40 protein-coding genes, 2 tRNA genes and 1 pseudogene (1 of these 43 running past the window's edge) are annotated in these 57,671 nt (G+C 46.8%); 31 read left to right on the top strand and 12 right to left on the bottom strand.

Annotated features, from left to right (window positions below):
- On the top strand, positions 1-1,659 hold the 3' end of the coding sequence (locus A596_RS15220; RefSeq protein ID WP_039916348.1) for a DUF1592 domain-containing protein. It extends 1,683 nt beyond the left edge of the window; 1,659 of the gene's 3,342 nt are visible here — the last part of the coding sequence; its start codon lies off the left edge, out of view; the stop codon is at positions 1,657-1,659.
- Between the two features lie 42 nt (positions 1,660-1,701).
- The gene (locus A596_RS15215) at positions 1,702-2,946 is read left to right on the top strand and encodes a DUF1552 domain-containing protein (protein ID WP_039916346.1); all 1,245 of its coding nucleotides are present in this window, start codon (positions 1,702-1,704) and stop codon (positions 2,944-2,946) included.
- Between the two features lie 542 nt (positions 2,947-3,488).
- Here A596_RS15215 and ppnN read toward each other — a convergent pair.
- The gene (gene ppnN, locus A596_RS15210; RefSeq protein ID WP_052417565.1) at positions 3,489-4,901 is read right to left on the bottom strand and encodes a nucleotide 5'-monophosphate nucleosidase PpnN; all 1,413 of its coding nucleotides are present in this window, start codon (positions 4,899-4,901) and stop codon (positions 3,489-3,491) included.
- A gap of 170 nt (positions 4,902-5,071) precedes the next feature.
- On the opposite strand from ppnN, the gene A596_RS15205 reads away from it, so the two are divergent.
- Entirely contained in the window at positions 5,072-5,740 is a 669-nt protein-coding gene (locus A596_RS15205) for an alpha/beta hydrolase (RefSeq protein WP_039916344.1), read from the top strand.
- Here A596_RS15205 and A596_RS15200 read toward each other — a convergent pair whose 3' ends face one another.
- Complete coding sequence (locus A596_RS15200) at positions 5,741-6,841, bottom strand: beta-N-acetylglucosaminidase domain-containing protein (RefSeq protein WP_052417564.1); 1,101 nt, start codon at positions 6,839-6,841, stop codon at positions 5,741-5,743.
- 566 nt (positions 6,842-7,407) lie between these two features.
- Here A596_RS15200 and pgi point away from each other — a divergent pair.
- The 14 genes from pgi to A596_RS15130 all read left to right on the top strand — a co-directional run bounded on the left by pgi (position 7,408) and on the right by A596_RS15130 (position 24,793).
- Positions 7,408-9,072: a glucose-6-phosphate isomerase gene (gene pgi, locus A596_RS15195; protein ID WP_039916341.1), complete on the top strand. Its 1,665-nt coding sequence runs from the start codon at positions 7,408-7,410 to the stop codon at positions 9,070-9,072.
- A 229-nt stretch (positions 9,073-9,301) separates the two neighbouring features.
- Entirely contained in the window at positions 9,302-11,134 is a 1,833-nt protein-coding gene (gene edd / locus A596_RS15190) for a phosphogluconate dehydratase (RefSeq protein ID WP_039916628.1), read from the top strand.
- Between the two features lie 174 nt (positions 11,135-11,308).
- A complete protein-coding gene (gene zwf / locus A596_RS15185; protein WP_039916339.1) occupies positions 11,309-12,796 on the top strand; it encodes a glucose-6-phosphate dehydrogenase in 1,488 nt (495 codons plus the stop codon).
- A complete protein-coding gene (pgl, locus tag A596_RS15180; RefSeq protein ID WP_039916338.1) occupies positions 12,790-13,500 on the top strand; it encodes a 6-phosphogluconolactonase in 711 nt (236 codons plus the stop codon). Before zwf ends, pgl begins: the two co-directional genes overlap by 7 nt.
- A 73-nt stretch (positions 13,501-13,573) precedes the next feature.
- Positions 13,574-14,206 carry a bifunctional 4-hydroxy-2-oxoglutarate aldolase/2-dehydro-3-deoxy-phosphogluconate aldolase gene (gene eda, locus A596_RS15175; RefSeq protein ID WP_039916337.1) on the top strand — a complete coding sequence of 211 codons (633 nt, stop codon included), beginning with the start codon at positions 13,574-13,576 and terminating at the stop codon, positions 14,204-14,206.
- Between the two features lie 116 nt (positions 14,207-14,322).
- A complete protein-coding gene (gap, locus tag A596_RS15170) occupies positions 14,323-15,330 on the top strand; it encodes a type I glyceraldehyde-3-phosphate dehydrogenase (protein WP_039916336.1) in 1,008 nt (335 codons plus the stop codon).
- Between the two features lie 14 nt (positions 15,331-15,344).
- The gene (gene pyk, locus A596_RS15165; protein WP_039916334.1) at positions 15,345-16,790 is read left to right on the top strand and encodes a pyruvate kinase; all 1,446 of its coding nucleotides are present in this window, start codon (positions 15,345-15,347) and stop codon (positions 16,788-16,790) included.
- Between the two features lie 70 nt (positions 16,791-16,860).
- Positions 16,861-17,667 carry a M23 family metallopeptidase gene (locus tag A596_RS15160; RefSeq protein ID WP_039916333.1) on the top strand — a complete coding sequence of 269 codons (807 nt, stop codon included), beginning with the start codon at positions 16,861-16,863 and terminating at the stop codon, positions 17,665-17,667.
- Between the two features lie 45 nt (positions 17,668-17,712).
- Positions 17,713-19,629, top strand: a complete 1,917-nt coding sequence (locus A596_RS15155; RefSeq protein ID WP_039916332.1) for a C13 family peptidase — start codon at positions 17,713-17,715, stop codon at positions 19,627-19,629.
- Positions 19,630-19,706: 77 nt separating this feature from the next.
- Positions 19,707-19,901 (top strand): Trm112 family protein, encoded by a 195-nt coding sequence (locus tag A596_RS15150; RefSeq protein WP_039916331.1) that lies wholly within the window; start codon positions 19,707-19,709, stop codon positions 19,899-19,901.
- 40 nt (positions 19,902-19,941) lie between these two features.
- On the top strand, positions 19,942-22,572 hold the full coding sequence (gene alaS, locus A596_RS15145) for an alanine--tRNA ligase (protein ID WP_039916626.1): 2,631 nt from the start codon (positions 19,942-19,944) through the stop codon (positions 22,570-22,572).
- Between the two features lie 169 nt (positions 22,573-22,741).
- On the top strand, positions 22,742-23,989 hold the full coding sequence (locus tag A596_RS15140; protein WP_039916329.1) for an aspartate kinase: 1,248 nt from the start codon (positions 22,742-22,744) through the stop codon (positions 23,987-23,989).
- Positions 23,990-24,211: 222 nt separating this feature from the next.
- Complete coding sequence (csrA, locus tag A596_RS15135) at positions 24,212-24,403, top strand: carbon storage regulator CsrA (protein WP_012486997.1); 192 nt, start codon at positions 24,212-24,214, stop codon at positions 24,401-24,403.
- Positions 24,404-24,702: 299 nt separating this feature from the next.
- Positions 24,703-24,793, top strand: a tRNA-Ser gene (locus A596_RS15130).
- A 368-nt stretch (positions 24,794-25,161) separates the two neighbouring features.
- On the opposite strand, the gene A596_RS15125 is transcribed toward A596_RS15130, so the two are convergent.
- On the bottom strand, positions 25,162-28,020 hold the full coding sequence (locus A596_RS15125; RefSeq protein ID WP_039916327.1) for a valine--tRNA ligase: 2,859 nt from the start codon (positions 28,018-28,020) through the stop codon (positions 25,162-25,164).
- A gap of 162 nt (positions 28,021-28,182) precedes the next feature.
- Between A596_RS15125 and A596_RS15120 the strand changes: the two genes are divergently transcribed.
- Positions 28,183-29,190 (top strand): Stealth CR1 domain-containing protein, encoded by a 1,008-nt coding sequence (locus A596_RS15120; RefSeq protein ID WP_039916326.1) that lies wholly within the window; start codon positions 28,183-28,185, stop codon positions 29,188-29,190.
- A 62-nt stretch (positions 29,191-29,252) separates the two neighbouring features.
- Here A596_RS15120 and A596_RS15115 read toward each other — a convergent pair whose 3' ends face one another.
- The 8 genes from A596_RS15115 to A596_RS15080 all read right to left on the bottom strand — a co-directional run bounded on the left by A596_RS15115 (position 29,253) and on the right by A596_RS15080 (position 41,098).
- Positions 29,253-31,286, bottom strand: coding sequence for an LTA synthase family protein (locus tag A596_RS15115; RefSeq protein ID WP_039916325.1), 2,034 nt, complete (start codon positions 31,284-31,286; stop codon positions 29,253-29,255).
- A gap of 45 nt (positions 31,287-31,331) precedes the next feature.
- On the bottom strand, positions 31,332-33,305 hold the full coding sequence (locus tag A596_RS15110) for an LTA synthase family protein (protein WP_052417563.1): 1,974 nt from the start codon (positions 33,303-33,305) through the stop codon (positions 31,332-31,334).
- Positions 33,306-33,337: 32 nt separating this feature from the next.
- Entirely contained in the window at positions 33,338-35,482 is a 2,145-nt protein-coding gene (locus tag A596_RS15105) for a lipopolysaccharide kinase InaA family protein (RefSeq protein ID WP_039916624.1), read from the bottom strand.
- A gap of 14 nt (positions 35,483-35,496) precedes the next feature.
- Positions 35,497-36,570, bottom strand: a complete 1,074-nt coding sequence (locus tag A596_RS15100) for a glycosyltransferase family 4 protein (protein WP_152600202.1) — start codon at positions 36,568-36,570, stop codon at positions 35,497-35,499.
- Between the two features lie 8 nt (positions 36,571-36,578).
- A complete protein-coding gene (locus tag A596_RS15095; RefSeq protein WP_039916324.1) occupies positions 36,579-37,601 on the bottom strand; it encodes a CDP-glycerol glycerophosphotransferase family protein in 1,023 nt (340 codons plus the stop codon).
- A 39-nt stretch (positions 37,602-37,640) separates the two neighbouring features.
- Complete coding sequence (locus A596_RS15090) at positions 37,641-39,506, bottom strand: sulfatase-like hydrolase/transferase (RefSeq protein WP_039916323.1); 1,866 nt, start codon at positions 39,504-39,506, stop codon at positions 37,641-37,643.
- Positions 39,507-39,532: 26 nt separating this feature from the next.
- Positions 39,533-40,564 (bottom strand): lipopolysaccharide heptosyltransferase I, encoded by a 1,032-nt coding sequence (gene waaC / locus A596_RS15085; RefSeq protein ID WP_039916321.1) that lies wholly within the window; start codon positions 40,562-40,564, stop codon positions 39,533-39,535.
- A gap of 138 nt (positions 40,565-40,702) precedes the next feature.
- Entirely contained in the window at positions 40,703-41,098 is a 396-nt protein-coding gene (locus A596_RS15080; protein WP_039916320.1) for a DUF6165 family protein, read from the bottom strand.
- A 190-nt stretch (positions 41,099-41,288) separates the two neighbouring features.
- Between A596_RS15080 and A596_RS15075 the strand changes: the two genes are divergently transcribed.
- Positions 41,289-42,113, top strand: coding sequence for a glycosyltransferase family protein (locus A596_RS15075; protein WP_039916318.1), 825 nt, complete (start codon positions 41,289-41,291; stop codon positions 42,111-42,113).
- A gap of 52 nt (positions 42,114-42,165) precedes the next feature.
- Here A596_RS15075 and A596_RS15070 read toward each other — a convergent pair whose 3' ends face one another.
- Positions 42,166-43,089: a glycosyltransferase family 2 protein gene (locus A596_RS15070; RefSeq protein WP_052417562.1), complete on the bottom strand. Its 924-nt coding sequence runs from the start codon at positions 43,087-43,089 to the stop codon at positions 42,166-42,168.
- Positions 43,090-43,545: 456 nt separating this feature from the next.
- Between A596_RS15070 and A596_RS15065 the strand changes: the two genes are divergently transcribed.
- From A596_RS15065 to A596_RS15010, 12 genes and pseudogenes are all read left to right on the top strand, one after another.
- Complete coding sequence (locus A596_RS15065; RefSeq protein ID WP_052417561.1) at positions 43,546-46,359, top strand: di-heme oxidoredictase family protein; 2,814 nt, start codon at positions 43,546-43,548, stop codon at positions 46,357-46,359.
- Between the two features lie 235 nt (positions 46,360-46,594).
- Positions 46,595-46,927: an antibiotic biosynthesis monooxygenase family protein gene (locus tag A596_RS15060; RefSeq protein WP_039916317.1), complete on the top strand. Its 333-nt coding sequence runs from the start codon at positions 46,595-46,597 to the stop codon at positions 46,925-46,927.
- A gap of 41 nt (positions 46,928-46,968) precedes the next feature.
- Complete coding sequence (locus tag A596_RS15055) at positions 46,969-47,391, top strand: VOC family protein (protein ID WP_039916315.1); 423 nt, start codon at positions 46,969-46,971, stop codon at positions 47,389-47,391.
- Positions 47,392-47,494: 103 nt separating this feature from the next.
- Positions 47,495-47,926: a DUF1801 domain-containing protein gene (locus A596_RS15050; RefSeq protein ID WP_039916313.1), complete on the top strand. Its 432-nt coding sequence runs from the start codon at positions 47,495-47,497 to the stop codon at positions 47,924-47,926.
- Positions 47,927-48,050: 124 nt separating this feature from the next.
- Positions 48,051-50,156, top strand: coding sequence for a TPR end-of-group domain-containing protein (locus A596_RS22210; RefSeq protein ID WP_152600201.1), 2,106 nt, complete (start codon positions 48,051-48,053; stop codon positions 50,154-50,156).
- A gap of 76 nt (positions 50,157-50,232) precedes the next feature.
- Complete coding sequence (gltX, locus tag A596_RS15040; RefSeq protein WP_039916615.1) at positions 50,233-51,747, top strand: glutamate--tRNA ligase; 1,515 nt, start codon at positions 50,233-50,235, stop codon at positions 51,745-51,747.
- Between the two features lie 113 nt (positions 51,748-51,860).
- Positions 51,861-51,936 (top strand) — tRNA-Ala (locus A596_RS15035).
- 266 nt (positions 51,937-52,202) lie between these two features.
- The gene (locus tag A596_RS15030; protein ID WP_152600200.1) at positions 52,203-53,327 is read left to right on the top strand and encodes a phospholipase D-like domain-containing protein; all 1,125 of its coding nucleotides are present in this window, start codon (positions 52,203-52,205) and stop codon (positions 53,325-53,327) included.
- A gap of 8 nt (positions 53,328-53,335) precedes the next feature.
- Positions 53,336-54,697, top strand: coding sequence for a DNA adenine methylase (locus A596_RS15025; protein ID WP_052417559.1), 1,362 nt, complete (start codon positions 53,336-53,338; stop codon positions 54,695-54,697).
- Position 54,698: 1 nt separating this feature from the next.
- The gene (locus tag A596_RS15020; RefSeq protein WP_052417558.1) at positions 54,699-55,823 is read left to right on the top strand and encodes a site-specific DNA-methyltransferase; all 1,125 of its coding nucleotides are present in this window, start codon (positions 54,699-54,701) and stop codon (positions 55,821-55,823) included.
- Positions 55,824-55,932: 109 nt separating this feature from the next.
- Positions 55,933-56,971 (top strand): annotated as a pseudogene (locus A596_RS15015) (IS481 family transposase).
- 106 nt (positions 56,972-57,077) lie between these two features.
- Complete coding sequence (locus A596_RS15010) at positions 57,078-57,596, top strand: PDDEXK nuclease domain-containing protein (RefSeq protein ID WP_235425748.1); 519 nt, start codon at positions 57,078-57,080, stop codon at positions 57,594-57,596.
- Positions 57,597-57,671: the final 75 nt, after the last annotated feature.

Raw genomic sequence — 57,671 nt, 5'->3', positions numbered from 1 at the left:
TCATTCTCTTGCCCGAGCACTGCAACGGCACCTGGCCAACGTACCCTGCGTTTGCTGACCCGTTCCGAGTATCAACGTTCTGTGCGTGACCTGGTGAATTACCAGCAAGATGTGATTTCCCGTTTGCCTGACGATGCGATCTCCGGTGCATTCCAGAACAACAACCAATTGTTGGTTGATAGCGCACGTTACTCATCTTACGTATCAACTGCCGAGCGTATTGCGGATGATGTTGCGACCCGTTGGAATGCGGTATTGGCGTGTACTCCTGGTGCTGCCGGTTGTGCGGACAAACTGGTAAATGATTTGGGGCAACGTATTTTCCGTCGTCCACTGTCAGCTACCGAGAAAACGGATTACCTGGCACTGGCAAAAGGTACTGCTGCTGGCCGCACTGAAGCTGAAGGTATGAAGGTGGCGTTGGCGGCGATGTTGTCATCACCACAATTCCTGTATCGCTCCGAGTTAGGTGAGTTGTCCAGCGGCAGTGTGTATAAGTTGACCGGTTATGAGATCGCTACATACCTCAGCTACACCTACACCGGTACTACTCCAAGTGTTGACTTGATTGCGGCTGCTGCTCGTGGTGACCTGAATACTGTTGCAGGTATTCGTACGCAAGCGTCTGCATTACTGAGTTCTGCCAACACCAAAGTGCTGATGGGTGACTTTATTAACCGTTGGTTGGGTACTGAGAAATTGGCTACCCAAAACAAAGTAGGCGTTGCTAACTTCGCGACTCTTGCCGGCGACATGCAACAAGAGTTGAGCAAAAACTTCTCGGCTGCCGTGCTGGATTCAACCGCAACTTTCGCGACTGTTTACAACCCCAACTTCACTTACGTGAACCAACGTCTGGCTACTCACTACGGCTTGCCTTACTCGGGTACTGCCGATGCTGATGGCTTCGTAAAAGCCACTACGGCGGATCGCGGCGGTATTCTGGTTTCCGGTGCATTTATGTCCCGTTATGCGCGTGATAATGATGCCAACCTGATCACCCGTGCCGTTGCTGTGCGCCGTAAGTTGATGTGTCAGGATATTCCTGAGCCACCCTCAGGTGTATCTCTGGATCGTGAAGCACTGGCCAAAAAACATAAAGATTTCTTCGCTGATCCAAAAACCACCGAGCGCATGATTGCCGACAAGATCACCGAGCCAACCACGTGTTCTAACTGTCACCTGGAAATCATCAACCCGTTGGGTGGTGGTATGGAGAATATCGACGCAGCTGGTCGTATTCGTACAGTTGACCTGAGAGGCAATCCAATTGATGCATCTGCAGCGTTCTTCTCTCCTTATCAGAAGTTGCAGTTCACCAACGATCCTGATCGCGTGATTTACAAGCCGGAAATTACCTTCAATGGTGCTAAAGATCTGGCGCGCCTCCTGGTTGAACAACCTGATTTGTCCAAGCAAGCCAAAACTTGTCTGGCCACCCAGTTTGTCAGCTTCAGCAGTGGTGTGAACTCGCTGTTCCTGATCGACAAGGACAAGACGCGCGAAGTGCCATTCAACATGTCTGATGCCGAGAAAACCGCTTATCGCTGCAATATTGAGAAGTTGACCAACGTACTCAATACCAGCGGTCCGCGCGCCATGTTGCAGGAAATCCCTGCGCTGGATTCTGTGATTTACCGGCAGGAGTGGGCGCGCTAATGCGCGCTCCATTCTCCTTGTTAACGAATTGGAGTCAAAAAAATGAGATATAAAGATTGCTTCGATAAAGAACGCCGGGATTTCCTGAACGTAATCAAGCGTTCCGGTATCGCCCTGGGTGCAATCCAGGCATCCAGCATGCTGGCTGGCGTTATGATGGCGCGTGTTGCAGAAGCGCAAACCGGCCCGGGTAAATCAGTGGCGGTATTTATGCCCGGTGGTTGTACTCCGGCCAAGTTCTTCCCGACTGGCGGCACTTTGCCAATCCAGACTGCGCCGTTACAAAGTCACTACGCTGCAGGCCGTGTCGCTTTATTGAAAAACGCCACCATGATGAACGGCGGCCACGGTGTAATGTTCAACCGCTTCAATGATCCAAACCCATGGGGCAAACAAAGCTTCGATGTGAATCTGGGTAAAACCCTGAGTGCAAACTCCAACGCACCGGTTAAGTGGTTGAACCTGGGTACTACCCCGGTTTCCGAGTTGTCACGTGACAGCGCCGGTATTCCAACGATCACCAGCCCGCAAGCTGCACTCGATGTTTTGTTTGCTGGTGGTAATAGCGGTGGCGGTGGTGGTGCTGTGGCTCCACGTAAGTCATTGGTAGATGTTCACTACAAAGCAGTGAATGAGCTGAAAACCAAATTGGGTCAACACGAAAAAGAGAAGCTGGATAGCCACTTCAATTCGATCCGTGAACTTGAAAGCACCATCACCTCGACCAATCCCGGTGGCAGCTGTCCTGCAATTACCAACACTTCTGCGGTTGGTTTTGATGCGACCTCCAAGTTGATGACTGATATTGCGGTATTGGCGTTGAGCTGTAACTTGTCTTACTCGGTATCCCTTGCTTTCGGTACCGATGAGCACTTGCATGTACTTGATGGCGCCATGATCAAAGACACCACCGGTGCCTACAGACCGCGTCCATCGCACGACTCGCACCACAACCAGGGCAACCCAAGCTACGCCGGATACTACGATCAGGACGTAACTTACTACATGTCTCTTACCACGCAATTGCTGGATAAGTTGCAAGCAAAAGGGTTGATGGACTCCACCGTGGTAACCCAGGTTTCTGACATGGGTAATGTGGATGCACACAGTGGTCAAAACTGTCCAATGTTAGTTGCTGGCGGCGGCGTGCGCGGTGGTGTGATTGATGTGGGTGGTTCAAGCCAGGTCAACCTGTTCCAGGCCGTAGGTTTAAGGCTGAAAGCTAACCAGGGTACAAATGGTAGTTTGTTCAGGAACTGGGGTACCCCCATTTCAGGACTGTTTTAATCCTGCTTAATAGTTAATAACGGGAGCGGCGGTTTGTTTACAAATCGCCTGCTCGACGCAGGGATGTTCTTTCAAGCCGGTTGCAGAGTGTGTAGTAGAGCCACTTTGTTAATCGGCTTTTTTATTATCCGGAATTTGTTGGAAATAATGCGGGATGTGGTAGGAAGGTTGCGATGAGCTAACTATTAATACGGCGTAAAACAGGATTTTAAAAAATGCGGACCGTAGAATGAGTAGGGGCCGCATAAGCGGCCCCATACAGAATCTGTCCCTGGTTCGAAGTAGTCAATCTGCGTCGAGTTTCCTTTCGTATCCCTGACCGCCATTCCTCCTGCGCTAGTGCAATCCTTTGATGCCTCCCGAGGCATCGCATCCTTGATAGGTGGGCGCATCCATTGACCTTTCCTGGCCAGCGCACATCATTGTCTACTTCCTTGATGGTTGCCATTATCCGGATCTGGCAGATGACGAACTAGTCGCAAAATTCGCTAAGTTTTGTAGGAAATTGACTACAGCCTATAATTAAAAAATCAAAATTATGTTCACTTTATAACTTTATAGCAGGGTATGTACTCGCGTCCGGGCAGTTTCATCCTGCTTTGACGAGCGAAGGATTCCAATAATTCGTCCACGGGATGCATGATTTCGTAATCACCGTGCAATTCGAAATGGCCGAATTGTTCGATTGCCAGAATGCCTTCTTCCTTCACATTACCTGCCACAATTCCAGAAAATGCACGGCGCAAATTTGCCGCCAACTGGTTCACCGGTTGGTTTTTGTGCAATTCAAGGTTGCGCATATTTTCATGGGTTGGAATAAATGGTTGCTGCAAATCAGGGCTGATTTTCAATTGCCAATTGAAATAGTAGGCATCATCACTGTACTTGCGGAATTCCCGTACTTTCTTGATACCTTCCTTCATCTCGCGCGCTACTGCATCGGGGTCGTTCACAATAATTTTGTAATGTGATTGCGCTTCTTCACCCAGGGTATCGCCGATAAATTTATCGATACGTTGGAAATATTCAGCGGAGGTTTCCGGACCGGTAAAAATTAATGGGAAGGGAATATTTTTATTTTCCGGATGCAGAAGGATGCCAAGGATGTAAAGGATTTCTTCAGTTGTACCGGCGCCGCCTGGAAAGACAATAATGCCGTGCCCCACGCGCACAAATGCTTCAAGGCGCTTTTCAATGTCAGGCATAATCGCCAATTGATTCACAATCGGATTGGGTGCTTCCGCCGCGATAATACCGGGCTCTGTGATGCCAATATAACGGCCATTATTAATGCGTTGCTTGGCATGGCCGATAGTTGCACCTTTCATTGGGCCTTTCATAGCACCGGGGCCGCAACCAGTGCAAATATCCAGGCTGCGCAAACCTAATTGATAACCCACTTCCTTGGTGTAGTCGTATTCAATGCGATTGATAGAGTGGCCGCCCCAACACACTACAAGGTTAGGGTCCAGCCCGGGTTTTAATAAATTAGCGTTGCGCAGCATATGGAATACTGCATCCGTAATTCCCTCTGAAGACAATAAATTAAATTTGGTATTACCATTGATTTCATCGTTGTTGTAAATCACATCGCGCAATACGGTGAACAAATGCTCGCTGATACCACGAATCATTTTGTCATCAACAAATGCGTTAGCCGGTGCATTTTTTACCGCGAGTTTTATGCCGCGTTCTTCTTGCACAATGCTGATGTCAAAGTCTTTATAACGCTCTAGCAATTCCTTGCCATCGTCCAGGTCATTGCCGGTATTAAGCACGGCCAGGGAACAGCTGCGAAATAATTTGTAGAGCCCGCTTTGACTGGAATCCAGCAGCTTGGCCACTTCCATTTTGGACAGAATATTTAATTGATCGATGGGAGCGATTAATGCATCAATCGTTTTGTGTTCGCCGTTAGCGTGTAGCTCAGGTTGATTAGGGTTGAGATTGCTCATGGTGTTCCTTAGCATTCAATGATGCACTGGCGGGTGATATGTGAAACTGTTGTTAGTGTAGTGTGGTTTTATCTTCCGTGTGTGTTGCAATAATCACGCAATGATATAAAGCAGCAAAAAAATGCATGAATTTTATTGGTTAGTTCAAAAATTAGGCGAAAAGGGCAGCTATGACACATTTACCTTCTGTTGAAATTGAGAGTTCCGCTAGCGTACCTGTCTCTGCGAGTGTTATTTGGCTGCATGGTCTGGGCGCCGATGGGCATGACTTTGCGCCGTTAGTGCCTGAGCTGCGGTTGCCGGATTCTTTATCCGTCCGTTTTATTTTCCCCCATGCCCCGCAAATTCCAGTTACCGTGAATGCCGGTTATTTTATGCCAGCCTGGTATGACATTCTGGAAATGAATCTGGAGCGTAAAATTGATGAAGCACAATTAAATGCGAGTGCGATCGCGGTACAGGATCTAATTCGCCGTGAATTGGACCGCGGGATTGCCAGCGAGCGAATTATCCTCGCTGGTTTTTCGCAGGGCGGGGCAGTAGTTTATCAAGCCGGTTATACATTTGATAAACCCTTGGGTGGTTTTTTAGTGTTATCCAGCTATTTTGCAACTGGCAGCAGTATCAATATTAATGAGGCAAATAAAAATACTCCGATATTAATTCAGCACGGGACACGCGATCCAATTGTTGCGCCTATCCTGGGGGAGCGCGCATTCAAGTTTGTGCAAACATTTAATGAAAGTGTGAGTTATGAAACTTATCCAATGGAGCACACTTTGTGTGGTGAACAGGTAGTGGCTATATCGCAATGGTTGCAAAAACAGTTGGAAAATTAATTACTCTGTTAAACACGCGGGATCAAATTGATATTCGCCATTGAGCCAATCAACAATTTCCTGCGCATAGTGATTGTTTGTGAAAATTTTATATTTTTTAAGCAAGGAAAGTTTTTCGACATCAGTAAGATGTTTTAATCCTTTATCCTGAAACTGCTCAATGTCACTGAACAACTCTGCAGCAAGCTTGTCACCGCAAAGTGACAGGCAAAGTTGCTCAAACACCGTATTGGTATCGTAATTGTTTTTTTGCTGGTAGGCGATAGGCAGGCTTGCTAACGGAATTTGTGAAAGCCATGCCTGGTTCATGGGGTTCAATGCATGGCCTGCAATTTTTCCATCCAGCAAGGCATGTTCTTTATTAACAGCGCGCAGTTGCAGTAAATTTGATTTTACTGCGCCATCGTTGACCGGATAGTTATCCCATAGAAAAGGTTTTCGCCCGAGTAAATCAGTCACTTCATTTAAATGTATTTGTGGGTAATGGGTTGAACATACTTTTTCCCCTGTCCAAAACATATCAATGTCTGGATCCAGTTTTTTTGCAAAGGTTTGCCAATAGTTTTCCGGCATAGTTCCAAAGACTTTTTCCAGTACCGGATCGAAACTGTAATAGGTGGGGCAAAAAATTATTTTCTTCGCGGTCGTTACCTGTGCTGCCTGATGGGCAATATCAATCTGGATTTGCGCCAGGTCGGGAATGTCACCGCGCATATCGTCAAATAAAATGCAGAGGATATCCGGTTCCAGGGTATTGATTTGTTGAATTCGTTTCGTAAGTAATTGGCGTTGATCCCGCGAGGCATCCAGATAAATTTCATGGGGACTAAGTCCTATCCCGAAATCAACATTTGCGTTGCGATAGGCTCCACGCAATGATTGCAGGTGTTTTTTTTCTGTATTTGGCCAATCCTGTTGCCAGTGTTTACGCAAATACTTGTCGCTTTTTGGTGCGTAAATATAAAAATCGAACTTATGTTGTGCTAAAAAAAATGCATAAGCAATGCGGCTTTCCCAGCTCCAGTGTTTGCCGAAAAAACCTTCAATCACGCCGATCGGCGTTGTATGGTTTTTGTTCGCTGCCAATAAGGTATTGCGCATAATCGATCTTTCCTGAGGTCTTCGACAAAAATTGTGAATTGAAAAATTAAAAATGTCAGCGAGGTTGTTTGCCTGGTGTATAAAACGCCTTCACTAAAAAAGTAATGTGTTGAACCCCGGAGAGTTTTTGTCGAATTGTTTGCGTAAATTTCATGGCAATCGTGCGTTTCGGTGCCGGGGTGGAGCTTGTGGTTTAATTGACACCTAAAACCCATCTGCCTATCATAGCGGCCTTTTTGTGCCGGACAATTTTTGTTTGTTCCTGCAGAAATTTTTCAAGGATTTTTCCAGGTTTTTGCGAAAGTTTCATGAGTCGGCTGCTTTTTTATTAGAGTCTCTCTTTATAAGGCGAAAATCTAGGATGGCATGTTTGCAAGTGTGTTTTGATGTAGGAAGTTTATCCTTCCTGCAATAGGCAAAATGTCGGTAATTTAGCGTGTTTGCAAAAGGCGTAGACCTGCCCATTCGGTCCTGGTACCACTAACAGCATTAACTAACAACGACAATAGGAATCAACCACCTGTTTTTAGGAATGCCATCTATGCAATTTGTTTGCGGAGTAGTAAATGACTAATCCAAACCTTCGTCCCACTGATTTACCCTCCTGGAAAGCCTTGAGTGCCCATGCCGCCCAGTTGAAAACGCAACACATGAAGGCATTGTTTGCCGCCGATGACAAGCGTTTTGACAAGTTCTCCTTACAACTTTCCAGCCTCCTGCTTGATTACTCCAAAAACCTGATTACTGACGAAACCAAAGCCGCTTTATTGGCTCTGGCCAAAGAATCCGATATTGAAGCCTGGCGCAGCCGTATGTTCGCCGGTGAGCATATTAATGCGACTGAAGATCGCGCGGTTATGCATGTGGCCTTGCGCGATAAATCGTCCCAGCCAATTTTGATTGACGGCGTTGATGTCCGCCCGGCAATTAATGCCGAGCTTGAGCGTATGCGCAAACTTAGCGAAAAGCTACGCTCGGGCGCGTGGACTGGTTATACCGGCAAAACCATTACCGATATCGTGAGTATCGGGATCGGTGGCTCAAACCTTGGGCCGCTGATGGCCTGTGAAGCGCTTAAGGCTTACAGCGACAAGCGTTTCAATATCCATTTCGTCTCTAACATTGACGGCGTGCAGATCGCAGAAGTGCTGGACGGTTTGAACCCTGAAACGACGTTGTTTGTAATCTCTTCCAAAACCTTCACTACCCAGGAAACCATGACTAACGCCAGCACGGCAGAGAAGTGGTTTATGGCAGCGGCGGGCGACAAAGCGGCAATCGCCAAACATTTCGTTGCGGTTTCAACCAATCGCAAGCTGGTAACTGCATTTGGGATCGCGGAAGAAAATATCTTTGATATGTGGGACTGGGTAGGCGGGCGTTTCTCCTTGTGGTCCGCTATCGGCCTGCCGATTGTTCTGTTCCTCGGGTATGAACTGTTTGATGAGTTGCTGCAAGGCGCTTATGAAATGGACCAGCATTTCCAGACTGCTCCTTTGGCAGAGAACGCGCCGGTGATGCTGGCGCTGGTGGGGATTTGGAACCGCAACTTCCTCAATTATCCAGCTCAGGCATTGCTGCCTTACGATCAATGTTTACACCGTTTCCCTGCTTACATGCAGCAGGCGGAAATGGAAAGTAACGGTAAATCTGTAAACTGGGCAGGCGAGCAAATTGCTTATGCCAGTGTTCCGCTGGTGTGGGGCGAAGTCGGTATCAATGGACAGCACGCGTTTTATCAAATGCTGCACCAGGGTACAGATATTATCCCGGCTGATTTTATCGGCTCAGTGACGCCAAATATTGTTGTAGAAGGGCATCATGATGCGTTAATGGCCAACTTCTTCGCCCAAACCCAGGCATTAATGCAGGGTAGTGATGCGGATCAGGTGCGTCGCGACCTTACCGCTAAAGGCGTCAGTGCTGCGCGCATTGAAGAGATTGTCGAGCACAAGGTGCACCGCGGTAATCGCCCAACCAATACCATCCTGTTGAATAAAGTGGATGCCCGTACGTTAGGTGCCTTGATTGCGCTTTATGAGCACAAAATCTTTGTTCAAGGTATCATCTGGCGCATTCACTCATTTGATCAGTGGGGCGTCGAGCTTGGTAAAGTGCTGGCAGCAGGTATTCAGCCTGAACTGGATCTGGCCAAGGCGACCAATGCTGGTCACGATGCATCCACTCGCAATTTGATTGATTTCTACAAGCGCGCCAAAGCGGGTAAATAAACCGTTATAAGCGTTGATAAAAAACGGTAAAGATATGGCGGCATTTTGGATTTGTGTCCAAAGTGCTGCTAAGCCGAGAGGCACAGGGCCAGGATCATAAGGCCGGGAGATATAAGATAAACAGCGCCGGGCAATGCATCCGGTGCTATGTGCGGGTTGATTGATTCGCACAGACTTCACAAGCAACCGGCTTGTGGACGGTACAGACCCAATGAGCAATGGTATTCCCATGACTGACGTGTTAGCTACAGATCCAAGACTTGTTGCAATTACCGAGCGCATTACCGCTCGCAGCAAAGATACCCGTGCCGCCTACCTGGCGCGCGTCGATAAATTCCGCAGCACAGGCCCTGCACGTCATCACCTGGGTTGTGCCAACCTGGCCCATGGTTTTGCTGCCTGTAATGCATCTGATAAAGAAGCATTGGCAGAAGGGCAGGCACCGAATCTGGGGATTATTTCCTCGTATAACGAGATGCTGTCCGCGCACGTTCCTTACGGCGAGTACATCGAGCCCATCAAGGCCGCTGCCAAAGAAGTAGGGATGACTGCACAAATGGCTGGCGGTGTTCCCGCTATGTGTGACGGTGTAACCCAGGGCTTTCCGGGTATGGAGATGTCGCTATTCAGTCGCGATGTTATCGCCATGAGTACCGCGATTGCGCTGTCCCATGATATGTTTGATGGTGCTATGTGTCTCGGGGTGTGCGACAAAATCGTTCCCGGTTTGATGATCGGTGCCTTGTCGTTCGGGCAATTGCCCATTGTTTTTGTACCGGCGGGTCCGATGACTCCCGGTTTGTCCAACGCTGAAAAAGCGAAAGCGCGCCAATTGTTTGCTGAAGGTAAAGTGGGGCGCAAAGAATTACTGGCAGCAGAGAGTGCCTCTTACCACAGTGCAGGTACCTGTACGTTTTACGGTACCGCCAACACCAACCAGATGTTGATGGAAATTATGGGCATGCATTTGCCTGGCAGTACGTTCATCAACCCTTACACCCCGATGCGTGAAGCATTGACCCGTGCCCATGTGCACCAATTGGCGCACATCACCCGCGCAGAGAGCCGCGTTATCCTGGCGGATATCGTGACCGAGAAATCAGTGGTAAACGGTATTGTTGGCCTGATGGCTACCGGTGGTTCCACTAACCACGCAATGCATATTGTGGCGATTGCCCGTGCCGCGGGTGTGATTGTTGACTGGCAGGATTTGTCTGACATTTCAGATATAATCCCGCTGATGTGCCGTATTTATCCCAACGGTTTGGCGGATGTAAACCGCTTCCAGGCGGTAGGCGGTATGGGTTACCTGATTCGTGAACTGCGCGGTGCAGGCTTATTGCACGATGATGTGAAAACCATTATGGGTCCAACCGGCGGTTTATCGCATTACACTAAAGAGCCATTCCTCGAGAATGGTGAGTTGGTCTGGCGTGATGCCGCTGCTGAGAGCCTTGATGATTCAGTGTTGCGTCCACCGTCAAAACCGTTTGCGGCGGAAGGTGGTTTGCGTTTGCTGAAAGGAAATATTGGACGTTCGGTGATCAAGATTTCTGCAGTTAAAGCCGAGCATCGTAAAGTGAAAGCACCGGCAATTGTGTTCCAGAGCCAGGAAGAATTACAGACGGCGTTCAAGCGCGGGGAACTGGAAAAAGACTTTATCGCTGTGGTGCGTTTCCAGGGGCCAAAAGCCTGTGGTATGCCGGAGTTGCACAAGCTGACTCCGCCGTTAGGTGTGTTGCAAGATCGCGGTTTTAAAGTTGCATTGGTAACTGATGGTCGTATGTCAGGCGCCTCTGGTAAGATTCCGGCAGCTATCCATATGACGCCAGAAGCGCTCGATAACGGCGTAATCGGCCTGATTAATACGGGTGATTTGATTGAGTTAGACGCTGAAGCCGGAACTCTGCAATTGCTTGTCAGCGATGAAGAATTAGCGAAGCGCCAGCCAGCACAATGTGATTTGACCAATGTCCACTACGGAATGGGACGCGAATTGTTTGCACCGTTCCGCTCGTCGGTGGGCCTGGCTGAAGAAGGAGCTACAGTGTTTAACTGGTAATCAGTTAAATTTTCGACCCCGAACCTGTGTTCGGGGTCTTCGTTTTTAAAAACATGCCTGAAATTAAAAGGGCGCCTGATTTTAAAAAGGCGCTGGTTTTATAAAGGCACCTGATTTTAAAAAGATTCTTACATGTATATCCACTGTCCAGATTCATAAACAGGATTACTCCTCATGCTCGAAGCGTTTGATTTTGTCATTTTTGGTGGCGCTGGCGATTTGGCCCTGCGCAAGTTGATTCCCGGCCTCTATCGCGCCCATCGCGAAGGCTCTTTGCCTGCCGGTGCCCGAATTATTCCAACTTGCCGTAATACCCAGATGGTTGCCGAATACAAAAACAAAGTGCGTGAAGCGGCAGAAAAGCATCTGAATGCCGACGAGTTTGTGGCTGCGGATTGGGACGAATTTGAAAAAAGTTTGTTCCCGGTGTTTGTTGATATCGGCACCCTGGACCAGCATTGGGAAGCCCTGGCGCAATTGCTCAATTCCGGTGGCAACAGCCAACGTGTGTTTTATCTCTCAACGCCGCCGTCGGTATTCAGTGTGGCCTGTAAGCATCTGCATGAATCTGGCTTAATTACTGATAAAGCGCGTGTTGTGGTAGAGAAACCGCTTGGTTATGACGGTAAAACTGCTGAGGAAATCAACAGCCAAATCGCTGAATACTTTAAGGAAGATGCCATTTTCCGTATCGATCATTATCTCGGTAAGGAAACAGTACAAAACCTGTTGGCTTTGCGTTTTGCCAACGGTATGTTTGAGCATCTGTGGGATGCAAAATCTATCGATCACGTACAAATCAGTATTTCTGAAACCGTAGGCCTGGAAGGTCGTGCAAGTTTTTATGACGGCGCCGGTGCGCTGCGCGATATGGTGCAAAACCATATTCTCCAACTGTTATGTCTGGTGGCGATGGAGTCACCGAACAAAATGACGGCCGAGCGTATCCGTGCTGAAAAATTGAAAGTGCTGGAGAATCTGCGTCCCTTAACGGGCAACACGGTTAAATACAATACCGTGCGCGGCCAATATGTTGCGGGTGAGTTGGGCGGCAAACAGGTTCCGGGCTATCTGGACGAGCTGGGGCAGCCAAGTAACACCGAAACGTTCGTAGCAATTCGCGCGTATATCGATAACTCCCGTTGGGCGAATGTGCCTTTCTATCTTCGTACCGGCAAACGCATGAAACAGCGTTTTGCTGAAATCGTTATCCAATACAAAGATGTTGCGCATCGTGTATATCCGGAAACCGCCGGTGGCACTACGCCGAATCGCCTGATTATCCGTTTGCAGCCGGAAGAAAGCATCAAGATTATTATGGTTGCCAAGGATCTTGAAAAACACGAAACCCATTTACGCCCTATGGTATTGAACCTGAATTTTGCCGATACCTATAAAGATTTCTATTCCGATGCGTACAAGCGCTTGATGCTGGATGCAGCCGCTGGCGATGCCAGTTTGTTTATCCATCGCGCTGAAGTAACGGCAGCCTGGGCCTGGATCGACCCGATTATCGAGGCCTGGCAGCGCCCGGAAAACAAACCGCAAGGTTACATGGCAGGGAGCTGGGGCCCGCAAGCTTCTGCGCAAATGCTGGCCAGTGATCGTCGTCGTTGGTTCTCAATTGACGAAGTGCTGTCAGGAGCTGATCAGGAATGGTAACCGAGCGTTTATTTGAAAATCGCGCAGAGATGATTGCTGCGCTGCAAGCTGAATGTGAAGCGGCTTTACGCAGTGCCATTGAAGATCGCGGCGAAGCAACGTTTATGGTGTCTGGCGGCAGTACGCCGGAGCCACTTTACAAGGCATTGAGCAATTCTGATCTGGATTGGGAATCGGTTTACGTTGCTTTGGTGGATGAGCGCTGGGTGGATTTTGATCACGACAAAAGCAACGAAGCATTTACCGTTAAGCACCTGATTCAAAATAAAGCGGCAGTTGCCAATCTGGTTGGTATGAAAAATACCGCTGAAACTGCCGCAGAAGGTTTAGCGGATTGCGAAGCAGCATTCCAGCAATTGGCGCAACCTTTTGATATCACCATTCTGGGAATGGGTTCTGATGGCCACACCGCATCGCTGTTTCCCCATGCACAAGGCTTGGACGAGGCATTAAATCCTGACTCAAATGAACTTTGTGCCGCCATTATTGCAAAACAAAGTGACGTTACCGGCGCAATTGTTGAGCGTATGACCTTGTCTCTCGCCGGGTTGTTGCGTTCCAGGTCATTGGTTTTATTAATTACCGGCGATGAAAAGCTGGCTGTATTGCGTGCAGCGCAAGCGGAAGGCGATGTAAAAGATATGCCGATTCGCGCCGTGCTGCGTCAGGATCGTGTTCCGGTAATTGTTTACTGGGCGCCCTGATTTACCGAACTCCGAACGGGCTTTTCCTTGAGCCCTTTTTTCGAACTTTTTTGAACAACGAGGGACACATACAGTGGCGTTAACTATCGATCAAATTGTCAAAGTCGCACCAGTCGTACCCGTTATGGTGGTAGAGCGTATTGAAGATGCAGTGCCTTTGGCTAAAGCACTTTATAACGGTGGCTTGAAAGTATTGGAAATCACCCTGCGCACTCCGTGTGCACTGGATGCAATCACTGCCATGGTTGAAGCATTACCCGATGATGCTGTGATCGGTGCAGGCACCATTATTACTCCGGCGGATCTGGAAAAAGCGGTAAAAGCCGGCTCTACCTTTTTGGTAAGCCCTGGTACAACCCCGGCATTGATTGAAGCGGCAAAAGCATCGCCAGTGCCATTGTTGGCTGGTGTTGCAACGCCAACGGAAGCTATGCATCTCTACACGCAAGGTTTCACTCACCAGAAATTTTTCCCGGCTGAAGCGGCCGGCGGTGTGCCGATGTTGAAATCGATTGCTGGCCCATTGCCGCAAATTACCTTCTGCCCGACTGGCGGTATTGATTTGGCGAAAGCGCCAAGTTATCTGGCCCTGCCAAACGTGCATTGTGTCGGCGGAACCTGGATGGCTCCCAAAGAATTGATGAAAGCCGGTCGCTGGGACGAAATTGAACGTCTCGCACGAGAAGCAGCCAGCCTGCCTCGCTAACCGAAAATCCGCAGGGGCGCAATTTATTGCGCCCCTGTATTTTTAATCGAATGGACACACTAAAACCTGTGTCCCTACAGCAAAAGAATCAGTAAGAGTTTATTTAGGAGAAAGCAATGACTATTAGAGTGGCAATCAACGGTTACGGTCGTATTGGTCGCAATGTTCTGCGTGCGTTGTATGAATCAGGCAAGCGCAGCCAAATTGAAATCGTTGGCATTAATGACCTGGGTGATGCTCACCTGAATGCTCACCTCACCAAGTACGATTCTGTTCACGGCCAATTCAACGGCACTGTGAAATACGAAGGCAATACCATGTTTGTTAATGGTGATGCGATTCGTATTACCGCAGAGCGCGATCCAGCCAAATTGCCCTGGGCTGAATTGAAAGTGGATGTGGTGTACGAATGTACCGGTATCTTCACCAGCAAAGAAAAAGCGGGTGCGCACATTGCTGCCGGCGCTAAAAAAGTCATTATCTCTGCACCAGGTACTGATGTAGATGCAACCGTTGTATTCGGTGTAAACAACAATGTATTGAAAGCATCTGACAGCATTATTTCCAACGCATCCTGTACCACTAACTGCCTGGCGCCTATCGCTAAAGTGTTGAATGACAAGTTCGGCATCGTTCAAGGTTCCATGACCACCATTCACGCATATACTAACGATCAGGTTCTGTCTGATGTATTCCACAAAGACATTTACCGTGCACGTTCTGCGACCCAATCCATGATCCCAACCACTACCGGTGCTGCCAAAGCGGTAGGTTTGGTTCTGCCGGAATTGAAAGGCAAGCTGGACGGTATTTCGGTGCGCGTTCCAACTATCAACGTTTCCCTGGTAGACCTGAACGTATTGGTTGAGAAAGATGTCAGTGTTGAAGCAGTTAACGCAGCGATGAAAGAAGCCGCTGAAAAAGAAATGCCAGGGGTATTGGCCTATGTTGATGAGCCTCTGGTATCGGTTGACTTCAACCACAACGCCCACTCTTCCAACTACGACTCGCTGCAAACCAAAGTGTATGGCAAGTGGGTAAAAGTCCTGAGCTGGTACGACAACGAGTGGGGTTTCTCCAATCGCATGCTGGATAACACCATTGCCCTGATGAACGCTAAATAATAAGAGAACTCATCATGTTAAGACGTACAAAGATCGTCAGTACTTTGGGCCCTGCTTCTGAGTCGCCAGAAGTTCTAGAGCGTTTGATCCTGGCGGGCGTTAATGTCGTCCGCCTGAACTTTTCCCATGGTTCACCGGAAGATCACAAGCGTCGCGCTGAAACCGTGCGCGAGCTTGCTGCCAAGCACAACCGTTTCGTGGCGGTGCTGGGCGATTTGCAAGGCCCGAAAATCCGTGTAGCCCGTTTTGCCGAAGGAAAAATCCACCTCAAGGTGGGTGACAAATTTATTCTCGATGCTTCTTTGGGGCGCGATGAAGGTAACCAGCAACAGGTTGGTATCGACTACAAAGAACTGCCAAACGATTGCAAGCCCGGCGATGTGTTGTTGCTGGATGACGGTCGTGTGGTGTTAACCGTCGATAAAATCGAAGGTACGCGCATTTATACCACCACCAAGGTGGCTGGTCCTTTGTCCAACAACAAAGGTATCAACCGTCAGGGCGGTGGTTTAACCGCGCCAGCGTTGACCGAAAAAGATATCGCCGACATTAAAACCGCCGCAGAAATTGATGTGGATTATCTCGCCGTGTCTTTCCCGCGTTCAGCGGACGATATGAATTACGCGCGCAAGCTGATGCTGGAAGCGGGTGGCCGTGCCGGTCTTGTTTCCAAAGTTGAACGCGCCGAAGCGGTTGCCGATGACGAAACCCTGGACGACATTATCCGTGCAAGCGATGCTGTAATGGTTGCCCGTGGCGACCTGGGTGTCGAGATTGGTGATGCAGCACTGATCGGTGTACAAAAACGCATCATCGCGCGTTCACGTGCATTGAATAAAGTGGTGATCACTGCGACCCAAATGATGGAGTCGATGATCAACAGCCCGTTGCCAACCCGCGCTGAAGTGTTTGACGTAGCGAACGCGGTGCTGGATGGTACCGATGCGGTAATGCTTTCTGCAGAAACGGCCGCCGGTAGTTTCCCGGTGGAAACGGTTGAAGCAATGGTGCGCATTATTCTCGGTGCGGAAAAACACCCGATTGCGAGTTTTGATAACTACCGTATGGATCAGGCCTTTAACACGGTGGATGAGTCTATTGCACTCGCTTCCATGTTCACTGCCAACCATCTGGCGGGTGTGAAAGCGATTATCGCGTTCACTGAATCAGGCAGCACTCCGCGTTTGATGTCGCGTGTAGGGTCGCAATTGCCTATCTTCGCCTTCTCTCGCCATGTAAATACCCAGCGTAAGATGGCGATGTATCGCGGTGTACAACCGATTGCATTTGATACCAGCAGCGCTCCCTGCGCTGATGATTTCAACCGTGCAATTGGAATGTTGAAAGCGCAAGGTGTGCTGGTAGAAGGTGACCTGGTGATTGTTTCCCTGGGCGATACTACATTGCTCGGTGGTACCAACACGATGAAAGTTCTGCGCGTCGGCGATACACTCGCCTAAGCGTGGACAGTTTGGAAAAACGGCAGCTCGGCTGCCGTTTTTTTTGCGTCGATATTTTTGTGGTGATGTGATGAAAATTATTTTTGCGCTGCTGTTTGGCCTTTGGATTCTTCCGGCTCATGCATTGGAATTGCGTGGTGAATGGCAACAGGGTGGATTAATTGTTGGCAAAGTTCCCGCAGGCGTCCAGGTCGAATACGCGGGAAAAAAATTACAACTGTCTCCGGCAGGGGAATTTGTTTTTGGTTTCGGGCGCGATGCAAAACCCCAGGCCACATTGGTGTTGATTCATGCCGATGGCCAACGTGAAGAACAACGATTTCCAATCAAGCAACGCAAATACAATATCCAGAAAGTCACCGGCGTTCCCCAGCAAACGGTCGAGCCTGATCCCGCCCAAGTGGAACGTGCCAGGCGCGAAGCGCAAATGGCTGCCGATGCACGCAAAGGCGATTTGCCCCTGACTTTTTTTGCGCAAAAATTTCAATGGCCGTTAATTGGTCCGGTGACGGGCGTGTATGGTAGCCAGCGTTTTTATAACGGCGTACCCAATTCACCGCACTATGGGGTGGATGTCGCCAAGCCTGTTGGAACTATAGTGGTTGCACCCGCCGGTGGTATTGTGACCCTGGTTCATCCCGATATGTTTTTTTCCGGTGGCACCCTGATTATTGATCACGGTCACGGCTTGTCATCCACTTTTATCCATCTCAGTGAAATTTTAGTTAAAAAAGGCGATCAGATTACCCAGGGGCAGGCGATTGCCAAAGTAGGAAAAACCGGTCGTGCGACCGGTGCGCACCTTGATTGGCGGATGAATTGGTTTGAGGAGCGAATCGACCCGCAGCTATTAGTAGACCCGATGCCGGCACAATAAAATCCGGCGACAATTTCCTGTTTTCGTATGTGATTGGTAAATGATATGAAGCGTGTATTGACAGTCAGCGCTATTTTTTTTGCCGGCGTGATTTTTGGTTTGCTTTCGGTGCATGGCACGTTCAATCATTTGCGTCACACTTTTTCTCCATCACTCAGTTTTGCTGATGGCTCAACCTATGTTGGAAATCTAAATGCGCAGGGTGAGCTTGACGGTAATGGCCGCATGCAATGGAAAAATGGCGATAGTTATGAAGGAAATTTTGTCGCCGGTTTATTTCAAGGGCACGGCCGGCTTTCAATGTCTGCCTCTGGTATTTATACCGGTAATTTTTTTGCAGGCGAAATGGAAGGGCAGGGCGAACTGGTATATCCCGATGGATCGCGCTATCACGGTGAATTCAAACAAAATCGATTTAATGGAAAAGGAAAATTAACTTATACCGATGGTTCTTTTTATGTGGGTGATTTTATTAACGGTCGCCCACATGGTAAAGGGCAATGGTTGTTTGCGGACCAATCAACATATGCGGGCGATGTTGTGAATGGTGTGATTACTGGAAAAGGCGAATTGAGGCGAGCGGGCAGTAAATATTTGGGTGATTTCGTCGCAGGAAAAATGCATGGCAATGGTGTTTTTACTGACTCGGAGGGTAATAGTTACAGTGGCGAATTCCAAAACGATATATTTACTGGTGAAGGCGTTTATGCAGGGACTGAAGGTGATTCTGCAATAGGGCATTTCAATGCATGGTTATTGAATGGAAAAGGAATGCAAACTGATAAAGATGGCAATCAATGGCAAGGCGAATTCCAAAATGGTTTGTTGGAAGGCGAAGGAACCTATATTGAAAAATTAATTGGTAAAAAGTTAGTTAGTGAAAAAGCAGGTAGTGAAAAAACAAGCAATGAAAGCACAAGCAGTGAAAGAACAGGGCAGCAATATTCAGGTGAATTTAAATTTGGAAAATATTCTGGCAAGGGAAAATTGATTGCCAGCAACGGTGATATTTACGAAGGTGAATTTGCTTATGGAAAAAAGCATGGAGCGGGTGTATTAACGTATAGGGAGCCAATTGATGGCGTTGGGAAAATAACCGGGCGTTGGGATTATGATCGCCTTGTTGATGGCGGCAGCGACGTTAAAATTTTTTCACCGGAAGAAGTGACTGAACATGCCATCTATAAAGAATCGGCAGGATTGCAGCGCTCGCTGGACGCGCTATTGCCGTCCGATGAGAAAAAAATTGAACTCTACAGTCTTGTGATTGCAGGTTACGGTACAGAAGAGGTTTTTCGTCGTGAAAGTAAATTCATTGAAAACCTGTTTACTCAACAATATCGCAATCACAATACCGCTATTTATTTATCAAATAGCCAGCGTTCACTGGATGAACATCCTATGGCAACGCGTACCAGTATCCGGGCGGCAGTGGAAAAAATTGCGGAGCGCATGGACAAGGAACGCGACATTTTCTTTTTGTATATCACCAGTCACGGCAGTAAAAATAAAACCATAGCGCTTACTCACAATGGTTTGGCACTGGCAGATATTGATGCGAAATGGCTGGGTGATTTGCTCAAGGCAACAGGGATAAAGCATCGGATAGTGGTGCTGTCAGCTTGTTTTTCCGGTGGATTTATCGACGATATTGCTGATGAAAATACATTGGTGATGACGGCAGCATCCGCTGAAAAAACGTCATTCGGTTGCGCGGATGACAGCCTCTTTACCTACTTTGGGAAAGCCTATTTCAGAGAAGCCCTGAAACCGGGGGTAGATTTTGAGCAGGCTTTTTATCGCGCGCGGGAATTGATTGAAAGTTGGGAAAAAGAACAAAAAATAACCCCGTCAGAACCGCAAATCCGGATTAATCCCAAAGTATCCGACTATGTGAAAAGTTGGGTGGAAAGTGAGGGTGCACCGGTTTCGGGAAATTTAAAACCCCAATCCATCCAATAGCCCTGCGGTTCTAGAGACAGGGCTGTGATTGGCAGTGTAAGATACCGCCCCCGGTTAACTAACCACGACCTAAGATCATGATTGATAAAAAATTACTCAGCATTTTGGTATGCCCGGTCAGCAAGGGTGAACTTGAATATCGCCCGGAACAGCAAGAGCTGGTGTGCTGGGAAAGTGGATTGGCCTACCCGATTCGCGATGGCATTCCGGTAATGCTGGAGCACGAAGCGCGCAAACTCAGCGCGGAAGAACTGGAACAGCATCACGCTTGATTAGCGGGTGCCAAAGAAGTTGAAGACGAGTTAATACATGATGAAAAGCGCTGAAATTCGCGATGCCTTTTTGAAGTACTTTGAGAGCAAAGGCCACACTATTGTTGCCAGCAGCTCACTGATTCCCGGTAATGACCCTACCTTATTGTTTACTAATGCGGGGATGAACCAATTTAAGGATTGTTTCCTCGGGGCGGACAAGCGCCCCTATAATCGCGCAGTAAGCTCCCAGCGCTGTGTGCGCGCTGGCGGCAAACATAATGATTTGGAAAATGTGGGTTATACCGCGCGTCATCATACCTTCTTCGAAATGCTCGGTAATTTCAGTTTTGGCGATTACTTCAAGCACGATGCTATCCGTTTTGCATGGGAGTTTTTAACGTCCAAAGACTGGTTAAATATTCCCGCTGAAAAACTTTGGGTTACCGTTTACGCCTCGGATGACGAAGCTTACGATATCTGGAACAAAGAAGTCGGTGTTCCTGCCGAACGCATCATCCGGATCGGCGATAACAAGGGCGCACCTTACGCATCAGACAATTTCTGGGCGATGGGCGACACTGGCCCATGTGGTCCCTGTACCGAAATATTTTACGATCACGGCGCGGATATCTGGGGTGGCCCACCCGGTTCACCGGAAGAAGATGGTGACCGCTATATCGAAATCTGGAACAACGTATTTATGCAATTCAACCGTACCGCTGACGGTGTTTTGCATCCATTGCCGGCACCCTCTGTAGATACCGGTATGGGATTGGAGCGTATTTCTGCGGTTATGCAGCACGTTCATTCCAACTATGAAATCGATCTGTTTCAACATTTGCTCAATGCCGCTGCTGAAGCAACCGGCAATCACGATATGGAAAATAAATCACTACGAGTGATTGCTGACCATATCCGCTCTTGCTCTTTCCTGGTTAGCGATGGCGTGTTGCCATCCAACGAAGGGCGCGGTTATGTACTGCGTCGTATTATTCGCCGTGCAATCCGCCACGGTAACCAGTTGGGCCAAAAGCAACCGTTTTTCCACAAGCTGGTAAAAGCACTTGCGGAAGTAATGGGTGATGCTTATCCCGAGTTGCACAAAAACCAGGCGAATATTGAAAAAGTTTTACTGCAAGAAGAAGAGCAATTTGAGAAAACCCTGGATAAGGGGATTGCTGTTCTGGAAGATGCATTAGGTAAGCTTTCCGGCACCGAAATCCCCGGTAAAGTCGTTTTCACACTGTATGACACCTACGGTTTCCCGGTTGATTTAACCGCCGATATCGCCCGTGAGCGCGGCCTCACAATCGATCAGGAAGGTTATGAAGCAGCGATGGCTGAGCAGCGTGCTCGCGCTCGCGCTGCGGGTACGTTCAAGGTCGATTACAACGCGAAAGGCCTGGATTTCCCTGCTACTGAATTCCTGGGATATGGCTCTTTGACAGAGCAGGGCAAGGTTGTTGCCCTGGTAAAAGATGGCCAGAAAGTTGAGCGTCTGGTTGAAGGCGACTATGGCGTTGTTGTTCTGGACCGCACACCTTTCTACGCAGAGTCAGGCGGTCAGGCGGGCGATAGCGGTTACCTCGAATTGGGTGGCAACCGTGTAGAAGTCCGCGATTGCCAAAAACAAGGTTCATCCAATTTACACATCGTACGCGTGCTCCAGGGGGCTGTTTCTGTTGGCGATATCCTGTCAGCTAAAGTTGACAGCAATGTTCGTCAAGCCACAGCGCTTAATCATTCCGCAACCCATCTGATGCATGCTGCCTTGCGCAAGGTGCTGGGTGAGCATGTTACGCAAAAAGGTTCATTGGTGGACTCAGAGCGTTTGCGTTTTGACTTCTCCCATTTCGAAGCCGTAACTGCCGATCAGTTGAAGGTGATTGAGACGCTGGTTAACGATCAAATTCGCGCTAACTCTCCAGTGGCTACTGAATTGTGTGATATGGAAGCCGCGAAGGCCAAAGGCGCAATGGCGCTGTTTGGTGAAAAGTATGGTGATACCGTGCGTGTATTGACCATGGGAGATGGTTTCTCCGTTGAGTTATGTGGTGGCACCCATGTTGGTCGCACTGGTGATATAGGCCTGTTTCGTATTGTTTCAGAATCAGGAGTTGCTGCTGGAGTTCGCCGTATTGAAGCAATCACAGGCGCCAGGGCGCTGGCCTTGTTTGACCAGGTTGAAGCATTGGTCGACACCGCGAGCCGCAGCTTGAAAACCAACCGCGATTCGCTGGTCGAGAAGTTGGAAATGCTGGTAGCTCAAAACCGCAAATTGGAAAAAGACCTCGCCCAACTGAAAACCAGGCTCGCTACTGCCGGCAGCGGCGATCTTTCTACTCAGGCTCAGGATATAAATGGAGTCAAGGTATTGGCCTTGAACCTTGATGGCGCAGATGCCAAGTCACTTCGCGATACGGTTGATCAGTTTAAAAATAAACTGGGAACCGCAGTCGTGCTATTGGCGGCAGTTGAAGGCGATAAGGCCGCATTGGTTGCAGGTGTTACCCAGGATATTACCGGCAAAGTGAAAGCGGGTGATTTAATGGGATATGTCGCCAGCCAGCTTGGTGGAAAAGGCGGTGGTCGCCCGGATATGGCCCAGGGCGGCGGCACCAATCTTGCCGCGCTGGATGCCGCATTGGCATCGGTTGCACCTTGGGTTAAAGCACAGCTAGATAAGTAAACTTGTTGGTTGAATGTTGTACAAAAACGTGAAAGAAGTGCGATTAATCCGCTTTTTATCACCCATTTGGGTTAACTTTTATCGCGAACTGGTGTTTAATTGGCGCCTTTTTGCGATCTGGTTACTCAGTATTCGTATCCGTCAAAATTTTAAAGAAGGATAGGCTGTAATGAGCTTATTGGTTCAGAAATATGGTGGTACCTCCGTTGGTTCCATCGAACGTATAGAGCAGGTTGCTGAAAAAGTTGCCGGATTCCGCGCGCAGGGACATGACATAGTGGTGGTTGTTTCTGCCATGAGTGGTGAAACCAATCGTCTGATTGGCCTTGCCCAGCAAATTCAGGAAACTCCTGATCCGCGGGAGCTGGATGTGCTGGTGTCTACCGGTGAACAGGTTACTATCGCATTGCTCTGCATGGCCTTGAAAAAGCGCGGACTCGATGCCAGATCCTATACCGGTGGCCAGGTTCGTATCCTTACCGACAGTTCCTTCACCAAAGCCAGAATTCAGGCTATTGATGAGGAAAATATGCGTGCCGATCTGAAGTTGGGCCGTGTTGTTGTGGTAGCTGGATTTCAGGGCGTGGATGAGCACGGTAATATTACGACGTTGGGGCGTGGCGGTTCAGATACTACCGGCGTAGCCTTGGCTGCAGCGCTTAAAGCTGATGAATGCCAGATTTATACCGACGTAGATGGTGTTTATACCACCGATCCACGTGTTTGTGAGCGCGCACGCCGCCTCGAAAAAATTACCTTTGAAGAAATGCTTGAAATGGCCAGTCAGGGCTCCAAAGTATTGCAGATTCGCTCCGTTGAATTTGCAGGAAAATACAAAGTGCCCCTGCGTGTACTTCACAGTTTCAAAGAAGGCCCAGGAACCCTGATTACCCTCGATGAGGAAGATTCAACTATGGAACAACCAATTGTTTCCGGTATCGCGTTCAATCGCGATGAAGCTAAAGTGACTGTTGCAGGCGTACCAGATACTCCTGGTGTTGCTGCTAAAATTTTGGCGCCAGTTGGCGAAGCCAATATTGAAGTTGATGTGATTGTGCAAAATGTATCTGCTGATGGCACTACAGATTTGACTTTCACTGTCCATAAAAATGATATGAATAAAGCTGTCACTGTGTTGGAAAGTGTTGCCAAAGAAATTGGTGCGCGTGAAGTACGCAGTGACGACAAGGTTGCTAAAGTATCTATCGTGGGTGTTGGTATGCGCTCTCATGCCGGTGTTGCATCGCGCATGTTTACTGCATTGGCAGAAGATCGTATCAACATCCAAATGATCACTACATCTGAAATTAAAATTTCTGTGATCATTGATGAGCGTTACTTGGAGTTGGCTGTGCGCAGTCTGCACACCGCTTTTGGTTTGGATGCCGAACCGTCAGAAGGCCGTGTGAGGGGCTAAGCCTTTTTGAAAGGCGGTTTAGTTAAGGTGTTTGAGTTGCATTGCTGTCTAGTTCAAAAATAGACAGAAAAATGTTGGGGGTTTCTTCCCTTTCGCGAAAAGTAGACGATACTTATGCCCAAGGCATTCGGTTGTCAGGAAGCGACAGGGGGTATTCGGGAGTCGACGGTGGCAAGGGGTGTCTAAGTCGTACTCTTACAGGATGAGTGAAGGAGATTAAAGATGTTAATTTTGACTCGCCGTATTGGCGAAACTTTGATGGTTGGTGACGAGGTAACCGTTACCGTTTTGGGCGTAAAAGGCAACCAGGTTCGTATTGGTGTCAATGCTCCTAAAGATATCGCAGTACATCGCGAAGAGATTTATCAGCGTATCCAACGCGAAAAGCAGAATCAGGAAGAACAGGATAATTAATTAATATTAATTATTTTGTTGTTCAAGCTTTTCAACTACGCGGCGGTTTGATTTGGTCATCCGCCGCGTAGGCGTTTTAAGGCATCCCGTCTTTTTTGTTGCAGCTATTAGCAACTACCATCTTTTCTAAAAAATAAACGAATTGATTGATAATTGTTTTTTGCTGATCGCGAATTATGCGATGAGTAAAAATTCCTGCATTTTATTCCGTAAATTTATATTCAAGACTTTGATTTTTAGCGAATTATGGTATTATGCCGCACCTGCTGAAGCGGAGCTTGCTTCGCATCAGCAGACGTGGAGAAGTGGCCGAGTGGCCGAAGGCACTCCCCTGCTAAGGGAGCATACCTCAAAAGGGTATCGGGGGTTCGACTCCCCCCTTCTCCGCCATTGAATTCAAACAAAAAGCCCAATCGCAAGATTGGGCTTTTTGTTTTTGCGTAGAAAGAATTTTTAATCTACAGGTTAGGCCTGGGCGCGTAACACTTGTAGGTTGGTGCTGAGCGCAGCGATGCCCAACGCGATCTATATATTTATCCACCAGAAACTCTTCAATAAAAAAGCCAGCTTTAAGAATGGCTTGGAAAGTTTAAATTTTAAAGCTATCCGCTATGTTGATGTGTTTGTTGGGCATCGCTGCGCTCAAGCTACGCGCTCCGGCACAACCTGCTTACTGATTTAATTTTCCCATCGAAAAATCCCCAATAAAAAAGCCGATGTTTTTGCATCGGCTTTTTATGAGCGTAAAAAATTAATTTTTACAGCGCACTAATCTTTTGGATTTGCTCACGCAATTTCTCTACTGCAATTTTGTTTTCGTTCACACGCTTACGCTCATTTTCTACAACTTCGGCAGGCGCTTTCTCAACAAACGCTGCATTGCCGAGTTTGGTTTCAGTGCGTTCAATATCTTGCTGCAATTTATTGCTTTCTTTGGTTAGGCGTGCGATTTCGGCGTCTTTATCGATAATTCCTGCCATAGGTACCAGGATTTCCATTTGCCCAACCAGCGCTGTTGCCGACATGGGTTCTGTATCACCAGCATTCAACCAGGTAACGTTTTCCAGTGATGCCAACTTTTTCAGGAATTGTTGGTTTGCTTGCAGGCGTTGCTGATCGTCCGCGCTGCCATTTTTGAATAGCACGTTGAGGTCTTTTGCCGGAGATATATTCATCTCACCGCGAATATTACGCACACCAAGAATAACGGCTTGCAACCATTCAACATCTTTCAATGCCTGCTGATCGATCTTGCTTTCATCGGCACTTGGGAAGCGCGCATGCATAATGGTTTCGCCAGTGGCGCCGGCGAGTGGTTTGATTTTTTGCCAGATCTCTTCGGTGATAAATGGCATCAGCGGATGGCTCAAGCGCAAAATGGTTTCGAGCACGCGAATCAATGTGCGGCGAGTGCCTTTTTTGCGTGCTTCACTGCCTTCGGATTTATCAAATAAAATCGGTTTGGATAATTCGAGGTACCAATCGCAATATTCATTCCACACAAACTCATAAATTGCTTGCGTCGCTAAATCGAGGCGATAAGTGTCGAGTGCTTCAGCAACTTGTTTTTCGGCTTGCTGCAATTTGCTGATAATCCAGCGATCCGCAACGGATAATTCATAGTTGCTTGAACCATCTTGCCCGCAATCCTGGTCTTCGCATTGCATTAATACGTAGCGGGTTGCGTTCCATATTTTATTGCAGAAATTGCGGTAACCTTCCACGCGGCCCATATCGAATTTAATATCGCGGCCAGTCGATGCGAGCGAGCAGAACGTGAAACGCAATGCGTCAGTTCCGTACGCTTGAATACCCTCCGGAAATTCCTTGCGTGTTTGTTTTTCAATTTTTGCAGCGTCTTTGGGGTTCATTAAACCGGTGGTGCGTTTTTGTACCAGCGTTTCCAAATCGATACCGTCGATAATATCCAGCGGATCAAGCACATTGCCTTTGGACTTTGACATTTTCTGGCCCTGGCTATCGCGTACCAGACCATGGACGTAAACGGTTTTAAAGGGGATTTGTGCACTGCCATCTTCATGCTTCACCAGGTGCATGGTGAGCATAATCATGCGCGCTACCCAGAAGAAAATAATATCGAAGCCGGTAACGAGCAAATCAGTTGGATGGAACTTTTTCAAGAATTCGGTTTGCTCTGGCCAGCCCAGGGTAGAGAAGGTCCACAGACCGGAACTGAACCAGGTATCAAGAACATCTTCGTCCTGGTTCAGTTTTACATCGGCGCCGAGATTATATTTGCTGCGCACTTCTGCTTCGTTGCGGCCAACATATACTTTGCCGCTCGCGTCGTACCATGCTGGAATGCGATGACCCCACCACAATTGACGGCTAATGCACCAATCCTGAATGTCGCGCATCCATGAGAAGTACATATTTTCATATTGCTTGGGCACGAATTGAATGCGGCCATCTTCAACGGCGGCGATTGCCGGTTCTGCCAATGGTTTGGTGCTTACGTACCATTGGTCGGTTAACCACGGCTCAATAACAACGCCAGAGCGATCACCGCGCGGCACTTTCAAACCATGGTCATCAATTTTTTCCAGCAATTCTGCGGCTTCAAACGCTGCAACAATTTGTTTGCGCGCTTCGTAACGATCAAGCCCGGCAAATTGGGCGGGCAGGGTGCTATTCAATTCATTATTGACGCTGCCATCCAGATTAAAAATTTGCGCTTGTGCAAGAATCGCCGCATTTTTATCCAATACATTGATGAGTGGCAAGTTGTGGCGCTTGCCCACTTCATAGTCATTGAAATCGTGTGCCGGGGTAATTTTCACGCAGCCGGTGCCGAATTCGCGATCTACATAATCGTCGGCAACAATCGGAATCAAGCGATTTACTAATGGCAGTAAAACAAATTTTCCAATTAGTGATTTATAACGTTCATCTTCAGGATGAACCGCAACAGCACTATCACCCAACATGGTTTCAGGGCGAGTTGTTGCTACCACCAAATAATTTTTACCCTCTGCTGTCGTGGCGCCATCGGCTAACGGATAGCGCAAGTTCCACAAATGACCTTTTTCATCGTGATTTTCTACTTCCAGATCGGAAATAGCGGTATGTAATTTCGGGTCCCAATTCACCAGGCGTTTGCCGCGATAAATCAAACCATCTTCATATAGGCGTACAAACGCTTCCTGCACTGCGGTGGAGAGGCCATCATCCATTGTGAAGCGTTCGCGGGTCCAATCCACTGATGAGCCGAGGCGGCGAATCTGGCGAGTAATAGTACCGCCCGATTGCTCTTTCCACTCCCAGACTTTTTCGAGGAATTTTTCGCGACCAAGATCGTGTCGGCTAATATTTTGTGCCGCTAATTGACGCTCAACCACCATTTGGGTCGCAATACCAGCGTGGTCGGTGCCGACTTGCCACAGAGTGTCGTCACCACGCATCCGGCGATAGCGAATCAGTGCATCCATCACCGCATTATTGAAACCGTGGCCCATATGCAGGCTGCCTGTGACGTTAGGCGGCGGAATCATAATGCAATAGGGATTGCCTTCGCCGGCGGGTTTGAAATAACCCTTCTCTTCCCAGGTTTGGTACCACTGGTTTTCTATCGCGTGGGGTTGGTAGGTTTTATCCATAGCGCTTGGAAACTCTCTAGGTCTGCGGCTGCGTTGGCTGCCCTGAAATAACGAAAAAATTGGGCTGCGATTATAGCTGTTTTTGTGCACTAGGAGTGCGTAAGTGTTGCAACGACTTGTGTACGATAGGGGTCAAATGCGCTTTGATAGTAGGAATAGCCTATGCAAGATATTCCAGTTTCGACGCCGATTGATGCAGTCATTATGTGGGTTGATGGTGCCGACCCGCACCATGCGGCTAAATTAGATACTTTCCTGCGGGATAAAGGTTTGTCGCGAAAGGGCGGTGCCGATAAGGCGCGTTTTCATAATGCCGGTGAGCTGGATTATTGCGTAACATCGTTGCTGAAGTTTGCTCCCTGGTTGCGGACCATTTTTATTGTTACCGATCAGCAGCGCCCATCGTTGTTGGACAAGCTGGCTGGAACAGCATTTGAGCACCGGGTTTGTTTAATTGATCATCGTGTTATTTTTGCTGAATATCCCGAATGCCTGCCCAGCTTTAATAGTATGGCCATCAGTTCCCTGCTCTGGCGAATACCGGGAATCGCTGAACAGTTTTTGTATTTAAATGACGATTTTATGTTGATTCAACCGACTCATCCGCAGGATTTTTTTCGTGGTGATAAAGTAGTACTACGCGGGAAATGGCATTTGTTGCCAGAGTCTGTCCCTGGCAGAAGTGTGATTCGTATTGTGCGGCGTTGGTTTGGACGGGAAAAAGAAAAGAGCCGCATAAGTTTTTGGGAATTACAACAATCATGCGCGCGACTATTGGGATGCACCAAAAAATATTTCCGTTTACCCCATGTTCCCCATGCGTGGAAACGGTCATCCTGGGAAAAAATCTTTACCCTGTTTCCCGCGGCAGTAAGTACCAATATACATGCACAATTACGCGGCTCCGGCCAATATGTACCGGAAGCGCTTGGTTCGCATTTTCATTGGCGGGAAAATTTGGCAGTGTTGGATAATGATCGAACGAATGTGCAATTGAAACCGGCCAGGCAATCATTATTTCGTCTTTCTTTCAAACTATATTATGCCGATATCAATAAAAATGTTGTTTTTGCTTGCGTGCAAAGTATTGAAGGGGGATCTGCTAAAAAACAACAGCTAATTTATAACTGGCTGGATAAACGCATCGGAAGTATTGATGAGCTAATCTAGATTTTTTTGCTGCGGTCGTGCATGCCTGATTAAGTCAGGCATGCACAAAATGATTTTATTTTTTATTTCTTCGCATCGCCCATTTCAGAAACCAACTGCCATTCCAATAATGCTTCCAATGCATTGATATGTTTTCTATAGTCATGCAAAGAACTGGATGGGGTTATTTGGTCGGTCACCTTAAGCTGATTATCGTAAGAGTGAGCCACAGCATCGTTATTGAAAGTAACCTGATTGTCGCGCACCCAGATATCATGTTCATACCATGCAGCCCTGGGTTCGTCGGCTGCCAATAGATCAAAACCAGTTTTTAAATAGGTCGCATCGGCCAGGATGAGCTCAAACAGTGTTGGAAATATATCGCGCTGGCTGCCAATGATGGATGTGTCCCACTTTTTGCCTGACATGTACGCCATTGGCACTTGTATGTAAAAGGGGACGGCACCTGCGAGCAATTTATCGCTCTTGCTGGAAAACTGGTAAAAACTGCGCAGCACATGGTCCCCGGTCGCCATGCGTATGGTGTCGTTGTCGAGTGGGGAATTATCCACTTCCTGTAAAAATTTTCCCAGCTGGTCCGATGCATAGCGAAATGTTGCCATTTGCATCTGTGCATTTTCCGGTTGAATTAAATGTTCATCAAATGCGGCTGTCGCAAACATCGGCACGTCGTATCCGGATGGCACCTTGTGTGGCGGATGATTGCTGGTGGTAATAATAAACATAAATACTGGCTGCTGTGCGGCCGATAACTCGCGCAGTTTTTCCAGCGCAAAACGATACGTGTATTCATCGTGCACGCCCCAGTCCGAATGTTTATCGATGCCGTAAGCCTTAATGATATCTGACATATCCCAGTAATAATTTACGCCCTGGGTTTTCCAGAAATTATCGTGATTTAACCAGGATCGTGCACCACCGCTGACAAATGCGATCTGGTAACCCTTAGCGATAAACGGTTGCAGGTTTGAAAAGGCTAGCTGATGATTTTTTGCCGATGATGTGGAAAGTTCTAACACGGATGTATTGAGGAGTGTGCTTTCTATAAATCGGTTGGTGCCCAGGCGGGTTGATAAAAACCGGGTAAACAATGCCCCTCTATTTTTTTGTTCGCGAAAACTCCCCAACAGGTTTTGTTGCTCAGAATCTGCCAACAGAATTTGCGAACTCCAGCTCTCCATCATCACCAACACAACATTAGGGAGTTTTTCAAAATGGGGCGCCCTGGACTTTTTAAGTAAAGGAACTCCTTGCGGAGTGGTGTCGTAAGTCGCTAATAAATCCGCTTTGGCTTCATCAAGGTTTGCATACCCGCGCGATTTCAACGCTTGCTGAGGGTTGTTATTGACGGAGTTTTTGCTTTTTTCCTTGAAGGCATAATAAAGATGGTTGGGTGCATTGATTGAAAGGTTGTTCATAAAGCTGGATGAAGAAAAATGTGTGGTCTTTTTATTTAGCGGAAACAGGGAAAGGCTGCCGCGTGCAGCAATGGCTAATACGATAATCGCTAACACTATACAGATACTTTTGATTGCAGCCCGGCGTGTTCCTGCAATGGCTACTATCATTGCGCTATTGTTCAGTGCCTGATAGGTTCGGCGCTGTACGAATAAACCCATCGCGCAAATCAGTATTAGCAGCACTCCATTGGTGAGCGGGCTGTATTGTGTTACGAATAATTTAACTAACTCGGTCGTTTGATCATCTACTATCCCAAAAATAAAAATATCAAACGGTTGGCCAACGCTGTGCCAGTAAATAGTGTGAATAAAACCGAGGCTACAAAATAATAATAAAAAAAGAAGGTTGATTGCGCGGTATGTGCGTAGGGCGAATACACCGGGTTTGATAGCGATTAACAACGCTGATATTAGCAGCCCCAAGGCTATTGATGTTGCAACCAGCTTTAAATCCCAGCGCAGCGCGTGCAGCAGGTAGGATGGTAAATCTTGCGCAATAATTTCGTCACTAAACTGATAAAGGGTGATTAATCGCAATAGTTGCATAAGAACTATTGCGATCAACGAACAACTTACTGCATGAGAAAAAAAATCAACGAATAAAGCCCAGCGATTACTCAAGGTCAGCGTATGCATGAACGTAATACTTGTACCAGTTGGATTCAGGTTTTAAAACGATTGTCAGTGGGGGACGTAATAAGTTTGTTCCCGATAAAGCAGTGACGGCAATAACACATGTGCCAGGGCTTTGTTTGCATCCGGGGCGGCGGCTGCATCCGGTAAGAGCGAAACATGCCTGCTGGGAAAATGATATTGTGCGGCTACAACATCACCACTGGGTTTTAATATCGTAAGTTTATGCGTGTCACCGGGCTGTTCCTCCATCAATGCAAAGGTGTCATCGAATTGGATAAGGGCTCTGCCGGGGCTGGTTTTATCCGTCGCAAAATCACGGCCCAGCATTGGGTGCTCGGAGGAAATACCCATTAGTGAAATTAATGTCGGTGCCAGATCAATCTGGCTGGCGATGGGATTAATTTTTTCGGGTTTTATATCGGCGCCGAGGATAAGGCCCGGTATATGAAATTTATTGACGGGAACCAGGCTGTTGCCATACACGCGATTATCGTGGTCCGCCACAACCAGGAAGAGCGTATCTTGCCAATAGGAACTTGCCTGTGCTTTTTTCATAAACTCGCCGAGAGCGTAATCCGCGTATTTCACCGCATTGTTAACAACTTGTTTCGGCTCTTCATGCAATTCAATCCGGCCATCGGGAAATTCAAATGGAGAATGATTTGATGAGGTGAAAATCAGGCTAAAAAACGGTTTTTGTTGTTCATGCAGTTGCAGTAAATGCTGATGGGCATGATTGAATAAATCTTCATCACTAGCGCCCCAGCTGCCGACAAATTGCGGGTTTTTAATATCTTTAAAGTCGATGATTTGTTCAAAACCATTGCCGGTAAAAAAGCCACGCATGTTATCAAAATGGGCTTCACCGCCATAAATAAATTCGGTGTGGTAACCCTTGCGCTCAAGCAGATCGGCGATTGTAAAAAAGTTTTTCTGTGACAAAGATAATTTGACGGTACTTTGCGCCGGTGTCGGCATAAAGCCCGCAACAACTGCCTCAATACCGCGAACCGAGCGCGTTCCGGTTGCGTAGAGTTGTTCGAACCACCAACCTTGTTCTTTGAGCTTTTCCAGGTTGGGTGTTACGGGCACACCACCCAGGCTTTCCACAAACGTGGCGCCAAGGCTTTCCTCAAGCACAATCACCAGATTTAACGGTTTCTCCCGTTGCACCGCTGCTGTTTGCTGATGCACTGTGGGATATTTTGTGTTGGTGAATTGATAATGTTTAAGCCAGGGCCAATCCAGATTTTGTTTAATGATATCCGCTGTCGCCATTTCCCCATAGATTTCGCTGGATTTGGCTTCATGTTTCATATTGTAAATTGCAAACACTACGGAATAGGTTGAGTTAATCACCAACGAATTAACCATCGCATCGCCGGTAATTGCAAACAGTGCCGGGTTTGCCGGGCGATGTTGGGTAGTAGAGCGGATGCCCATTGCCAATACCAAAATTAACAATGGCCAAATTAATATTAAATGCAAATAGGAAATTTTATAGGGATGACTTTTTTTGTCTTTAATTAATTTGCTGGAAAGCACGGTAATCAAAACAGTCAGGAAAATTCCGCCTAAAAATGGCCCGCGAAATCCGTACCACAGCGTGGAAAAAACTTCCTTCGGATATTTCAGGTACTCTACGAAAATACGATTGGGCCGCAAGTCGTACTGCATAACAAATGCGGGAGTTGCCAGCTCCATAAAAATAAATAGTCCTAACCCCAATACCGACCAACTATAAGTAAATTTTTCCCAACCCGGGCGCCAGGCGTTAGGGCGCCATAAAGGGATGGTTAATATCGGAATCAGCGCCCAGAAGCTAGCCATAATAATATCGGCACGAATACCTTGCAGGAGCATCGCCACCAGTTTGCCGGCAGGCTCAACCCGATCCCATTGCCAGGCCATCAACAGCACCCGGCTAATGCTGAGGAGGATGAGGCTCAGTACGAACATGCGAATAATAAAACGCAAATGACCGGAAAAAAGCGCGCTTGGGAATGAGCGAATATTCATGTTAATTATTACGGTTGAGGAAATGTGAAAGGTCAGCCCACAATAAAATATTTTGGTGACGATGTAAGCATCGAATCTGTAACAGTTTCACCATAGGCATTGTAGATCGCCAGCGACGTTATTGTTAATGGCAACGCTTGGGGGGTGGTGTGGGTGGTCCATCCCATCAATATTTGCCGGCCTTCTTTTGAGAACTCCAATATATAGATACATTCGTCCGTGGGCCATTTTTTTGTGAAGGTGGCAGCACCGAGCAATTTAAGAAAGTGAGCCAGCGCATAAAATGCCGGGCGTGGTGTGAATTGATTTTGATCATCTACCAAACCATAACCATGGGCAGATAAGCGCCACCAAAAAACCTGCTCGACGTGGCCGGAACACAATGTAATTGCCAGGAAGCGCAGCATATAGCTGGCGTAATCTTCATCGTTTTCACCCGGTTGTATGCGTCGCCAGTTAGGCGTTTCATAGGGGCAACCAATCGGCGACCAGATGTGCGTGTTTTTTACCGGCCAATTAACTTCAGAAATAATGACGCGATCTTCAGTATGTGTTGACCACTGGGCCAATGCGCGAATCATGGCACTTTTTTCCAGTGTGGAAAAATATCCCTGCTTGTTTTCCGGTGCGCCACGACGGTCAACATAGAGGAAATGGGATAGCGCAGTAAAACGGAAATCACCAGGTAATGCATTCAACGCCGCAATCACCGGTAGATATTCAAAATCGATGCAAGCGGGACCGGTTAATTGCAGGTGCGGAAATTCTTGCTTGAGTTCCAATGCCGGCCGCATCAGCTGTAAATATTCAGTGCTGCTCCAAACACCCCATTTAACCCGATTCGTAGCGTGGGTAACTTCAATATGGGTCACCTTATCTACCAACTGGCGAATAATTTTATTCAGGAATCCTGCCCATGAGTCTGGTTCCAGAACGGCGCGCCGGTCTTGTAATAATCCGATCATCACCGGAATATTTTGCGTGTGTAATTGCTCAACCAAAGTAATTCCTCTATTCCAATCTTCATCGGTTTCATGGTGATAAAAGCGGACAAAAACCGGGGGATTGCCTAATTCCTGTAATAGCCTTAATTCCGTTGCCATGTAATCCGGGTGTGGATGCAACGCGATACCAATACGCTGCTGCATTGATCGCGGTTGGCGATAACTTTCTTGCAGTAATTTCCGGTAACGCAAATAAATACCCGGCAGGGCACAAAGGCCTTGCCACACCATAGAAAGAACATAGCCGGTATTGCGGTACTGGTGTTTTTCCTTGCGTCCAAGGCTAATCATCGGTTGGGCAGTTTTTTCATCCCATAGCCAAATATCTTTGGGTTCGGGATACAAAGAACGGCCAGACGATTTACGTTTATTTTTCCAGTGGCGGATTGGATGGCGCCATTTGCTGTTGCGTCTGTGTCGCCAGAATTGTTCACGCAATTTTTGTTCGAGTTTATCCAGCTCGGGTTCCGGTAATTGATGATGGCTGTAAATCATCTTGAAAATTTTCATATACGCACCGGGTATCGCGAGCCGGGCGAGATCTTTTGCCCGTTCTTTGTTGCCTAGTGGTGCCGGAAAAATTTTGCTGCGATTCAAATCAATCCATTGCGGTGCCAGCCATTTACCATCATCGGTGTGCGGTAAGAGAATATTTTGATTGCCCATATCGCCATGCATAAATCCGGCATCGTGCATAGTGCGCAGTGCCGGTGCGAGGTGCAGGAGAACTTCCATCAGTGGCTGGTTATCGCGCTTGTCCCAGAGTATGTCAGCCATTACTTCGCGCAGGCTGGGCGCTGCTTCAAAGCGGCAAATATAATAACTTTCGATTAAGCGGTTGTTATCCCAGCGTTCAAGCCAGGCCACGGGTTGCGGCGTGCCTATGTGTTGCGATTGCAAATAACATGCAGCTACATAAGAACGCTCTGCTTTGGATTTATTTTTTTTATCGTAGCGATCTTTCCACCAGGATTGGCGTTTGAAAACTTTTATCGCAACGGGAATGGTTCCATTCGCTGTTTGTAATTCATTTTTGAGAACGAAATCGCCCCCATGGGAAAGTTTCTCTCCGCTATGGCAGAGTTGTTGTAATTTTCCGAGGCTTGCACGGGTTTGCGGATCATCAAATGGGGTTGTAATTGCCCCGGATAAATGACCAATAGTAATCGCCACACTGTTCACGTCCCTTATGCCCCGCTCGCGGATGTAGTGGCCAGGCGTTGATAAAGGCGCACATACTGCTGGATATTTTTCTCAAGGTTAAAGCTGGTTGCATAAGCAATCATTTTTTCACGATGGGCCGCATCATTTTTCAGTCGCGGCAGGTTTTCAAGCACGGTTTCAGTCATGTAATCTGGGGCGAAATTTTCCCAGATAACGGCATGCCCGCCCGCGACTTCGGGCAAACTGGTCATGTTGGAGGTAAATACCGGTGTACCAAATTGCATCGCTTCAATGACCGGCAAACCGAACCCTTCAAACATGGATGGAAATAAGAAAGCCTCGGCGTGCTGATAAAGCCAGACTTTTTCTGCGCTGGTTATCGGGCCACCGATGTGAACATTGTGTAGTTGTAATGCGGTTATTTTCTGGTGTAACTCTTCGATGTAGCCCTTATCATCCAGATTGCCGCAAATATAAAGTTGGTGGTCGGGTATGCGTGCCATCACATCCAGTAATGCGTGAAAATTTTTTTTGCGACGCATGGCGCCAAGCGTAAAGAAAAAAGGTACATCCTGTTTGTAGAATGACGGTTGCGTTGCCGGGCGCTGCTGCAGATTTTCCACACAGTTATAAATAACTTCCACCGGTTTATTATTCAATGCAATATGTTTTTTTATATCATCGGCAACAAATTGCGAGATAGTTACCAATGCATCCGCCCCGTTTACCCGTTGTTGCAATCTGTCCAAATGAAATTTGGCTTTACAGGCATTTTTCTCGTAAAGAAAGTTGAGGTCATGGATCGTAATGACCTGGCGAGTATTTTTTGTTTTTCGAAGAAAGCGAAAGCTCTGGTAAGTTGAATGCCATACATCAACACGCGGTAAGCTCGGCGGAACAAATTTTTGCCACTTGCGCACGGGGACATAACTAATATTTTCCCTGGCAGAAAAACGATGGTTGTGCGGAATAAGGATTTTATAATTGATAGACGCATCGGAGTGCGATTCAATTCCTGTTAACAAGGAGCGCATCACATTCGCTATCCCGGTGTTGGTATAGTGGATAAGGCTTGCATCAATAAGTACGCTGGACATAGTCAATCCTATTTCCAATACTTCATTTTTTGTCTGAGCTTGAATTTACGCCAGAGATTCCAGGGTTTGGCTTTCGGATTTTTTCCGCCGCGCGCGATAAAATCGTCAATCGCATCCAGAATACGTTCGGCGGATTTGCCATCGCGCGCCGGGTGTATGGATTCACCAAATGCAGTAATCGCCTGCATCAATTCGGTTGGGCGCGTTAATGCGCGGCGTATGGCGGGTTCAAAATCTTCCGCTTTATGTATGTCAATTAATTGCGGGCCGGGGCGGCGATTGTTGAAGGTTACCACCGGTTTGCGTGTGAGCAAAAATTCGCTCAGGGCCGATGATGTGTCCGAGCACATGACATCAGCGTCACCAAATAATTCCAGAATATTATCGGTATTGGAGAATGTGAGGTTTTCATTTTCCAGTGCCTGGAATTTCGCACGGGTTTCCTCGTTCATTTTTGGATGCAAGGTCACCACCCATTTCCATTCGCCGGTTTGGCTGAGCCGTTTCACTTCCGGGTACAGTGTTTCTGCTGCGCTCCAGGAAGGGGAAAAGGTGGAGTGATAAAGGATTGTTGGCGGTTGTTTAACGGGCGGCAAATGTTCCGGTAGCTGTGTAAAAAAATAATCGAGCTTGGGCCAACCGGTTTCAACAACGTGGAAATGTTGCAACTTGTTGGCAAGGGCTAAAAATTGTTGGGTATCCGCAGGGCCGGTGGTGCAATACAAATCAAAAAAGCCGCGGATATAAATATGCCGTGGCTTGCCCGCATCAAAGCCATGGAAGGTTTGTACTTTAACGCCGGGGAAAAAATGCGGAACCATATTGTTCGGTGTAATAACCGCAAACGGGTTCCAGCGCATTACCTCATCGACCGTTGCCAGTAAGTGATCATCATCGTGCAAATCTTCTGCGCCGGGGCCGTTAAAGAACCAGGCGACTTTACCGCCGCGCGCTTTTATGGCGGCGTCAATAGGGCGCATTATCGCCTGGGTGTAGCGCTCCGAACCATAAAATAAATAGTATTTGCTCATGGTGATATCCAGGGAAATAAATTATCCATAGTTGGACGATCAATTACTTTTGAGAAAGCGCGACATATGCTCAATCGTATCAGCAAGAATTTTTGGCGGTAGCGCGATATTTTCTACCGGATCATAATTCTGGTCGACAACATCGATGTCGCCAATCGGATCGATTAGATACAGGTGGTTATCATACAGGATCGCCCTGTCGGTCCAGGACTCCATTAGTAAGCCCCTGTCCGTTTTTTTTCCATTTTCCGTGTTTGTTCCATTCGCTAACAACGATTGTCCGGTTGAATAATCACTGGTGGGGTTGCTGCACCCAAAGGCCTCGGTTAACAGGCTGGGGATCATGTCCTCATGGCTGGTCAGGCGAGTAATACTGGCGGGGTCTTTGCCCGGCCACAATATCAACAACGGCACCTTCGTTTGCCATTGGCTGAAGTTGCTATTATGGCCCCAGAAATTTTTATGCAGCTCATTGAACTCCTGGCCGTGGTCGCTGGTGATAATGACTAGCGTATTGTGCAAACGTTGTTGTGCTGCCAGCTCATCCAGTATTTGTTTAATCAGGCCATCAACAAAATGCGCCGTGGTTTTGTACAAATTGAGGAAGGGAACCGGATCATAATTATTATTTAATTCCAGATAGTTAACTTTCTCTAACATTGGCTCGAAGCGCTGCGGATAATCTTGTGGTATGCCGAAACCATGCGGCGCATCAAAAAATAAAAAACCGAAGAAGGGTGCGTCCGCAGGTTGTGCTTTTAAATCGCGGATAAAGCGCTCGGTGATATCGATGTCGTTAGCAGCACTGTTTTTGTATTGGCCGGATTGTAATTGATTGCGCAACGCAGAAAAAATGGTGCGATCAAACTCAGGGAAGGTGAGGGTGCTGCTGCCGTAAATAAAATGCCGGTAATCGAGCTGTTGCGTCACATCAAACAGGGCGCTACCGCGCTCAGCGGCGAGCATGGGTTTCCAATAGCTGCCGGAGATACCGTAGAACATACTGAACAAACCATAGCGCGTGGAGTTGCTGGTACTAAAATGATTTTCGAAGGACAGCGCCTGGTTTTTTAATTGAAAGCTGTTGGGCATTACTTCGGCGTTTAATTGATCGAAGCGCAAGGAATCCACTACCAGCATTAAGATGTTCAGTTTTTCTTTCGGGGCACATTGCAATGGAGCGGTGGGATATTTCAAACCATCGGCGGTATTTGATTTGAATTTGCTGGATTGTTGTTTGACTTCAAACCCCATTTTTTCCAGCGATGAACGCATGGTGGTGGTTGGCATCCAGGGAATATAGCGATTTTGTGCGGTGAGATTATTCCAGCCAAATGCATCGGCGCAGCCGCTCAATAATTGTAATCCAATATAGCTTGTCAGAAAAAAAACGAAGTAGTGCCGGTTGCGCAACGAATTCCCAGTGGAAATTTTGCGACTGAGCGCAACTACCAAGCGTTGGCCGATTAAAACGCTCACTAAAATTGCTGCGATAGATGCCCACATCTGCCATGAAAATGCGATATTTTCCAGCAGTGCGCCGCTGAATAATAAATTAATCACCATGCCATTCAAATGGAAATGGTAGAGGCTGAACACCTTCACGTTCGTAATAACAATTAATTGTGCGAACGCAAATACAATTATTGCCAGCGTCATTCGATGCTTGCGTAAACGCAGTAAAAAACCCAATACCAATATGCACAGGGTCACTGCAAAAGATAACACCGCAAAGTGGATAACCATTCCGGCAACGAGATAAACCTGGGCTCCAGGTGAAAGTGGCCATTGGCTATGCCATAAGGTGACAAGGGCCATAATAATCGCATTGATTGTAGTGAAAGGCGCAAGCCAGCGACGATCTTTATAGGGGGCGATCGCATCCTTGGAAAAAACCAAAGTCATAGTGCAAAACTTCCTTTGAGAATAAATTAGTGCAATGAAATTTTCTTTTGCAACTCTGACCAAACCTGTGCAGCTTTAATACTGGTCATACATTGAGGCGTATCTATGCTGTGTTCAGGCAGCCATTTGCAGTGTCGTTTGTGGCAGGGCATGCAATCGAGGGGATTATCCATTTGCAGATTGTGCGTGTGTTCACCAATCAATCCTACCTTGGTAGGCGATGTTGCGCCGTACAGTGCGATGGTGGGTGTTTCCAATGCGCCAGCAAGATGGGAAAAACCGGTGTCCAGGCCGATGACCCCTGCTGCTTCCACCAGTTTTTCAGCAATCGTGGTAATAGATAAACGTTGTTCTGGGCGGCTGGCGCCCGGGCAACTGGCAATAATGCCATCGGCAATCGCTTGTTCTTCCGGGCTACCCCAAATAATTTCCACATCAAACCCGGCATTCAATGCAATTTGCGTTAGTGCTTTCCATTCATTGGCGGCCCACAATTTGGTAACCCAACTGGTGCCAATAATAAAAACCAATTTGCGCGGATTTTTTTTGATGTGAGTGAAATTCTGGTTAATCCCAAAATTTAATTTTTCACCCGGTGTGTAACCTAATACTTTACCAACCAATTGGCGGGTGCGTTCTACAGCATGTTGTTCTTTTTCAACAGGATACCGGCATTTATAAAACCAGTGAGTCACCGCTTCGCGCGCTGAATGTTTGTCGTAACCGTGAATAACCGGACTTTTGGCGCACCTGGCAATGACCGCACTTTTTAACAAGCCTTGGGCATCGATAACCATGTCATAGGTCTCCTGGCGTAACTCTTGTCGCCAGGTTTTAAATTCCTGCCATGCACTTTTACTGCGTTGCTTTACCCAGCGACGCAAATGAATGGGGATCGCTTTGTGGACCGCCGGGTGCCAATCCACAATTTCCTTAAAGCTATCCTCAACAACCCAATCGATTTGCGCATCAGGAAAGTTTTTCCTGATATCACTGATTGCGGGGAAAGTGTGGAAAATATCGCCCATCGAGGACATTTTAATGAGCAGGATTTTCATACATCACATCCGTGTGATTTACGGTGCAAACAACACTGCACGGTAAACTGCTGCGGTAACTGTTTGTAGGTCATTGAGGGCTTGTACGGCATTGAGGGCACTCATCCCATGGTTAATTCTGCAAGGGACACGTAAAAATCACTGGTAATTCTTGTACGATTTTTCTTCGATCAATTCAGAACCAAAGGCGAGGTTGATATCTTTTTTTACGGCGGCGCGTTTGTCGTTGGTGAAATAAACCGCGCGTGCCAGTTGGATAAATTTATCGCTGAAGTCCTTATCGCGCTCACAGTCGCGAATGTCATCTTCAATTACCCACAATTCCTGGTTGATATCTTTCAAGGATTTTTTCAGCGGTTCCAGTTTGGTTTTACCCGTTGCATCCAGCAGGCTATCCACTTTTTCATTGAGGATATTCAACTCATGGGTCACATTTTTGAGTTTGGTTTCATCGCTGATATGAACAGCTTTGATTTCCAGAATAGTGATTTTATCAATCAGTTCGCCAAGGGAGATGGGGGCCTGGATCAGCATGGTTGTGTTCTCTGCGGAATTTTTTGAGGCGGCGATTCTAGCAAATCCAGTTGCGGTAGGGGTATTCCCTTTGTGAATTCCGCTATTTTGCGCACGTGCGCGCTTGGCAGGTATCGCAATGTGTCATAGGAATGACACAGGAGCCGTGTAGGTTTGGCAAAGGCCGGTACTAAATGAAGGGTGTAAATGAATGAAGCTAAAACAGCTGCCGGGGTCTTTATGGATGGCGCATCGATTAAAGGGATTGGATAGTCTCGCACTGAATCGCCGGCGCGACCCTGCGTTGCCGCTCATTATTTCACTTACCTCCATTCCTTCCCGCTTGAAGGCGGTGGCGCTCACCGTGCGCAGTTTATTGGCACAAGATGTCGCCGCCCAAAAAATTATCCTGTGGTTGAATGAAGGGTTGCGTCACCGTATCCCCCGCGAATTGGCGGAGCTGGAGGGCGATACCTTTACCATCAACTATGTGGATTTAACCTGCCCGCACCGCAAGCTGATCCATACACTGGCTCAATATCCCGACAAGGTTATAGTGACTTGTGATGATGATTTGATGTACAGCCCTGACTGGTTGCACCGGTTATACAAGGATCACCTGCGCTATCCCCGTGCGATTATCGCCCATGAATGCCGCACCATTGAATTTGAGCCCTGCGGTTTACCCAAGCCTTATCACCAGTGGCCTACGGTAGAGGGTGTCGATCTCACCCATCCCTGGCTGATGTCGGTTGGTTACGGTGGTGTACTTTATCCCCCTGATACTTTGCATGCTGATGTGCTGGCTCGGGATCTGTTCTTAACGTTGACGCCGCGCGCCGATGATTTGTGGTTCAAGGCGATGTCACTCATGGCGGGAACGGAGGTTCGTCGCTCGTCTGCACCGGGATGCAAACCGATCCCGATTTGGGGAACCCAGCGGATTTCACTGAAGCGCACCAATGTGCGCGGTGAGGGTAATACTGAACAATGGCGGGCGCTGTACGCACATTATGATTTGCAGCGTTTTCGGTAGGGCTATCGAAGGAACATTACTATCCGGTCAAGGATTATTGCGAAGGCGGCGCTTAAACAGCAGCCACTTTTGGATGTTTGGTGCGCGCGATGGGTTGTTCAAACGCTGGCACTTTTGTAGCAAACGCAGTCGATTGCAAAGAGGTTTTACTCATTCCATTCGGTGTCCAATACAGTCCCAGTCGTTTTACTTCGGCGCGAATGGCGTAGTTTTTTGCCCAGGTTTCCGGGGTATCGTAGGCGCGCGGATGATCAAGGTGTAAACAGCTCACGCTGTAGCGCACTTGTTTGCCTTTTAACCCCAAATTGCACAAGCGCTCACCTAATTCACGATCCAGCCCGCCGTACTGCATATCTTCATTAAAACCATTGCAGGCGCGAATGGCTTCTGTCCAGGTAGAGCTGTTCATACCGTTCCAGGTGGCTTTGGTCGGGGTGATGGTATCCAGCAGATTTTTTAGCCACCGGCTTTTTACCAGCTTCCATAATTTGTGGCTGTTCTTCTGGCCGTGGCGTGTAAGCCAGTCGATATTAAAAGGATTACCCGCGCGGATGTCATTAATATCAATGGCAGTAGAAACCGCCATATTCAATTTCACATAACCGCCGGAAAGAAAATAACCGGGCCGTGCTAATTGCCAATGCTTGCCAACAAAATCCGGTTCGGGGATGCAATCGCCATCGGTAAAAACCAGGTAATCACAGTCGGTGTGAAAAATAACTTTATTAAGGATCTGGCATTTGCGAAAGCCGCGGTCTTCGTGCCACACATGTTCAATATCCAGTTTCCCGCGCTGCTGGAATTTCTCAATAACTGCACGTGTTGCTTCACCGGAACCATCGTCAGCAATCAATACTCGAAAATCGGTAAAAATTTGCGCCTCATAACCCAGCAATACTTTTTCCAGCCATGCAGGTTGATTATACGTAGTGATAACGACACCAATATTTTCCGGTGAATGGGCTGGGGTGTTCATGATGGTTCTCCGCAAGTTTCCACCATAGAACCACGGGAGTGTTGAGTTTTTATGACAAGCACATAGGATAAAAACCGCGCAATAAATGCAAAACCGGCAGTGCCACTTAATTGTTTCGCTGATTGGGACGTTATAAATCCCTGAAAATTAATGTGCCAGTCGCCACTTTTGATGCGAACCACTCTTATTAATCGCTATTTTTGTGCAGCAGATCTGTTTTTGGATAGCCACTTTGTTTGCATCCTGATTGTGGGACGACGCTGGCAATTTCACTTCCTACACTATGTTCCCGCGCTATTACAAAACCAATAATTTTTTGCGATCTGGCTCATCACAAGTGACCTCCATTTTGCGAAGTGGCGCAACAGGCGTTCAAGAAAAAGTATCAACCGTTGCTCCCGTCTCGCTGTCCGCAGGGCAACCTCTCGATAATAAATAAAGTAGAGGCAAGATCACATGCAAATACTACCGCTCGGTTCAAGGGCTGCATGGCTATTTGTTGCATTAGCCAGTAGCAGTCTTTTTATGCAAACAACCAACGCGCAAACCATTAACATTAATCCGGTCAGCATCACTGGCAGCACCAATCTACAACCTGCCAGTTTTGCAATCGACAATAACAATGCAACCCGCTGGGAATCCAGCCACGGTGTTTCACCCAGTTCACTCACACTGGATTTGGGGCAGGCCTATGCGCTCAATCAAGTAGTGATTAATTGGGAGGCCGCCAACGCCGCGAGTTATGAATTACTCGGCTCTAACAATAATTCCACTTGGACCCAAATGAGCCTGCGTACCGGTGGCACCTTTGGTAATCGCACCGATACTGTCGGTGTCAACGGCACTTATCGATATGTACGAGTGAATGCGTTGACACGCAGCACTGGCAACAACTGGGGATACTCGATTTTTGAAATTGATGTATTCGGATCATTGCCCGTGGTTTCTTCATCCAGCGTGGCGGCGGGCAATTGCAATTCCGGTTGTGTCACTACCTTGAATAGCACCACGTTACGCGCAACAGTAAACCAGGCGGACATTGTTGATCTCCATTACCGCATCAACAATGGCGCCCAGCAAAATGTGCGCATGAATGTTTCCGGCGGCAACTGGACTTACGATATTCCCAATTTAAAAGCGACGGATGTAGTGAGCATCAACTTCACTATTATTCGTTCCGGCGTGGGGCAGGATACACCCTGGCAAAATTATTCATTGGGCGCTGTTGCATCAAGCTCGGCAATATCCAGTTCGTCGCGTTCAAGCTCGCTGTTGTCCAGTTCAGTGCTTTCCAGCTCATCGCGTAGCAGCTCGCTGGTGCCATCAAGTTCATCGCGCAGCAGTTCTTCGGTAACGGCGGTGAGTTCTTCATCAACGGCAAGTGTTGGCAATATTGTGCCGTTATACAATTCATCGACAGTGCTTGAAGGTGCAATCCAGTTTGATCGTGGCGATGCATTGGTGACCCGTATTGCTGACCGCGGCCGTGATCGCCATGCGAAGGAAGATCAATTCCAGGCCTACGATCATTTCCTCAGTTTTTATTGGGAGCACCGCACCGCTGAAATTGAAATTGTGGACTACGTTGCCAAAGGTGGCAGCACCGTGCGCATGAATGTAAAAACCCAATTCAAGTTGAATGACACCGAAGCGGAAAATCGCTGGTTCTACCGCGGTGTGGGCACCGTGGCCGAGTATTACGATAACGGCACCATGAACGTGATCGATAATTTCAATTACTACAAAGAGCGCAGTTTCAACGCGCGCGAAGGTCGCAATATCCAGATTGGCGATAAACTCGAATTTGAATTAAGCCAATTCCTTGATCACACCGTTCCCCATGGGCGCTCGGCGTATTACGGTACGACGTATTTATACATCGTCGGTGAAGGTTTGGTGCCCTGGGATATCACCGGTAATTTCGGCAACATTGGCGGCAGAAAAGATTCGGTAAAAATTCCGGAGAAAGCCTGGTTAGGTGGCAAGACCACTTTGCCCTACAACCATTCGAATGAACCGGATAACCATTTCATCCAGATGGCAACCAATCTCGCATCGATTAATGGCCAGCCCTTTGTGTTGGGCCGCCGCGTGCATCACGCCTCATTTGTTGATGGTTCACACGATGAACATGTTGTCGATAACGGCACTTTCGCCGATACCGTCGGTAAAGCCGGTCCGCATTATGTGCATGACCGCTGCGCCGGTTGCCACGTGCGCAATGGTCGTGCGGCACCAGCGCCGGTTGGCCAGCCATTGGAAAAATGGGTATTTAAAGTGGCCGATGCCAATGGCAATCCGCATCCAAACCTTGGCCGTTCATTGCAACCAAAATCAGCAAACGGTGTTGCAAGTGAAGGGCAAGCATCGATTGCATTCTGGAGCGAATCAAACGGTTTGCGTAAACCCAATTATCAATTCAGTGGCGTAACACCGGCGCGTTTTTCTGCGCGTGTTGCACCGCAATTGGTGGGTATGGGTTTATTGGAAGCGATTCCTGAAGCGGCAATTCTCGCGAAAGAAGATATCAACGATGCAAACGGTGATGGCATTTCCGGTCGTGCGAACCGCATCACTGATCCATCCGGTCAAACCCGGCTAGGTCGTTTTGGTTACAAAGCGGGAACCACCAGTGTGAAGCATCAGGTTGCAGCGGCATTTAATGCGGATATGGGGGTGATGACCAGCGTATTGCCAAACCCTGATTGCGGTTCAGCGCAAACGGATTGCGGTGCGAGTGGTGCGGAATTATCCGATACGCATTTAAATAATCTGGTGAAATATATTTCAACACTCGGTGTGCGTCCGCAACGCAACCTTAACGATGCCGCTGTGCAACGCGGTGAAACGCAATTCGCCACCATCGGTTGTGTTGCTTGCCACACGCCGCAACACGTAACCAGCCAATACCATCCACTCGGTGAATTGCGCAGCCAAACGATCAAGCCGTACACCGATATGCTGCTGCACGATATGGGCGCGGATATGGCGGATACGCTTGGTGAAGGCCAGGCAAGCGGTGCTGAATGGCGTACCGCACCGCTGTGGGGATTGGGCTTGTCGGCTTGCGTAACCGGTGGTGTGACCGATGCAGGGCAAGGTGCGCAAGTGTGTACACCAGTGCACAGTTATTTGCATGATGGTCGCGCACGCACCATCGAAGAAGCAATTTTGTGGCACGGTGGTGAAGGCCAGGCGGCGAAAAATGCGTATCAAGCATTATCGTCATCACAGAAACAGGATGTGTTGCGGTTTCTTGAATCACTTTAATAACGTGAATCACTTTAATAAATAGTTTCTCGTAATCGTTCTACAAGTCATATGTAGCTGTCTTTGCCCCGGTTAATTACCGGGGCTTTTTTTTGATTTTTTTCTGTTTATTTCTCCTGACAGGTTTTGGTTGGAATCGGGTTTACTCTGGAATTACTGAATCCCCCGGACCTCTTTGGAACGGGGCACGTAGCCAGGGCGGCCGGGGGATTTCCAACCTGAAAGGAAAAGTAAAATGCCAGACTCCACAACTTCCCAACGCATCTATCGCCTGGACAAATTTATCGTCCCCACTACCGCACGCGAAGAATTTCTCGCGCGCGTAAAAGCCACCCATCAAATACTGAATGAGCAACCCGGCTTTATTCAGGATTTTTTACTCGAGCAGCCACATGATGACAAATCATTTGTATTGGCGACGTTAGTGGAATGGGAAAATTCCAGCTTTATCGACAGCGCACGCGCTGTTGTCAAAGAAATGCACCAGAAAACCGGTTTCAATGCGCAAGAAACAATTGCGCGTTTGGGAATTAAAGCCGAGTTGGGTACTTACCAGCGCATTCGTTAATTAAAACCCTCTATATATTCAATCAACCGGAGAAAGGAATTATGAGCAGTCCATCCCCCAGCGTTATATCCCATGTATCAATTGGCACCAACGATTTTGAGTCACTGCGCGCGTTTTATGTGGCAGTGTTACCCAGTGTCGGCGCAAAAATACTGATGGAGCATCCAGGCGCTGTCGCATTTGGCCGGCAATTTCCCGAGTTCTGGATTGGCGTTCCGCACGACGGAAAACCGGCAAGCATCGGTAATGGTTTCCATATCGGATTTATTGCGGATACTAAAGAACAAGTGCACGCCTTTTACGATGCCGCCATCGCCGCTGGCGCAACCTGTGATGGCCCACCCGGCCCACGGCCGTTATACGGTGAACCCTATTACGGTTGTTTTGTGCGCGATCCGGAAGGCCACAAGATTGAAGCGTCGTTCTGGGATGAAGAACTCGCTGCAAAACTTGAAGGCCACTGATTTCCAGTAAAATTTTCTGATGTGATTGCATCAATATCTGCTCGCAAAATACTATTGCGATATTGATATAGTCGCATCAGAAAAACCGCAGGAGTGTGTTGTGATGCAATCGATCCACAATCCATCTGTTGCTGAAGTTTTTAAAAAATATCCACCCGATATGCGCAAGCGATTGCTGTTTTTGCGCACATTAGTTCTGCAAACGGCTGCTGAATTGCAGCTGGGTGAGATAGAAGAAACCCTGCGCTGGGGTGAGCCTAGTTATATCGCCAAACAGGGCAGTGCGATTCGCATGGATTGGAAAGCGCGCGACCCCGAACACTACGCTTTGTATTTCAATTGTAATACCACTCTCGTCGAAACCTTTGAAGCGCTGTATGGCCATTTATTTTGTTATGATGGCAACCGGGCGATTATCTTTACGCGCATGGAATTAATTCCGGTCAAGCAGTTAAAACATTGCATAGGTTTATCCCTGCAATACCATCGCCTTAAACATTTACCGTTGCTGGGTTCAACGGCCATCACATCCTGAACATATATATCCTGAAGCCAGGAATTGTCGCTTATAATGCGCCCAGAATGGATGACCTACGGTTGGGTGTAAAAAAATGCGATTAATGTATGGTTGGGGAGTGGTGTGTATGTTGGGATTTTTCATGAATTCAGCCGTGGCTGCTCCGGAAAAAGAATATCCCCGGCTTTCTGCAAATCAATCCGCTTCACAGGATTATGAAATCGTCAAATTAATTGATGGTCCTATTGATGCATTGTACCAATACAATAACCAATCCCTGTTTATCGCACAGAGCGGCGATGATTTATGGAAAATCAATTCCACCGGTGAAGTGATCGACCATTTCAATACCAGTGACCTGTATTCGTCGGGCTTGATATTGGCAACAGAAGGATTTATCGATTGGGTTTTTACCGGAGACAAACAGCAAAAAAGCTATGGCGAAATAATTGATGCTTCTTCCTATTCTGAACAGCAACTGCTGGATGCATTCAACCATGCTGAGATAGTGGAATTTCTGGACAAGAATGAAAAAGGGTTGGCCTATCTCTATCAAAACGGGAAGGTGGAGATACTGGATATTTCCAACCAGCGGGACAAAATCACCGATCTGGTTTATATGTCCCACAATATTCGCACTGAATATAATATTCATCAGGACGAGACTGACATCAATGGAAATCACTTCCAAAGCTACAATAAAAAACCGGGATTGTTTTCTTTCATCAAATCAGAACCATCCTTGCCTCGCTATGCGGCAATTAAAGGGTATGAAAAACTAACTTATCATCGTCCAGTTGGTGTTGTAGAAACGCTACTTGAAAATATACTGGGTGCCATATTTGTGAGTAACCACAGCACCAGGGAGTTTGGCTATGAGGTGGGTTATAGCCATGTGGAGTTGACGATTAAAAACCAGGTATTGAAATTTTCTGTGTTAAGTGATGAGGAATTTGGTCCAAAGCGTAACCATGGCATAACATGGCTGGATCCCAAATTTGCAGACGCAGCCGGGCTAAAATTTATGGCTGTCAATTATCGTCGTAAATACCTTGCAGAACTTAACGAAAAAAGTTTGCTGCCCTATTATGAAGAAGATGTTGGGCTTTATGTGTTACGAAAAAAAATACCACCTAACCAATCTGCAAACGCAGCATGGCAATTAAACTATACCGGTTTGCATTCCTATTATCCTATTTGGGGGTACATTGAATTTTCCCGCGCTGATGTAACCCCTGCATATTATTGGCTCCACAAACGGCGACCAACTCCTGCTGCTGCCATGACCGGCGATTATGGGCGCAAAGCGGAAATCGCTAGTCCTATACTCAAGATGTTGCCAAAGTCGTTGGCCTTTAATTGGCAGGATTTTAAGGATCGCAATTTTCGTTTGGTCATTAATAATCGTGATGCGTGGTTTTATAACGCTGACGATACTCGTATTGCAATAACGTTGGAATTTGATTCGGATGAAATAGCGCAGGCGTTCAAGCAAATCGGCAATATTAATGAAACAACACAGCTAAATATCGATATGGTTAAAAAGCCTTATGGTGCAGAACTCATTGTTTATTTAAAAAATACCAAAAAAGAGGTTCGTTTGAACAAACTTCGTTTTGATTATCAAGAGCAAGCGTTTACACCGAAATCGCCACAGGTGTCTTCCGATAAAAATCAAACTGCACTATTTATTGCCTATGAAAAATCGATGCTGGAACTGAATCCGAATGTGTTCTTGCAAGTGTTAGAAGAAGGTGTTCCTAAAAATGAAATTGTGCCTTATGCATCGTCGATTTGTTATTATTTTGCACGCTTGGCCTTTCAGCTTAATATCGATAATAAATTCACTGAAAATGTAACGTTGATGAATTTTTATTTCGACAAAATTCATTCGTTGATTAATTACAATCAAACTGACGATTTGCAACGTAAAAACCTTACCATATTTGCATCACAAGTTATTTATACCGGTTCAAATATTCAGAATACAGAACTGACAAAAAAAGCCATTAGCACTTTTGTTGAACAGGACTTTGATTTGGAGAAAGAAACCAATCGCGCCTTTTTATTCAATGTGGCCTGCTACTACGCACTCAACCACAACAAACCGCAAATGTTGAAAATCATAAGCCGGACGTTAGCGCTTGGCCGTGATCCGGAAAGCTATTTAACAGACACTGACTTTCAGGACTACTGGCAAGATCCTGATTTTATTAACCTGATTAAACCCGTGGCCGTTGCTCCCTGACGGCCCGGTATTTCGCGTATACTGCGCGCCTTTTCCCGGTTTTGATCCTTCTGAATTTGCAGCAAAAGGCCGTTTTATGTCCGAAATCCGTACCCGTATCGCCCCGTCGCCCACTGGTGACCCTCACGTAGGCACCGCCTATATCGCCCTGTTCAACCTGTGTTTTGCCCGTCAACACGGCGGCAAATTCCTGTTGCGCATTGAAGATACCGACCAAACCCGCAGTACTCCTGAATCCGAACAGGCGATTCTGGACAGCCTCCGCTGGTTAGGCCTGGAGTGGGACGAAGGCCCGGACGTGGGCGGCCCGCACGGTCCATACCGTCAAAGCGAACGTATGGATATTTACGGTAAATACGCGTTCGAGCTGATCGAAAAAGGCCATGCCTTCTATTGCTTCGCCACCGCTGAAGAGCTGGATGACATGCGCCGCGAGCAACAAGCGCGCGGTGAAACGCCCAGGTATGACGGTCGCGGTCTGTTGCTGTCGCAAGAAGAGATCCAGGCGAAATTAAATGCGGGCGAGCCTTACGTCATCCGCATGAAAATCCCGGAAGAGGGTGTGTGTGAAATCGACGATATGCTGCGCGGCAAAATCGAAATCGAATGGTCACAAGTGGATATGCAAGTGCTGCTCAAAGCCGACGGCATGCCCACCTATCACCTCGCCAACGTGGTGGACGATCACCTGATGCAAATCACCCACGTGATTCGCGGCGAAGAGTGGATCAACTCCGCACCCAAGCACCTGAAACTCTACGAATACTTCGGCTGGCAAGCGCCAGTACTGTGCCATTTGCCGCTGCTGCGCAACCCGGATAAATCCAAGCTCAGCAAACGCAAAAACCCCACCAGCATCCTGTATTACAAGCGCATGGGCTATTTGCCGGAAGCCATGCTCAACTACCTCGGCCGCATGGGTTGGTCCATGCCGGACGAGCGCGAGAAATTCACCCTGCAAGAAATGCAGGCGCATTTCGATTTACTACGCGTCTCATTAGGCGGCCCGATTTTCGACGTAGAAAAACTCAGCTGGTTAAACAGCCTGTGGATCCGCGAAAACTTCACCATCGAACAACTCGCGCAACGTTTGCACGACTGGGCCCTCAACAAAGAAACCCTGTTGCAGGCCTTGCCGCACGCCCAATCGCGCATGACCACCCTCAGCGACTTCGCCCCGCTGGCCGGTTTCCTGGTGAGTGGCATGATGCCTCTGACCGAAGCCAGCTTCGCAGGCAATAAGCTGGATATAGAAAAACAAAAGGAATACCTGCAATTCGCCCTCTGGCGCTTGGAAGCCCTGCGCACCTGGGAACGCGACAACCTCTTCGCCGAACTCAAACTGCTCGCGGATCAAATGGGCATCAAAATCAAAGATGCCCTGGCTCCGGTCTTTGTCGCCATTGCCGGCACCACCGCCAGCTTCTCGGTAGTGGACTCCATGCAAATCATCGGCCCCGACATGAGCCGCGCCCGCATCCGCCACGCCATCAACGCCTTGGGTGGCTTCGGCAAAAACAAGCAAAAGGACCTGGAAAAGCTCTACACCAAACTGGGTGCAACCGCAGAAGAGCCAGCTGCCAACAGTTAACCGCTTGATTTATCGATAAAAAAACCGGAGTGCAAGCCCCCAATTTTTGCTTGACACTCCGAAGGCACCTGCATAAAATGCGCGCCACTCAGAGACAGGATGTCAACGAATCTGGGGCTATAGCTCAGCTGGGAGAGCGCAACACTGGCAGTGTTGAGGTCAGCGGTTCGATCCCGCTTAGCTCCACCAAATAAACGTTGTAAACTAACGACTAAAAAGCCTGCTTTCGAGCGGGCTTTTTTGTTTTTGCAATTTAAAGCCAATCTCTTTTTTCATTTAGATAGTCTCGTTTTGAATTTACGATAAACCATTAATATCAGTATGAGATATTCTACCTGACCCCTTCACGCCCTGTTTGTAGGGAATTGATAGAATACGACATGAATAAATGTTTACTGATATAAGCAATAGTGGGCTCAGGTGCTTTTCTAAGGGTTTAATCTGGACGTGTTCATATGGATAAATTGCTTTTTATACAAGATTCTTCATTTTCAGGCTCATACTCAATGCACGAGGCTTTGGTTCACTCCTGCTCCTCTTCTGTTAAAGGGTATGGAGCTTATTCTTTTGCCAGCAAGAGCGGTGTCGATCTTCTATTTAATGATAAAGAATTTCACGAATTATTTGAGAAGGAGGGGTATTCGTTAGTTGTAGGTATTGACGAGATCACGAACATTGAGTGCTTGGAATCACTTAATAATTTGATGGTAAAGGTTCCCAATTTCAGTGTTAGGGCTTTTTATCATGAAGATAACGGATCGTTATTTCACCCTAAATTAAGCTTTTTTAAAGATGTAACTGGTGGGGGATCCCTTCTCGTTGGATCGGGTAACTTGACCTTTGGAGGGCTTCGAAAAAACCGTGAGGCTTTTAGTTTGATTTCTCTTTCTTTAGATGAGTATCAACGAGTAGAAAATTATTGGAATAAATGGGTGCATGAAGCACAAAATCATCTGAAATTAATCGATGATCAAAGCGTAGTTGATAGAGTTAGTAAAAATATCTATATCAGAAGTCACACAGTTAAAAAACCCTTACTGGAAGGTGAAGAGGAATCATTTGAGATTCGGCCTCCAGAAAATGCAGCTCCAATCACCGAGGGGTGGGAATTTTCTGGAACGAACAGGGTGCTACTTGCTGAAATTCCTAAAAGTGGTGATAGATGGAAGCAAGCAAATTTTGATCTAGAGACATTTCGTCATTTTTTTGGGGCGATGCCTGGTGATAACAGTCAACGAATATTGCTGCGGAGTCTAAGTGGCGATGCATTGTTAGCTCCTATTGAAGTTCGTCCCAGTGTTTCAGTAAAAAGCCAGAACTATCGTTTCGAGTTGGATGCCGCTACAGGGTTGGCGTATCCAACTGATGGAAAGCCAGTGGGTATATTCGTTCAAATTACCACGAGAATGTTTTTGTATCACCTTTTTATGCCCAGTCATGAATTGTATCCTGAAATAATCCATAGAATGAATTCGTTGTGGAGAGGACGAAGAGACAGAATGATACGTATAGTTGTGGAAGCGAACGAGATTTTTGATTTACTAGATAAATCAGTTTTTCAACATTATAAGAGCGCATGAAATCAATAATGGGAAAGCAAATTAATTTTTCTTCAAGACAAAACTTTGAATTCGAGTTCAAAACTTTCCGTACAATTCATTATTTAGGTAGTAAGTTAAGAATATTAGATTTTATTAAAGAAGTAGTAGATGAATTGAGTTCGACAGAGGTAGGGATATGTGACCTTTTTGCGGGTTCTGGATCGGTAAGTCAACATTTTTCTTCTGAAAGAAAAGTGGTGGCTGTCGATATACAAAAATATTCTAACACTATTTGCTCTGCGTTATTGAAACCCTCTCAAGATGATTTCATTGATTCTTTTGTTGAAAGAGTTAAGGCTTCTGGTGATATTGAAAGGAATTTGACGATTTTTGAAGAATTAGTCAGATTCGAAGATAAGCTAATAAACGGAAAGGTTTCTAGTGATCTGGAGCTTATTTGTAATTTTTTAGAGTTTTCTTCTCTATATTCCGCATTGATAAGTGTTCCAAGTGAAGCGTCAATGCCTTTGAAGAAGGCTCTTATCTCTGCGATAAAAGGTGTTAATTTGGGAGTGGAAAATAAATTTCTTGCTGCCACATATTTTGGGGGAGTTTATTTTTCATATAAGCAGGCATTGATTATTGATGCGATATTAATCCATATAAATAAAGCGGATTCGAAATATAAAGATTTATTGCTTGCTGCTTTATTGAGTACGGCAAGTGATGTGGTAAATACAGTTGGGAAGCAGTTCGCACAGCCTTTAAGGCCGAGAGATAAAAACGGTAATCCTAAGAGTGGGATTGCCAATCAACTTAAAAAAGATAGAAATCTTGATGTTCTAGAAATATACCAATCATGGTTGGGGAAATACTCAAAAAGATCTGGTGTATTGAATAAACACAAAGTTTTGAATATGGACTATCGAGAGGCATTGGACTCTTTAGATGGTGACATCGGTTTGATATATGCGGATCCTCCTTATACTCGCGATCACTATTCCAGATTCTATCATGGGTTAGAAACTCTCTGCTTGATGGACTATCCCGAAGTGTCCTCTAGCAAAGGTGGTGGGAAAATTCAGCTTAGTCGAGGATTATACCGAAGCGATAGGCATCAATCTGATTTTTGTATCAAGTCTAAGGCACCGAGGGCTTTTAAAGATCTTTTTGAAAAATCTGCAAAAACTAACAGAACTCTACTACTGTCTTATTCTCCTTATGATAAAGAAAAAGGGGCTCATCCGAGGGTGGTTGAATTGGATTTTTTGATTTCTTTGGCTAAAGAATATTTTGGGTATGTAGATGTAAAATCACCCGGCAATTTTTCGCATAGTAAACTGAACCGTGCTGATCTTCACTTGCAGTCTGAAAAAGTTTCGGAATTACTTTTGGTGTGTAGAAATTAGTATGTCAGAGAAAAGGCTGGTAAAGATAAAAGAACTTTCATCTTTATACAAAGATAATAAAATTAGGAAGTTAATTTTAGGTGAAAATCTCGAGGTTTTGAAGTTGCTACTTCCTATATATGAAGGGGTGGTAAGGTGTGTATATATTGATCCTCCTTATAACAATGGAGAAAGCTACCTACATTACGATGATACAACCCATGATCAATGGCTTTCCAATATCGTTGATAGGCTTAAAATTCTCCGCCAATTTCTGTCTGATGATGGAAGTATTTGGATTTCGATCGATGATGGAGAGATGCATTATTTAAAGGTGGCAGCAGATGCTGTTTTTGGTAGAAATAATTTCGTAACGACTATTGTTTGGCAGCAGCGGACTACTAGAGAGAATAGAAAGGCTTTTTCAAATAACCATGAATATTTACTAGTGTATGCAAAATCAAAAAAACAATTTACAGCTTCTGCTAACAAGCTTTTAGCAGGAGAAAATTTGCTGACTCGATATAAAAATCCAGATAACGATCTTAGAGGTCATTGGCAATCTGTTTCGTTAAATGTGCAGGCAGGGCACGCAGTGAAATCTCAGTTCTATGAGATTGTTTCACCGACAGGAAAAAAGCACTCACCGCCAAATGGGCGCTGCTGGGCTTACAATAAATCTAAAGTTCAAGCTTTAATAAAGGACGGGAGAATTTGGTTTGGCAAAAATGGAAGCGGCGTGCCTAGACTCAAGAAATATTTGAGTGAGTCGGCTATCGAGGTTACACCCGAAACGCTTTGGATGGGAAGTGACGTTGGTACAAACAAAGAAGCTAAGAAGCACTTATTAAAACTCTTTCCTGATGCTAATGTCTTTGATACACCGAAACCAGAACGGCTTCTGCAAAGGATATTTGATATAGCAACTAATCCAGATGATTTGATTTTAGATGCGTACGTAGGTTCTGGAGCCTCAATATCAGTAGCTCACAAGATGAGCCGTCAGTATATTGGTATTGATAAAGGACATCATTTGATAGATTACGTTTTAAAGCGTCAACTTTTTGTTTTAGCTGGAGAAGATTTGGGCATTCTTGCCAGAAAATCTAAAAAATCTGAAGGAATTGAAGTTTTTAAGCTTGTATAATTTGTACTAGTCGCGACCAAATCTAACACTTCAGCTTGAAAGAAGAGAGTTACCGGTTTTGAATATGGGTGTCGAATCCTGAAACAAAACCATCATAAAGGTAACTCTCATGCTACATACTAACAATCCTATCATAAAACACAAAGCCGGTTTACTAAATTTGGCGGAAGAACTCGGCAATGTATCCAAAGCTTGCAAGGTAATGGGGTTCCCGCGACACCTTCTATCGTTATCAAGAGCTAACCCAGGAAGGTGGAGTTGATGCATTGATTAACAGGAGCAAACGTACTCCGAATGTTAAAAATCGCGTTGATTCTGCAACAGAGAAAGCAGTCCTTGATTATTCCCTAGAGCAACTAGCTCACGGCCAGCATCGCACCAGCAATGAATTGCGTAAGGTCGGTATATTTGTTTCTGGTAGTGGCGTTCGTTCTATTTGGTTAAGGCACGGTGTTGAGAGCTTTAAAAAGCGATTACAGGCATTGGAAGAGAAAGTAGCTAACGAAGGCATTCTATTAACCGACAGCCAAATAGCTGCATTGGAACGCAAAAAAATTGATGATGAAGCTTCCGGGGAAATTGAAACGCATCATCCAGGTTACCTTGGATCACAAGATACGTTTTATGTGGGGAACCTCAAAGGTGTAGGCCGCATTTACCAGCAAACCTTTGTGGACACCTACAGCAAAGTTGCATTTGCAAAGCTCTATATCAGTAAAACACCTATCACATCAGCCGATTTACTCAATGATAAAGTGTTGCCATTTTTTACTCAGCAGCAATTGCCAATGCTGAGAATTCTTACTGATCGTGGCACCGAATATTGTGGACGGATGGATCAACACGATTACCAGTTGTACCTGGCGATCAATGATATTGATCACACCAAAACCAAAGCGCAATCACCACAGACCAATGGAATCTGCGAGCGCTTCCATAAAACGATATTACAAGAGTTTTATCAGGTGACATTCCGCAAAAAACTTTATGTAACGTTGGAGGAATTGCAAAAGGATCTGGACGAATGGATGAAATACTACAACAATACCCGAACATATCAAGGCAAGGTTTGCTGCGGTCGGACTCCAATGGAAACTTTACTTGATGGAAAGAAGGTTTGGGCTGAAAAGAATTTAGCTCAAATCTAAACTGACAGGCACTTATAAAAAACCGGTAACTGTCAGATCAGGTCTGAGCTAGTACATCGCTAACGAGCTGGACAACTTACGGCAATCCAATCAATTAACACCTACCTTGGTACTTAAAGATCCTTATATTCTGGATTTTCTTGGCCTTAATGATCGCTATCTGGAAAAAGACTTTGAAGATGCAATTTTGCGCGAGTTGGAAAACTTTTTATTGGAGCTGGGTATCGGTTTTACCTTTGTCGCGCGACAGAAGCGTCTTCAAATAGACAATAATGACTTTTATATAGATCTGTTACTTTACAATCGCCGCATGAAACGCCTGGTTGCTATCGATTTGAAGTTGGGTGATTTTAAAGCGGAATACAAAGGTCAAATGGAATTGTATTTACGTTGGTTGAGTAAACATGAGCAAGAACCAGATGAGGCATCGCCGCTAGGCATTATTTTATGCAGCGGTAAAAAGCAGGAACAAATTGAATTACTAGAGTTGGATGCAAGCGGTATTCATGTAGCGGAATATCTCACCCAATTACCGCCAAAGCATGTGTTGGAGTCCAAGCTTAATCAAGCGATTGAACAAGCGCGTGGCCGCTCGCAATCAACATTTTCTAGTGCAAAAAAATAGATCTGATTATTTATTAGGATCGGATTGGACTTCCCAGGCTTCGTTAGACACTTTCAAGCCTCTGAAAATACGCCT

It is taken from the genome of Cellvibrio mixtus subsp. mixtus J3-8 (assembly GCF_000766945.1).
Taxonomy (GTDB): domain Bacteria; phylum Pseudomonadota; class Gammaproteobacteria; order Pseudomonadales; family Cellvibrionaceae; genus Cellvibrio; species Cellvibrio mixtus_A.
This window is presented reverse-complemented; position numbering and strand designations above follow the sequence as displayed.

What these genes read in the sequence shown, in the direction of transcription:
- pyk (WP_039916334.1), top strand. Translation starts at nt 15,345, where the DNA reads ATGTTAAGACGTACAAAGATCGTCAGTACTTTGGGCCCTGCTTCTGAG.
- A596_RS15200 (WP_052417564.1), bottom strand. Translation starts at nt 6,841, where the DNA reads ATGCGCAATACCTTATTGGCAGCGAACAAAAACCATACAACGCCGATC.
- A596_RS15140 (WP_039916329.1), top strand. Translation starts at nt 22,742, where the DNA reads ATGAGCTTATTGGTTCAGAAATATGGTGGTACCTCCGTTGGTTCCATC.
- A596_RS15160 (WP_039916333.1), top strand. Translation starts at nt 16,861, where the DNA reads ATGAAAATTATTTTTGCGCTGCTGTTTGGCCTTTGGATTCTTCCGGCT.
- A596_RS15150 (WP_039916331.1), top strand. Translation starts at nt 19,707, where the DNA reads ATGATTGATAAAAAATTACTCAGCATTTTGGTATGCCCGGTCAGCAAG.
- gltX (WP_039916615.1), top strand. Translation starts at nt 50,233, where the DNA reads ATGTCCGAAATCCGTACCCGTATCGCCCCGTCGCCCACTGGTGACCCT.
- A596_RS15020 (WP_052417558.1), top strand. Translation starts at nt 54,699, where the DNA reads ATGTCAGAGAAAAGGCTGGTAAAGATAAAAGAACTTTCATCTTTATAC.
- A596_RS15095 (WP_039916324.1), bottom strand. Translation starts at nt 37,601, where the DNA reads ATGAGCAAATACTATTTATTTTATGGTTCGGAGCGCTACACCCAGGCG.
- A596_RS15080 (WP_039916320.1), bottom strand. Translation starts at nt 41,098, where the DNA reads ATGCTGATCCAGGCCCCCATCTCCCTTGGCGAACTGATTGATAAAATC.
- A596_RS15100 (WP_152600202.1), bottom strand. Translation starts at nt 36,570, where the DNA reads ATGTCCAGCGTACTTATTGATGCAAGCCTTATCCACTATACCAACACC.
- A596_RS22210 (WP_152600201.1), top strand. Translation starts at nt 48,051, where the DNA reads ATGAATTCAGCCGTGGCTGCTCCGGAAAAAGAATATCCCCGGCTTTCT.
- pgi (WP_039916341.1), top strand. Translation starts at nt 7,408, where the DNA reads ATGACTAATCCAAACCTTCGTCCCACTGATTTACCCTCCTGGAAAGCC.
- A596_RS15205 (WP_039916344.1), top strand. Translation starts at nt 5,072, where the DNA reads ATGACACATTTACCTTCTGTTGAAATTGAGAGTTCCGCTAGCGTACCT.
- A596_RS15075 (WP_039916318.1), top strand. Translation starts at nt 41,289, where the DNA reads ATGAAGCTAAAACAGCTGCCGGGGTCTTTATGGATGGCGCATCGATTA.
- A596_RS15055 (WP_039916315.1), top strand. Translation starts at nt 46,969, where the DNA reads ATGAGCAGTCCATCCCCCAGCGTTATATCCCATGTATCAATTGGCACC.
- zwf (WP_039916339.1), top strand. Translation starts at nt 11,309, where the DNA reads ATGCTCGAAGCGTTTGATTTTGTCATTTTTGGTGGCGCTGGCGATTTG.
- edd (WP_039916628.1), top strand. Translation starts at nt 9,302, where the DNA reads ATGACTGACGTGTTAGCTACAGATCCAAGACTTGTTGCAATTACCGAG.
- A596_RS15090 (WP_039916323.1), bottom strand. Translation starts at nt 39,506, where the DNA reads ATGACTTTGGTTTTTTCCAAGGATGCGATCGCCCCCTATAAAGATCGT.
- ppnN (WP_052417565.1), bottom strand. Translation starts at nt 4,901, where the DNA reads ATGAGCAATCTCAACCCTAATCAACCTGAGCTACACGCTAACGGCGAA.
- A596_RS15070 (WP_052417562.1), bottom strand. Translation starts at nt 43,089, where the DNA reads ATGAACACCCCAGCCCATTCACCGGAAAATATTGGTGTCGTTATCACT.
- waaC (WP_039916321.1), bottom strand. Translation starts at nt 40,564, where the DNA reads ATGAAAATCCTGCTCATTAAAATGTCCTCGATGGGCGATATTTTCCAC.
- A596_RS15060 (WP_039916317.1), top strand. Translation starts at nt 46,595, where the DNA reads ATGCCAGACTCCACAACTTCCCAACGCATCTATCGCCTGGACAAATTT.
- A596_RS15215 (WP_039916346.1), top strand. Translation starts at nt 1,702, where the DNA reads ATGAGATATAAAGATTGCTTCGATAAAGAACGCCGGGATTTCCTGAAC.
- A596_RS15115 (WP_039916325.1), bottom strand. Translation starts at nt 31,286, where the DNA reads ATGCATACGCTGACCTTGAGTAATCGCTGGGCTTTATTCGTTGATTTT.
- alaS (WP_039916626.1), top strand. Translation starts at nt 19,942, where the DNA reads ATGAAAAGCGCTGAAATTCGCGATGCCTTTTTGAAGTACTTTGAGAGC.
- A596_RS15120 (WP_039916326.1), top strand. Translation starts at nt 28,183, where the DNA reads ATGCAAGATATTCCAGTTTCGACGCCGATTGATGCAGTCATTATGTGG.
- csrA (WP_012486997.1), top strand. Translation starts at nt 24,212, where the DNA reads ATGTTAATTTTGACTCGCCGTATTGGCGAAACTTTGATGGTTGGTGAC.
- A596_RS15050 (WP_039916313.1), top strand. Translation starts at nt 47,495, where the DNA reads ATGCAATCGATCCACAATCCATCTGTTGCTGAAGTTTTTAAAAAATAT.
- A596_RS15110 (WP_052417563.1), bottom strand. Translation starts at nt 33,305, where the DNA reads ATGAATATTCGCTCATTCCCAAGCGCGCTTTTTTCCGGTCATTTGCGT.
- gap (WP_039916336.1), top strand. Translation starts at nt 14,323, where the DNA reads ATGACTATTAGAGTGGCAATCAACGGTTACGGTCGTATTGGTCGCAAT.
- A596_RS15155 (WP_039916332.1), top strand. Translation starts at nt 17,713, where the DNA reads ATGAAGCGTGTATTGACAGTCAGCGCTATTTTTTTTGCCGGCGTGATT.
- A596_RS15125 (WP_039916327.1), bottom strand. Translation starts at nt 28,020, where the DNA reads ATGGATAAAACCTACCAACCCCACGCGATAGAAAACCAGTGGTACCAA.
- pgl (WP_039916338.1), top strand. Translation starts at nt 12,790, where the DNA reads ATGGTAACCGAGCGTTTATTTGAAAATCGCGCAGAGATGATTGCTGCG.
- A596_RS15030 (WP_152600200.1), top strand. Translation starts at nt 52,203, where the DNA reads ATGGATAAATTGCTTTTTATACAAGATTCTTCATTTTCAGGCTCATAC.
- A596_RS15025 (WP_052417559.1), top strand. Translation starts at nt 53,336, where the DNA reads ATGGGAAAGCAAATTAATTTTTCTTCAAGACAAAACTTTGAATTCGAG.
- A596_RS15065 (WP_052417561.1), top strand. Translation starts at nt 43,546, where the DNA reads ATGCAAATACTACCGCTCGGTTCAAGGGCTGCATGGCTATTTGTTGCA.